This window comes from Streptomyces sp. NPDC016677 (assembly GCF_055562815.1).
In genome coordinates this window covers 1-53,909 of the sequence record NZ_JBVHEO010000017.1, presented here as the reverse complement: position 1 = coordinate 53,909, position 53,909 = coordinate 1, and the positions used below count along the sequence as shown (strand labels likewise).

Annotated in this window: 59 protein-coding genes (1 of these 59 running past the window's edge); 28 read left to right on the top strand and 31 right to left on the bottom strand. The window is 71.9% G+C overall.

What is annotated here, in order from left to right; translation table 11 throughout:
* The 3 genes in view from ACZ3IG_RS30945 to ACZ3IG_RS30935 are tightly spaced (each overlapping or abutting the next) and all read right to left on the bottom strand, a layout consistent with a single transcriptional unit that may run on beyond the window.
* On the bottom strand, positions 1–246 hold the 5' end (the start) of the coding sequence (locus ACZ3IG_RS30945) for a hypothetical protein (RefSeq protein WP_467436191.1). The gene continues 624 nt to the left of window position 1, outside the view; 246 of the gene's 870 nt are visible here — the first part of the coding sequence; the start codon lies at positions 244–246; its stop codon lies beyond the left edge, outside the window.
* Positions 243–1,199, bottom strand: coding sequence for a hypothetical protein (locus ACZ3IG_RS30940; RefSeq protein WP_467436189.1), 957 nt, complete (start codon positions 1,197–1,199; stop codon positions 243–245). The genes ACZ3IG_RS30945 and ACZ3IG_RS30940 overlap by 4 nt, the downstream gene beginning before the upstream one ends.
* Positions 1,196–1,939 carry a hypothetical protein gene (locus tag ACZ3IG_RS30935; RefSeq protein WP_467436188.1) on the bottom strand — a complete coding sequence of 248 codons (744 nt, stop codon included), beginning with the start codon at positions 1,937–1,939 and terminating at the stop codon, positions 1,196–1,198. The genes ACZ3IG_RS30940 and ACZ3IG_RS30935 overlap by 4 nt, the downstream gene beginning before the upstream one ends.
* A gap of 100 nt (positions 1,940–2,039) precedes the next feature.
* Here ACZ3IG_RS30935 and ACZ3IG_RS30930 point away from each other — a divergent pair, with 100 nt between their 5' ends.
* Positions 2,040–2,402 (top strand): DsrE family protein, encoded by a 363-nt coding sequence (locus ACZ3IG_RS30930; protein WP_467436187.1) that lies wholly within the window; start codon positions 2,040–2,042, stop codon positions 2,400–2,402.
* Positions 2,403–2,460: 58 nt separating this feature from the next.
* Here ACZ3IG_RS30930 and ACZ3IG_RS30925 read toward each other — a convergent pair whose 3' ends face one another.
* The 7 genes from ACZ3IG_RS30925 to ACZ3IG_RS30895 all read right to left on the bottom strand — a co-directional run bounded on the left by ACZ3IG_RS30925 (position 2,461) and on the right by ACZ3IG_RS30895 (position 7,720).
* Positions 2,461–2,721 carry a DUF3099 domain-containing protein gene (locus ACZ3IG_RS30925; RefSeq protein WP_467436185.1) on the bottom strand — a complete coding sequence of 87 codons (261 nt, stop codon included), beginning with the start codon at positions 2,719–2,721 and terminating at the stop codon, positions 2,461–2,463.
* Between the two features lie 100 nt (positions 2,722–2,821).
* Positions 2,822–3,109: a DUF1416 domain-containing protein gene (locus tag ACZ3IG_RS30920; RefSeq protein WP_030187974.1), complete on the bottom strand. Its 288-nt coding sequence runs from the start codon at positions 3,107–3,109 to the stop codon at positions 2,822–2,824.
* Positions 3,110–3,159: 50 nt separating this feature from the next.
* Positions 3,160–3,999, bottom strand: coding sequence for a sulfurtransferase (locus ACZ3IG_RS30915; protein ID WP_467436184.1), 840 nt, complete (start codon positions 3,997–3,999; stop codon positions 3,160–3,162).
* A 492-nt stretch (positions 4,000–4,491) separates the two neighbouring features.
* Positions 4,492–5,229 (bottom strand): LmeA family phospholipid-binding protein, encoded by a 738-nt coding sequence (locus ACZ3IG_RS30910; RefSeq protein ID WP_467436182.1) that lies wholly within the window; start codon positions 5,227–5,229, stop codon positions 4,492–4,494.
* Positions 5,230–5,335: 106 nt separating this feature from the next.
* Positions 5,336–6,556, bottom strand: coding sequence for a hypothetical protein (locus tag ACZ3IG_RS30905; protein ID WP_467436181.1), 1,221 nt, complete (start codon positions 6,554–6,556; stop codon positions 5,336–5,338).
* Between the two features lie 10 nt (positions 6,557–6,566).
* Complete coding sequence (locus tag ACZ3IG_RS30900) at positions 6,567–6,836, bottom strand: MoaD/ThiS family protein (RefSeq protein ID WP_467436180.1); 270 nt, start codon at positions 6,834–6,836, stop codon at positions 6,567–6,569.
* Positions 6,837–6,883: 47 nt separating this feature from the next.
* Positions 6,884–7,720 (bottom strand): alpha/beta hydrolase, encoded by an 837-nt coding sequence (locus ACZ3IG_RS30895; RefSeq protein WP_467436179.1) that lies wholly within the window; start codon positions 7,718–7,720, stop codon positions 6,884–6,886.
* Positions 7,721–7,885: 165 nt separating this feature from the next.
* Here ACZ3IG_RS30895 and ACZ3IG_RS30890 point away from each other — a divergent pair, with 165 nt between their 5' ends.
* The 6 genes from ACZ3IG_RS30890 to ACZ3IG_RS30865 all read left to right on the top strand — a co-directional run bounded on the left by ACZ3IG_RS30890 (position 7,886) and on the right by ACZ3IG_RS30865 (position 13,353).
* Positions 7,886–8,671 carry a response regulator transcription factor gene (locus tag ACZ3IG_RS30890; RefSeq protein ID WP_467436178.1) on the top strand — a complete coding sequence of 262 codons (786 nt, stop codon included), beginning with the start codon at positions 7,886–7,888 and terminating at the stop codon, positions 8,669–8,671.
* 43 nt (positions 8,672–8,714) lie between these two features.
* Complete coding sequence (locus ACZ3IG_RS30885) at positions 8,715–9,737, top strand: LacI family DNA-binding transcriptional regulator (RefSeq protein ID WP_467436176.1); 1,023 nt, start codon at positions 8,715–8,717, stop codon at positions 9,735–9,737.
* 101 nt (positions 9,738–9,838) lie between these two features.
* Entirely contained in the window at positions 9,839–10,906 is a 1,068-nt protein-coding gene (locus ACZ3IG_RS30880; protein WP_467436175.1) for a S1C family serine protease, read from the top strand.
* A gap of 11 nt (positions 10,907–10,917) precedes the next feature.
* A complete protein-coding gene (locus tag ACZ3IG_RS30875) occupies positions 10,918–11,091 on the top strand; it encodes a hypothetical protein (protein WP_467436173.1) in 174 nt (57 codons plus the stop codon).
* 61 nt (positions 11,092–11,152) lie between these two features.
* Positions 11,153–11,890, top strand: a complete 738-nt coding sequence (locus ACZ3IG_RS30870; protein WP_467436172.1) for a response regulator transcription factor — start codon at positions 11,153–11,155, stop codon at positions 11,888–11,890.
* Positions 11,887–13,353 carry a sensor histidine kinase gene (locus ACZ3IG_RS30865; RefSeq protein WP_467436171.1) on the top strand — a complete coding sequence of 489 codons (1,467 nt, stop codon included), beginning with the start codon at positions 11,887–11,889 and terminating at the stop codon, positions 13,351–13,353. Before ACZ3IG_RS30870 ends, ACZ3IG_RS30865 begins: the two co-directional genes overlap by 4 nt.
* Here the strand turns inward: ACZ3IG_RS30865 and ACZ3IG_RS30860 are convergent.
* Genes ACZ3IG_RS30860 through ACZ3IG_RS30850 form a run of 3 tightly spaced genes read right to left on the bottom strand, consistent with a single transcriptional unit; the run spans position 13,344 to position 14,389 of the window.
* Entirely contained in the window at positions 13,344–13,652 is a 309-nt protein-coding gene (locus tag ACZ3IG_RS30860) for a hypothetical protein (protein ID WP_467436169.1), read from the bottom strand. The two genes, ACZ3IG_RS30865 and ACZ3IG_RS30860, sit on opposite strands and share 10 nt — an antisense overlap.
* 54 nt (positions 13,653–13,706) lie before the next feature.
* Positions 13,707–14,105, bottom strand: coding sequence for a hypothetical protein (locus ACZ3IG_RS30855; protein ID WP_467436168.1), 399 nt, complete (start codon positions 14,103–14,105; stop codon positions 13,707–13,709).
* On the bottom strand, positions 14,102–14,389 hold the full coding sequence (locus ACZ3IG_RS30850; protein WP_437086763.1) for a hypothetical protein: 288 nt from the start codon (positions 14,387–14,389) through the stop codon (positions 14,102–14,104). Before ACZ3IG_RS30850 ends, ACZ3IG_RS30855 begins: the two co-directional genes overlap by 4 nt.
* A gap of 103 nt (positions 14,390–14,492) precedes the next feature.
* On the opposite strand from ACZ3IG_RS30850, the gene ACZ3IG_RS30845 reads away from it, so the two are divergent.
* Positions 14,493–15,575 carry a pectinesterase family protein gene (locus tag ACZ3IG_RS30845; protein WP_467436166.1) on the top strand — a complete coding sequence of 361 codons (1,083 nt, stop codon included), beginning with the start codon at positions 14,493–14,495 and terminating at the stop codon, positions 15,573–15,575.
* On the opposite strand, the gene ACZ3IG_RS30840 is transcribed toward ACZ3IG_RS30845, so the two are convergent.
* Complete coding sequence (locus ACZ3IG_RS30840; RefSeq protein WP_467436165.1) at positions 15,562–15,762, bottom strand: DUF397 domain-containing protein; 201 nt, start codon at positions 15,760–15,762, stop codon at positions 15,562–15,564. The genes ACZ3IG_RS30845 and ACZ3IG_RS30840 overlap by 14 nt on opposite strands.
* Positions 15,759–16,592, bottom strand: a complete 834-nt coding sequence (locus ACZ3IG_RS30835; protein ID WP_467436164.1) for a helix-turn-helix domain-containing protein — start codon at positions 16,590–16,592, stop codon at positions 15,759–15,761. Before ACZ3IG_RS30835 ends, ACZ3IG_RS30840 begins: the two co-directional genes overlap by 4 nt.
* Positions 16,593–16,707: 115 nt before the next feature.
* Here ACZ3IG_RS30835 and ACZ3IG_RS30830 point away from each other — a divergent pair, with 115 nt between their 5' ends.
* Entirely contained in the window at positions 16,708–16,989 is a 282-nt protein-coding gene (locus tag ACZ3IG_RS30830) for a hypothetical protein (protein WP_467436162.1), read from the top strand.
* Here ACZ3IG_RS30830 and ACZ3IG_RS30825 read toward each other — a convergent pair.
* From ACZ3IG_RS30825 to ACZ3IG_RS30810, 4 genes are all read right to left on the bottom strand, one after another.
* Positions 16,955–18,706 (bottom strand): ABC transporter ATP-binding protein, encoded by a 1,752-nt coding sequence (locus ACZ3IG_RS30825; protein ID WP_467436161.1) that lies wholly within the window; start codon positions 18,704–18,706, stop codon positions 16,955–16,957. The genes ACZ3IG_RS30830 and ACZ3IG_RS30825 overlap by 35 nt on opposite strands.
* 84 nt (positions 18,707–18,790) lie before the next feature.
* A complete protein-coding gene (locus tag ACZ3IG_RS30820; protein WP_467436160.1) occupies positions 18,791–18,931 on the bottom strand; it encodes a hypothetical protein in 141 nt (46 codons plus the stop codon).
* 102 nt (positions 18,932–19,033) lie between these two features.
* Complete coding sequence (locus tag ACZ3IG_RS30815; protein WP_467436159.1) at positions 19,034–19,162, bottom strand: hypothetical protein; 129 nt, start codon at positions 19,160–19,162, stop codon at positions 19,034–19,036.
* A gap of 239 nt (positions 19,163–19,401) precedes the next feature.
* A complete protein-coding gene (locus tag ACZ3IG_RS30810; RefSeq protein WP_467436158.1) occupies positions 19,402–21,228 on the bottom strand; it encodes a bifunctional metallophosphatase/5'-nucleotidase in 1,827 nt (608 codons plus the stop codon).
* Between the two features lie 150 nt (positions 21,229–21,378).
* Between ACZ3IG_RS30810 and mshD the strand changes: the two genes are divergently transcribed.
* The gene (gene mshD / locus ACZ3IG_RS30805) at positions 21,379–22,305 is read left to right on the top strand and encodes a mycothiol synthase (protein WP_467436156.1); all 927 of its coding nucleotides are present in this window, start codon (positions 21,379–21,381) and stop codon (positions 22,303–22,305) included.
* 77 nt (positions 22,306–22,382) lie between these two features.
* Here mshD and ACZ3IG_RS30800 read toward each other — a convergent pair whose 3' ends face one another.
* The 5 genes from ACZ3IG_RS30800 to ACZ3IG_RS30780 form a co-directional block, all read right to left on the bottom strand.
* Positions 22,383–23,039, bottom strand: a complete 657-nt coding sequence (locus ACZ3IG_RS30800) for an ABC transporter (RefSeq protein ID WP_467436155.1) — start codon at positions 23,037–23,039, stop codon at positions 22,383–22,385.
* Positions 23,040–23,068: 29 nt separating this feature from the next.
* Positions 23,069–24,589, bottom strand: coding sequence for an ABC transporter permease (locus ACZ3IG_RS30795; RefSeq protein ID WP_467436154.1), 1,521 nt, complete (start codon positions 24,587–24,589; stop codon positions 23,069–23,071).
* A complete protein-coding gene (locus tag ACZ3IG_RS30790; RefSeq protein WP_467436152.1) occupies positions 24,586–25,458 on the bottom strand; it encodes an ABC transporter ATP-binding protein in 873 nt (290 codons plus the stop codon). Before ACZ3IG_RS30790 ends, ACZ3IG_RS30795 begins: the two co-directional genes overlap by 4 nt.
* Before the next feature lie 107 nt (positions 25,459–25,565).
* A complete protein-coding gene (locus ACZ3IG_RS30785) occupies positions 25,566–26,420 on the bottom strand; it encodes a zf-HC2 domain-containing protein (RefSeq protein ID WP_467436151.1) in 855 nt (284 codons plus the stop codon).
* Positions 26,417–26,959 (bottom strand): RNA polymerase sigma factor, encoded by a 543-nt coding sequence (locus ACZ3IG_RS30780; RefSeq protein ID WP_215166708.1) that lies wholly within the window; start codon positions 26,957–26,959, stop codon positions 26,417–26,419. Before ACZ3IG_RS30780 ends, ACZ3IG_RS30785 begins: the two co-directional genes overlap by 4 nt.
* A gap of 479 nt (positions 26,960–27,438) precedes the next feature.
* Here ACZ3IG_RS30780 and ACZ3IG_RS30775 point away from each other — a divergent pair, with 479 nt between their 5' ends.
* From ACZ3IG_RS30775 to pstB, 7 genes are all read left to right on the top strand, one after another.
* Positions 27,439–29,805 (top strand): RNA degradosome polyphosphate kinase, encoded by a 2,367-nt coding sequence (locus ACZ3IG_RS30775; protein ID WP_467436149.1) that lies wholly within the window; start codon positions 27,439–27,441, stop codon positions 29,803–29,805.
* A 238-nt stretch (positions 29,806–30,043) separates the two neighbouring features.
* Positions 30,044–31,039 carry a CHAD domain-containing protein gene (locus ACZ3IG_RS30770; RefSeq protein ID WP_467436148.1) on the top strand — a complete coding sequence of 332 codons (996 nt, stop codon included), beginning with the start codon at positions 30,044–30,046 and terminating at the stop codon, positions 31,037–31,039.
* 24 nt (positions 31,040–31,063) lie between these two features.
* A complete protein-coding gene (locus ACZ3IG_RS30765) occupies positions 31,064–31,486 on the top strand; it encodes an NUDIX hydrolase (protein ID WP_467436147.1) in 423 nt (140 codons plus the stop codon).
* A 263-nt stretch (positions 31,487–31,749) separates the two neighbouring features.
* Positions 31,750–32,877, top strand: coding sequence for a phosphate ABC transporter substrate-binding protein PstS (pstS, locus tag ACZ3IG_RS30760; RefSeq protein WP_467436145.1), 1,128 nt, complete (start codon positions 31,750–31,752; stop codon positions 32,875–32,877).
* A 138-nt stretch (positions 32,878–33,015) separates the two neighbouring features.
* Positions 33,016–34,020: a phosphate ABC transporter permease subunit PstC gene (pstC, locus tag ACZ3IG_RS30755; RefSeq protein ID WP_467436144.1), complete on the top strand. Its 1,005-nt coding sequence runs from the start codon at positions 33,016–33,018 to the stop codon at positions 34,018–34,020.
* A complete protein-coding gene (gene pstA / locus ACZ3IG_RS30750) occupies positions 34,017–35,087 on the top strand; it encodes a phosphate ABC transporter permease PstA (protein WP_467436143.1) in 1,071 nt (356 codons plus the stop codon). Before pstC ends, pstA begins: the two co-directional genes overlap by 4 nt.
* A 33-nt stretch (positions 35,088–35,120) precedes the next feature.
* Positions 35,121–35,897 (top strand): phosphate ABC transporter ATP-binding protein PstB, encoded by a 777-nt coding sequence (gene pstB / locus ACZ3IG_RS30745; protein WP_403537747.1) that lies wholly within the window; start codon positions 35,121–35,123, stop codon positions 35,895–35,897.
* A 516-nt stretch (positions 35,898–36,413) separates the two neighbouring features.
* Here the strand turns inward: pstB and ACZ3IG_RS30740 are convergent.
* Entirely contained in the window at positions 36,414–37,412 is a 999-nt protein-coding gene (locus ACZ3IG_RS30740) for an inorganic phosphate transporter (RefSeq protein WP_467436141.1), read from the bottom strand.
* Between the two features lie 9 nt (positions 37,413–37,421).
* A complete protein-coding gene (locus ACZ3IG_RS30735; protein ID WP_189421789.1) occupies positions 37,422–38,042 on the bottom strand; it encodes a DUF47 domain-containing protein in 621 nt (206 codons plus the stop codon).
* Between the two features lie 239 nt (positions 38,043–38,281).
* Between ACZ3IG_RS30735 and ACZ3IG_RS30730 the strand changes: the two genes are divergently transcribed.
* A complete protein-coding gene (locus ACZ3IG_RS30730; protein WP_467436139.1) occupies positions 38,282–38,641 on the top strand; it encodes a metal-sensitive transcriptional regulator in 360 nt (119 codons plus the stop codon).
* A gap of 3 nt (positions 38,642–38,644) precedes the next feature.
* On the opposite strand, the gene ACZ3IG_RS30725 is transcribed toward ACZ3IG_RS30730, so the two are convergent.
* Both ACZ3IG_RS30725 and ACZ3IG_RS30720 read right to left on the bottom strand, forming a co-directional pair.
* On the bottom strand, positions 38,645–38,830 hold the full coding sequence (locus tag ACZ3IG_RS30725; protein WP_467436138.1) for a hypothetical protein: 186 nt from the start codon (positions 38,828–38,830) through the stop codon (positions 38,645–38,647).
* A gap of 71 nt (positions 38,831–38,901) precedes the next feature.
* Entirely contained in the window at positions 38,902–39,768 is an 867-nt protein-coding gene (locus ACZ3IG_RS30720) for an SCO4651 family lipoprotein (protein ID WP_467436137.1), read from the bottom strand.
* 76 nt (positions 39,769–39,844) lie between these two features.
* On the opposite strand from ACZ3IG_RS30720, the gene ACZ3IG_RS30715 reads away from it, so the two are divergent.
* Positions 39,845–40,027, top strand: coding sequence for a hypothetical protein (locus ACZ3IG_RS30715; protein ID WP_467436135.1), 183 nt, complete (start codon positions 39,845–39,847; stop codon positions 40,025–40,027).
* 99 nt (positions 40,028–40,126) lie between these two features.
* A complete protein-coding gene (locus ACZ3IG_RS30710; protein ID WP_467436134.1) occupies positions 40,127–41,719 on the top strand; it encodes an FAD-binding oxidoreductase in 1,593 nt (530 codons plus the stop codon).
* Positions 41,720–41,722: 3 nt separating this feature from the next.
* On the opposite strand, the gene ACZ3IG_RS30705 is transcribed toward ACZ3IG_RS30710, so the two are convergent.
* Positions 41,723–42,439 carry a phosphatase PAP2 family protein gene (locus ACZ3IG_RS30705; RefSeq protein WP_403537758.1) on the bottom strand — a complete coding sequence of 239 codons (717 nt, stop codon included), beginning with the start codon at positions 42,437–42,439 and terminating at the stop codon, positions 41,723–41,725.
* A 223-nt stretch (positions 42,440–42,662) separates the two neighbouring features.
* Positions 42,663–43,682, bottom strand: coding sequence for a bifunctional lytic transglycosylase/C40 family peptidase (locus ACZ3IG_RS30700; RefSeq protein ID WP_467436132.1), 1,020 nt, complete (start codon positions 43,680–43,682; stop codon positions 42,663–42,665).
* Between the two features lie 484 nt (positions 43,683–44,166).
* Between ACZ3IG_RS30700 and ACZ3IG_RS30695 the strand changes: the two genes are divergently transcribed.
* The 6 genes from ACZ3IG_RS30695 (at position 44,167) to ACZ3IG_RS30670 (ending at position 51,254) form a co-directional block, all read left to right on the top strand.
* Positions 44,167–44,475: a hypothetical protein gene (locus tag ACZ3IG_RS30695; protein WP_215169250.1), complete on the top strand. Its 309-nt coding sequence runs from the start codon at positions 44,167–44,169 to the stop codon at positions 44,473–44,475.
* Positions 44,476–44,699: 224 nt separating this feature from the next.
* Complete coding sequence (locus tag ACZ3IG_RS30690; protein ID WP_467436131.1) at positions 44,700–45,500, top strand: DUF8175 domain-containg protein; 801 nt, start codon at positions 44,700–44,702, stop codon at positions 45,498–45,500.
* Positions 45,490–46,842, top strand: coding sequence for a hypothetical protein (locus ACZ3IG_RS30685; protein ID WP_467436129.1), 1,353 nt, complete (start codon positions 45,490–45,492; stop codon positions 46,840–46,842). The genes ACZ3IG_RS30690 and ACZ3IG_RS30685 overlap by 11 nt, the downstream gene beginning before the upstream one ends.
* Complete coding sequence (locus ACZ3IG_RS30680) at positions 46,839–48,398, top strand: SCO6880 family protein (protein ID WP_467436128.1); 1,560 nt, start codon at positions 46,839–46,841, stop codon at positions 48,396–48,398. The genes ACZ3IG_RS30685 and ACZ3IG_RS30680 overlap by 4 nt, the downstream gene beginning before the upstream one ends.
* Positions 48,399–48,410: 12 nt before the next feature.
* Positions 48,411–49,823: an ATP-binding protein gene (locus ACZ3IG_RS30675; protein WP_403537765.1), complete on the top strand. Its 1,413-nt coding sequence runs from the start codon at positions 48,411–48,413 to the stop codon at positions 49,821–49,823.
* Positions 49,824–49,835: 12 nt separating this feature from the next.
* Positions 49,836–51,254 carry a type IV secretory system conjugative DNA transfer family protein gene (locus tag ACZ3IG_RS30670; protein WP_467436126.1) on the top strand — a complete coding sequence of 473 codons (1,419 nt, stop codon included), beginning with the start codon at positions 49,836–49,838 and terminating at the stop codon, positions 51,252–51,254.
* Positions 51,255–51,256: 2 nt separating this feature from the next.
* Here ACZ3IG_RS30670 and ACZ3IG_RS30665 read toward each other — a convergent pair whose 3' ends face one another.
* Positions 51,257–51,820, bottom strand: a complete 564-nt coding sequence (locus ACZ3IG_RS30665) for a GNAT family N-acetyltransferase (RefSeq protein WP_467436125.1) — start codon at positions 51,818–51,820, stop codon at positions 51,257–51,259.
* Positions 51,821–51,914: 94 nt separating this feature from the next.
* Here ACZ3IG_RS30665 and ACZ3IG_RS30660 point away from each other — a divergent pair, with 94 nt between their 5' ends.
* The gene (locus ACZ3IG_RS30660; protein WP_467436123.1) at positions 51,915–53,153 is read left to right on the top strand and encodes a sensor histidine kinase; all 1,239 of its coding nucleotides are present in this window, start codon (positions 51,915–51,917) and stop codon (positions 53,151–53,153) included.
* Positions 53,150–53,815, top strand: coding sequence for a response regulator (locus tag ACZ3IG_RS30655; RefSeq protein ID WP_467436122.1), 666 nt, complete (start codon positions 53,150–53,152; stop codon positions 53,813–53,815). Before ACZ3IG_RS30660 ends, ACZ3IG_RS30655 begins: the two co-directional genes overlap by 4 nt.
* Positions 53,816–53,909 lie beyond the last annotated feature (94 nt).

The window sequence follows — 53,909 nt, the reverse complement described above, 5'->3', positions numbered from 1 at the left end:
GTCCGACGCGGTGGCCAGCCCCGGTACGTCGGTCCGCTCCAGGCTGCTGATCCCGTACGCCGTCCCGGCCCCGGCCACCGCGAAGACGGCCACGGCGGCCGTCCAGCGCAGGGCGGCGCGCAGGAAGCGGCGGTCCTTCGGGGGCGGTGGGGTGTCGGGGGTCTGTCCGACGGGGGGCCGCTGCCGCGTCGGTTCCGGCTGCTGCGTCGGTGCCGTCTGTCCGGTCTCTGCCGTTCGCTCGGTCACACCGCCTCCCCGGGCTCGGCTATGCGGTCGAGCTGCTCGGTCAGCAGCGCGGCGACACCGTCGGAGTCGAACGGCTTCACGCCCTCGGCCGTGACGGTGACCAGGACGTCGCCCCGGTACGCGGAACAGAACATCAGGTCGAGATCCTCGTCGGAGTCGGCCGGCGGCAGGAAGCACCGGGCGTCGGTGTGGCCCTTGATCCGCGGGCCCTCGCGGAAGATGTCCAGGGACGCGAAGAAGTCGTTCTGGACCGTCGACATGTCCCGCACCGCCGCCCGGCTCTCCATCTGCGCCAGCACGATGCCGGTCGTGACGGAGCCCTTCCCGCCCTCGTCGAAGGCCGGCGTGCGGACGTAGCTGCGCATCGCCATGCCGGCCACGGGTCGGCGGTCGATCTCCTTCTCCAGCCGGCGGCGCTCCGAGCGGGGCAGTCCGCGCAGCGACTCCTTGCGCAGGGCGGTCGCCTGGGCGCCGCTGAGCACGGTGTCGGAGCCGAACTCCCCGAGGTCGGGGCCGCGCGTCCAGCCGTCGGTCCGGTACGGCACGAGGGTGGCGGCCAGCCCGGTGGCCTCGGCCTCCTCCTCGTCCGCGGCGGCCTGCGCGGACGCCCACACGGGCGCACCGGCGTCCCGGTCGGCCCCGTCGACGACGACACCGGTGTACCCGACGCCCCCGACGACGGCGGCCGCCAGCAGCAGGCACCCGGCCACGGCGGCGATCCGGCGCCGGCGGGCGGGCTCGCGGGGGCCGGCTGCGGCGGGGGCCGGCGCGGGTGCCTCAGCGGTCGCGCCGGGGTCGGCCGGGACGGGAGCCGTCTCGGCCTCGGCGGAGGCCGGGAGGTCCGCTGCGGGTCCTTCCGGGGCGGCGGCGGAGGGCGTGCCGGGCGCCGCGGCGGACCGGTCCTCGCGGTGGTCGTCCTCGCGGTGGTCGTCCTCGCGGTGGTCGTCGGTCACAGCCGCTCCATCTGCCGGTCGGCCAGGTCGGTGATCGTCTTCTTCTCGATCGATTCGGCGCTGTAGATCCAGATCTCCACGGCGATGTCACCCCGCCAGGCGTGCGCCTCCGCGCTGTACAGCGAGACGCCCGCCTCGCTGTCGGGCACGTTGTGGACGTACGCCCGCCCGTCCCCCGTACCGGCGATCGGCCAGCTGTCGGTGTCCCCCTGCTCGGCCCAGTACTGGGCCTCCTCACCGGCCTCGGCGGCGGCGACGTACTCCTCCTGCCGGAACTGGATCAGCCGGACCTCGACCGTGCCGTCGTCCGTCTCCCAGCCGGTGACGGCCGCCCGGCGGAACTCCTGTTCGACCAGGGTCTCGAAGGCGCCGTCCGGCCGATTGAAGCCGGCGGAGTAGGCGGCCAGGTCCAGCCAGCCGTCGTAGCCGGCCAGCCACTCGGCCTCCCGGGTCCCGCCGGGCCTCTTCACCAGCAGCTCACGGAGGTCGCCGTCGGTCCGCACCTGGCGGTCCCGCGCGGCCGGCAGCGGCTCGGGCCCGTCGCCCTCGCCCCGCGCGAGCGCGGCCTGCGACAGCGCGGGCAGCCGCGTCGGTTCCCGGCCGGCCTGGACGAGGTAGCCGCCGCAGGTGCCGGCGATCACGCCGAGCACGGCGGCGGTGCCGATCAGCAGGGCGGTACGCCCCTTCCGCCGGGGCCGTACCGACTCCGCTCTGTCTTCTGGTTCTGCTTGTTCTTCCAAGATGTCCCCCACAGGACGTGAAGCGCGCGTTCCGCGAGCGCGCACAGGAGACTCATGGCTGCCACCAGGGGTTGCGGGGGGCGTTGATTACGATTCGGCCATGGCGAAGAAGCTCGTGATCAAGGTGACCGCGGGGGCCGATGCCCCCGAACGCTGCTCACAGGCGTTCACGGTGGCGGCGGTGGCCGTGGCCAGCGGCGTGGACGTCTCGATGTGGCTGACCGGCGAGTCCTCCTGGTTCGCCCTGCCGGGCCGCGCCGCCGAGTTCGAACTCCCGCACGCGGCCCCGCTGCCCGACCTGATCGACTCCCTGCTGAGCGGCGGCCGGCTCACCCTGTGCACCCAGTGCGCGGCGCGGCGCGGCATCACCGAGGAGGACGTCATCGAGGGCGTCCGCATCGCCGGCGCCCAGGTCTTCGTCCAGGAGGCCCTGGCCGACGGCACCCAGGCGCTCGTCTACTGAGCCGCCCGGGGCGAGTGGGCCGGCCGGTCCCGCTGATCCAGCGTCGTCCCCCGCTGGGTCAGCGCCGTCGCTTCCTGCCGTCCAGTTCGTCCCACCACTCGTCCGACTCCGGGTCGCCGGACGGGTCGTCCCACCAGCGGTCCTCGGGGCCGCGGCGGTTGGCGACGATCGCCGCGAACGGCGGGATGACCATGGCGACCACGCACATGCCGACGGCCGCCGGGACGGACCAGATCCGGACGACGCCCCAGGCCAGCACGAAGAGCGCGACGCAGGTGCCCATCAGGGCGAAGTACACGTGCCGCCGCCGTGCGTACATGTACTCCAGGGTAGGTCCGGACACGCCGGAGGGCCGCGCCCCGGGCGTCCAACCCGTGGGGCGCGGCCCTCGGCCGTCACACATGCCGTCACGCATGCCGTCAGACGGCGATCGCGACCTCCGCCAGACCGCCCTGCTGGGCGACCACCGTGCGGTCGGCCGTGCCGCCCGGGACCAGGGCGCGGACGGTCCAGGTGCCCTCGGCCGCGTAGAAGCGGAACTGGCCCGTCGCGGAGGTCGGCACCTCCGCCGTGAATTCGCCGGTGGCGTCCAGCAGACGGACGTAGCCCGTCACCGGCTCGCCGTCACGGGTCACCTGACCCTGGATGGTGGTCTCACCGGGCTTGATCGTCGAGGCGTCCGGGCCGCCGGCCTTCGCTCCACACATGTCCTAGTCCTTAAGGTCGCGGGTCGTCGCGGGTCGTCGCGTAGCGGCGATTACTTGGCGGCGCCGAGCTCGATCGGCACGCCGACCAGGGAGCCGTACTCGGTCCAGGAGCCGTCGTAGTTCTTGACGTTCTCCACGCCCAGCAGCTCGTGCAGCACGAACCAGGTCAGGGCCGAGCGCTCGCCGATACGGCAGTAGGCGATGGTGTCCTTGGCCAGGTCGACCTGCTCGTCGGTGTAGAGCTGCTTGAGCTCCTCGTCCGACTTGAAGGTGCCGTCGTCGTTGGCGTTCTTCGACCACGGGATGTTGCGCGCGGACGGGACGTGCCCCGGACGCTGCGACTGCTCCTGCGGGAGGTGGGCCGGGGCGAGCAGCTTGCCGGAGAACTCGTCGGGCGAGCGGACGTCGACCAGGTTCTGCGCGCCGATCGCCTTGACGACGTCGTCGCGGAAGGCGCGGATGGAGGTGTCCTGCGGCTTGGCCTTGTAGTTCGTGGCGGCCCGCTCGGGGACCTCCTCGACCAGCTCGCGGGCGTCCAGTTCCCACTTCTTGCGGCCGCCGTCGAGCAGCTTGACGTTCTCGTGGCCGTAGAGCTTGAAGTACCAGTAGGCGTAGGACGCGAACCAGTTGTTGTTGCCGCCGTAGAGGATCACCAGCGTGTCGTTGGCGATGCCCTTCGCCGACAGGAGCTTCTCGAAGCCCTCCTGGTCGATGAAGTCACGGCGGACCGGGTCCTGGAGGTCCTTGGTCCAGTCGATCCGGATCGCGTTCTTGATGTGGTTCTTGTCGTACGCGGACGTGTCCTCGTCCACCTCGACGATCGCGATGTTCTCGTCGTCCAGGTGGTCCTGCAGCCAGTCGGCGTCGACCAGGACGTCACTGCGGCTCATGTTCTCTCCTCCGGGGCAGTTGCGGCGGGGCGTGCGAGTGCGGTGGGTGCGCGCACGGCGCACCGGTGCCCTGGAACAGGGCAGGCGGCAGACGCGGAAGGCAGGCTTCCGCTCAGAACGGGCGACAGAGCATGGCGGCAACGCGGCACAGGTCCACTGCCCGCCGCTTGGTGAGATCCGCCTGTTGCTTCATGGTGTCCGATCGTAAGGACGACCCGGCGGGCGTGTCACCGTCGTGTCGGATGATGAGACAGGATCGTCCGCGATGTGGGACACGAGACGGGGTTCGGGGCCCGGTGCGCTGCCGGGCGGACGCGATCGTCTCACCTGACGGACAGACCACGTCCGTCCTGGGTGGCGGACGGAACGCGGCACCGGCCGCGGACGGGGCGGCGGACCGGGCACGGACGAGGTGGCGGACCGGGCACGGACCGGGCCGGACGGGGGGCCGCCGAGCGGTTCGTCCGTCCGCATCCGCGCCCGGGATCCGTCCTACCCGGCCAGCTTGACGTTCGAACCCGTCACCGAGATCTCGACGCCGTCCTTCGCCGCCTCGACCTTGTCCAGCTTGATGCCGCCGGGCAGTTCGTCGATCACCTGCTGGAAGTCGGTGATCTGCCGGATCTGTGAGTCGGACAGGTCGACCTGCCCGAACGACGGCAGGTCGTCGGCGGTCACGCCGACCTTGTCGCCCTCGACCGTCACGGAGCTGAGCACGTGGATCGGCTCGGGCAGCTTGGTGCCGAGCACCGTCGCCTCCACGGCGACGTCGATCTTGCCGTTGCCGCCGTCCGAGAGGCCGACGATGCCGGCGGTGACGCCGGAGGTGATCTGTACGGGCTCGGACCCCGCGGCCTTCAGCAGCTCGTCGTAGGAGACGGTGGCCGTGCCGGACGCGGTGGCCGCGGTGGCGGAGCTGTAGTCGCCGGAGAACTCGACGCCCTTCATCCGCGCCCTCAGGTCGTCGATCCGGATCTGCTCCGTGCCGCCGCCGGCGGTCGCCGCGTACTCGTCCATGGTGACCTCGACGTCGTCCAGTTCACCGCCCGCGACCTGGGTGAGGAAGGGGAAGCCGTTGATCGACACGTCCGGGGTGGCGGTCAGGTCCTCCTGGGCCTTCAGCCGGTCCGCCACCTCGCCCTCCGCGAAGGTCACCGCGAGCCGGTCCGCGGCCACGAACAGCCCGCCCAGGACCACGACGACGATCAGCAGTATTCGCAGTGCGCGCATTTCTTCCCACCCCAGCGGACTTCACGGTCGAGGGCCACCGTAGCCGTCCCCGGCCGACCCCGGACAATCCGTCGATCATCTGTGACAGTGACGGCCCGTGCCGCGGTCAGCCCAGCACCCGCCCGAGCGCCCACACGGCCGGCGCCGCCGCGCTCAGCGGCAGGGCCACACCCGCGGTGAAGTGCACGAACCGGGACGGATAGTCGTAGCTCGCCACCCGGTGGCCGACCAGCGCGCACACCGCCGCGCCCGCCCCGAGCAGCGCCCCCGACGAGCCGAGGTCCGTGACCCCGCCCGCCGCGAATCCGGCACCGGCCGCGGCGAGCAGCGCCACGGCCACCGACACCGGCGTCGGCAGCGGCAGGGCGCGGACCAGGGCGGCGACCGCCACCGCGAGCGCGCCGGCCGTCACCGCGTCCGCGTCGGCCGCGAGCCAGCCGCCCGCCACGATCGCCAGCGCCGAGGCGACGACGGTGGCCGTCAGGCCGTACATCCGCTCGTCCGGATCGGCGTGCGACCGCAGGTGCAGGACGAGGGAGAGGAGCACCCACACCCCGATCGTGCCGAGCAGGGCCGCCGGGGAGCGGTCGGAGACCAGCAGTGCCGCGTCCGCGACCAGCGCGCCGAGGAAGCCCAGCGCGATGCCCTGCCGGGCCGGCCACATGCCGTTCAGCCGGAACCAGCCCGCCGCGGTGACCGCTTGGAGCACGACCAGCGGCACGAGCACGGCATAGCTGCCGACCGCCGCGGCGCCGGCCAGCAGCAGCCCCAGCAGCGCGGTGAGCGCGGCCGGCTGCCCGCCGGGCTCGATGATCGGCGAACGGCCCTCGGCGCGGGCCCGCTGGGCATCGGTGATCCGGGCGTTCCCGGCGATGGTGGCGGGGCCGTACCCGGTGTCCGGGGCGGCGGACTCCGGGGCGGCGGACACCGGGGCGGGGGGCGGCTCGTACGGCTGGGGCTGCGGCCGGGGTTCCGGCTGCGGCTGCGGCCGCGGCGTGTACGTCTGCGCCGGGTACTGCTGAGGCTGGCCGTACTGCTGCTGTCCGTACTGCTGCTGGTCGTGCTGCTGCCCGTACTGCTGCCCGTACTGCTGCTGGGGCTGCTGATACGGCTGCTGGTACTGCTGCGGAGCCTGCTGGTACTGCTGCTGCGGCAGGTACGCCGTCTCCTCCGCCGGCGCTGCGGGCACCGGCGGCTGCACGGACGTCTCCCAGGTCTGCCCCTGCCACTGCTGCGTGTACTGCTCGGCCTCGCGCGGGTCGTCGTACCCCTGCGCGGGACCCTGCCACGGCCGCGGCTCGTGTCTGTCGTACGGCTGGTTCGTCATCGGTCGGTCGTCACCCTCCTGCGAACGGCGGGAGCACCTCGACCGTGCCGCCGTCGGCCAGCCGTACCGTCTCATGTCCGCGCGTGCCCACGGGATCGCCGTCGACGAGGAAGGAGCAGCGCAGCAGCACGCGCGCCAGTTCGGAGCCGGAACCGGAGCCGGCGTGCCGCGCGCGTACGGCGTCGAGCGCCTCGGCGAGCGTGTCCGCCTCGTACGGCTCCTCGGCCACCCCGGCGGCGGCCTTCGCGGCGGCCCAGTAGCGCACCGTGACCTTTGCCATCTAAATCCTTCTGAATCCTGTGTCTACGGGCTGTGGACACCGCCAGGCTAGCCCGCCCGGTCGAGGGCCCAGTCCCCGATACGGCACAGGAGTTCGGCCGTGGCGGCGTGCTCGGCGTGGCCCATGCCGGGCTCCAGCCACAGTTCGCCGTGGTCACCGGCGGCCTCGGCCAGCATCCGGGGGTGGTCGAGGGGGAAGTAGCCGTCGCTGTCGCCGTGCACGATCAGCAGCGGCGTCGGCGCGATCCCCGGCACCGCGTCGGCCGGGGAGAGCGGCACCGGGTCCCAGTCCCGGTCGTGGATGCGGGTGCGCAGGGCGTAGCGGCCGACGAGCCGGCCCTCGGGGCGCAGCACCAGCCAGTGCAGGCGCCGCATGGGGGCGGTGCCCCGGTAGTACCAGCGGGCCGGAGAGCTGACCGAGACCACCGCGTCGACGCCGCCGTGCAGGGCCGCGTGCCGCAGTACCACCGAGCCGCCCAGGGAGAAGCCGACGGTCACCACGCGCGCGTGCCCGAGGCTCCGGGCCCGGTCGACCGCCGCGGCCAGGTCGAGGACCTCGCGGTCGCCGACCGTGGAGCGCCCGCCGGACGCCCCGTGGCCGCGGAAGGAGAACCTGGCGACAGCCCCGTACCGGGTGAATGCGGCGGCGATCCGGCGCAGGTGCGGACGGTTCGCGTCGCCCGTGAAGCCGTGGGCGACGACGAACACGAGATCACGGGAGGGTGGCCGGGGGCTTTCGTATACAAGTCGCGGCGGGTCGTATACGAAATCGATTCGCACCCCGTCGGACGTGCGCAAATACTCCCGGAGGGGCCGCCGACGAGCCGTCTCGGAATGCGGACGAAAGGTGGAACGTGCCACATGACCTGCCGGACCGTCGCTCATGTCGGCTATTGTGCTGGGCAGAGGACTCGGGCAGTGAAGCCCCCGGGTCCTTTTGTGCTTTCGGAAGCGTTGTATACGAGGCGGGAAACCGCAGGTGTACGGAGCCCCGGGATCGCAGAGCAAAGACGCAAACGTCCTCGCAGGGACCGAGGAGGAACCCGACGTATGAGTTCTCTGCTGCTCCTGACCAACGCCCTCCAGCCGTCGACGGAGGTGCTGCCCGCCCTCGGACTGCTGCTGCACAACGTGCGCGTGGCCCCCGCGGAGGGCCCCGCCCTGGTGGACACCCCCGGGGCCGACGTGATCCTGATCGACGGCCGCCGTGACCTGCCGCAGGTGCGCAGCCTGTGCCAGCTGCTGCGTTCCACCGGCCCCGGCTGTCCGCTGGTCCTGGTCGTCACCGAGGGCGGTCTCGCCGCCGTCACGGCCGACTGGGGCATCGACGACGTACTCCTGGACACCGCCGGACCGGCCGAGGTCGAGGCCCGGCTGCGCCTGGCGATGGGCCGCCAGCAGATCGTCGCCGACGACTCCCCGATGGAGATCCGCAACGGCGACCTGTCGGTCGACGAGGCGACGTACTCCGCCAAGCTCAAGGGCCGGGTGCTGGACCTGACCTTCAAGGAGTTCGAGCTGCTGAAGTACCTCGCGCAGCACCCGGGCCGGGTCTTCACCCGCGCCCAGCTCCTCCAGGAGGTCTGGGGCTACGACTACTTCGGCGGCACCCGCACGGTCGACGTGCACGTACGGCGGCTGCGCGCCAAGCTCGGCCCCGAGCACGAGTCGCTGATCGGCACCGTGCGCAACGTCGGCTACCGCTTCGTGACGCCCGAGAAGCCCGAGAAGCCGGCCCGCGCGGCGGAGGAAGCCGAGTCCGGGCGGGCGGCGGCGGACAGCGCGGCCGGGGCGGAGAGCGCCGCCGAGGTCGGCGAGGGCGCGACCACGGTCTGAAACGCCCTGCCCCTGGACTGGTCCATCCGCGTAGACTCCGCGCGTGGCCAAGGTGACTCGGGACGATGTGGCGCGGCTGGCAGGGACTTCCACTGCCGTGGTCAGCTATGTCATCAACAACGGACCCCGGCCGGTCGCCCCGGCCACGCGCGAGCGTGTCCTCGCCGCGATCAAGGAGCTGGGGTACCGGCCCGACCGGGTCGCCCAGGCGATGGCGTCGCGCCGCACCGACCTCATAGGTCTGATCATCCCCGACGCCCGCCAGCCCTTCTTCGGGGAGATGGCGCACGCGGTCGAGTGGGCCGCCGCCGAGCGCGGCAAGATGGTGCTGGTCGGCAACACCGACTACGTGGCCGAGCGCGAGGTGCACTACCTGCGCGCGTTCCTCGGCATGCGGGTCTCGGGGCTGATCCTGGCCAGCCACGCGCTGAACGACCTGGCCGCCGCCGAGATCGAGGCCTGGGACGCCCGCGTCGTCCTGCTGCACGAACGCCCCGAGGGGATCGACGAGGCGGCCGTCGTCACCGACGACCTCGGCGGCGCCCAGCTCGCCGTACGCCACCTGCTGGAGCACGGCCACGACTACGTCGCCTGCATGGGCGGCACCGCCGAGACCCCGTCCGTCGGCGACCCCGTCTCCGACCACGTCGAGGGCTGGCGGCGCGCGATGCGGGAGGCCGGGCTGTCCACCGAGGGCCGGCTCTTCGAGGCCCCGTACAACCGCTACGACGCCTACCAGGTGGCCCTGGAGATCCTCGCCGGACCGCGCCGCCCGCCCGCGATCTTCTGCTCCACCGACGACCAGGCGATCGGCGTGCTGCGCGCCGCCCGCGAACTGCGCCTGGACGTGCCGGGCGAGCTGGCGGTGGCCGGGTTCGACGACATCAAGGAGGCGGGACTGGCCGACCCGGGCCTGACGACCGTCGCCTCCGACCGCTCCGCGATGGCGAGGGCGGCCGTGGACCTCGTCCTCGACGACGGGCTGCGGATCGCAGGTTCGCGGCGCGAGCGGCTGAAGGTGTTCCCGTCCCGGCTGGTGATCCGCCGGTCCTGCGGCTGCCGGTAATTCCTCTCCGCCGAGGGCTTTATATCGGGCATACGAGCTTCTGCCGGGCTTCTCAGTCAGCACTCAGGCGGCTCTCATCGACGGCGGTGATGCTCGTGGACATGACCGAGAGCATCCGCCGCGACGGCGAGTACGAGACCTCCGAGAACCCGTACGCCAACCCCTACGAGGGCGCCCAGCAGCACGCCTACGCTCAGCAGGCGGGGACCTCGCCCGTGAACCCCGAGTGGCCGCCCCCGCCGGCCCAGCCGCCCGTCGCGCCCGCCGTGGACGAAGCCCCGAAGAAGCGCGCCCGGCGGCCCTTCGCCCTGCTGGCCGCGGTGGCGATCGTCGCGGCGGCGGTCGGCGGCGGCACCGCCTACGGCATCCAGGAGCTGACCGGCAGCGACACCGTCGTCTCCAGCTCCACCAGCGCCAACGTGGTGCCGTCCAGCCAGAAGGGCACGGTCTCCGGGGTCGCCAAGGCGGTCAGCCCGAGCATCGTCGAGATCAGCGCCACCTCGTCCGCCGGTTCCTCCACCGGCTCCGGCGTGATCATCACCAGTGACGGCGAGATCATCACCAACAACCACGTCGTCTCCGGCGCCACCTCCGTCAAGGTCTCCACCAGCGACGGCAAGGAGTACACCGCCGAGGTCGTCGGCACCGACGCCTCCAAGGACCTGGCCCTGATCAAGCTGCGGGACGCCTCCGGCCTGACGGCGGCGACCCTCGGCGACTCGGACGGCGTGCAGGTCGGTGACGAGGTCGTGGCGATCGGCTCCCCCGAGGGCCTGACCGGCACGGTGACCAGCGGCATCGTCTCCGCCCTCGACCGTGACGTGACCGTCTCCACGGACGAGAGCCAGCAGCAGCAACAGCAGCAGGGCGGCGGCAGCGGTCAGTGGCCGTTCGAGTTCGGCGGCCAGGAGTTCAACGGCGACACCGGCTCGTCCACGACGACGTACAAGGCGATCCAGACCGACGCCTCCCTCAACCCGGGCAACTCCGGCGGCGCGCTGATCGACATGAACGGCAACATCATCGGCATCAACTCCGCGATGTACTCGGCCTCCGGCTCCTCCTCGTCCTCGTCCGAGGCGGGCAGCGTCGGCCTCGGCTTCGCGATCCCGATCAACACCGTCAAGGCCGACCTGGACACCCTGCGGGCCGGCGGCGCCGACAACTGAGGAGCATCGCCATGATCGAGCAGGTCTCCCACACGGTGCCCGGCACCGACCCGGCCGGGTTCGCCCTGGCCCTGGAGGTGACGTCGGCACTGCACCCGCCGGCGCCCCGGGCCCCCGAGCTGGCGCCCCGCCGCCCCCGCGCCCACCGGTCCCCGGCCCGCCGCCGCACCTCCGTACGCGGCTGAGTCCCCGCTTAGGCTGAAGGGGTCCAGCCCCGTCCCCACCGCATCCGAGGAACACCGAGCCATGAGCCCCGCAGACGGCGACCGTGACACCCAGCGCATCCTGATCGTCGACGACGAGCCGGCGGTCCGCGAAGCCCTCCAGCGCAGCCTCGCCTTCGAGGGGTACGACACCGAGGTCGCCGTGGACGGCGCCGACGCCCTGCAGAAGGCGGCGGCGTACCGGCCCGACCTGCTGGTCCTCGACATCCAGATGCCGCGGATGGACGGCCTGACCGCCGCCCGCCGCATCCGCGCCACCGGCGACACCACCCCGATCCTGATGCTGACCGCCCGCGACACCGTCGGCGACCGGGTCACCGGCCTGGACGCCGGCGCCGACGACTACCTGGTCAAGCCCTTCGAACTGGACGAGCTGTTCGCCCGCGTCCGGGCCCTGCTGCGCCGCAGCTCCTACGCGGCGGCGCAGGCCGCCACCGCCGACGAGCCCGACGACGTCCTCGCCTTCGCCGACCTCACCATGGACCTGACCACCCGCGAGGTCACCCGCGCCGGCCGTTCCGTCGAGCTGACCCGCACCGAGTTCACCCTCCTTGAGATGTTCATGGCGCACCCGCGCCAGGTCCTCACCCGGGAGCAGATCCTCAAGGCGGTCTGGGGCTTCGACTTCGAGCCGTCGTCCAACTCCCTCGACGTGTACGTGATGTACCTGCGCCGCAAGACCGAGGCGGGCGGCGAGCCGCGCCTGGTCCACACCGTGCGCGGCGTCGGGTACGTGCTGCGCCAGGGCGGCGCGGAGTGATCAGGCGGCTGCGTTCCCTGCCCCTGCGCTCGCGGCTGGCCCTGCTGGTCGCGGCGGCGGTGGCCTTCGCGGTGGCGGCCGTGTCGGTGACGTGCTGGTTCATCGTGCAGGGGAAGCTGTACGACCAGCTGGACCAGGAGCTGAAGAAGGCCACGGTGCTCCGGGACCCCAAGCAGGTCGGCCAGATCCAGGAGGCCCTCGCCACCTGCGCGCAGACCCCCCGTCCGGGCGTCTTCGGCAACACCTACTCCCAGATCGTCACCGCCGACGGCACCACCTGCCTGTTCACCAACTCGGACGGCGAGATCAAGGTGACCGACGCCGACCGGAAGGTGGTGGCGCAGTCCGGAACCGGCGACGGCATCCTGCGCAACGGCACCGACGAGGACGGCAAGGCGCTGCGCGTGCTGACGGTGCCGCTGACGCTGACCGACCGGACCACCCAGGCCCGCGCCGACGCCGCCCTCATCGCCGCCGTGCCGCTCGACAGCACCCAGTCGACCCTGAACGACCTGGCCCTGCTCCTCCTCCTCGTCTCCGGCGTCGGCGTGCTCGGCGCCGGCGCGGCGGGTCTCGCCGTCGCCCGCGCCGGACTGCGCCCCGTCGACAAACTCACCGAGGCCGTCGAGCACGTCGCCCGCACCGAGGACCTGAGCGTCCGCATCCCGGTCGAGGACGACAGCGAGGACGAGATCGCCCGCCTCTCGCACTCCTTCAACTCCATGACCTCGTCCCTGGCCAACTCCCGCGAACTGCAACAGCAGCTGATCGCGGACGCGGGACATGAGCTGCGTACGCCGCTGACGTCACTCCGTACCAACATCGAACTCCTCACCCGCAGCGAGGAGACCGGCCGCCCGCTCCCCGAGGCCGACCGCAAGGCGCTGCTCGCCTCGGTGAAGGCGCAGATGACGGAACTGGCCGCCCTCATCGGCGACCTCCAGGAACTCTCCCGCCCCGACACCGGCCAGCACGCGGGCCGTACCCAGATCGTCGCCTGGCAGGAGACCGTCGAGTCGGCCCTGCGCCGGGCCCGCCTGCGCGGCCCCGAGCTGACCATCACGGCGGACGTCGAGCCCTGGTACGTACGCGCCGAGCCGGCCGCGCTGGAGAGGGCGGTGGTCAACATTCTCGACAACGCGGTGAAGTTCAGCCCCGAGGGCGGCACGATCGACGTCCGCCTGGCCGCCGGCACGCTCACCGTCCGCGACCACGGCCCCGGCATCTCCGCGTCCGAACTCCCCCACGTCTTCGACCGCTTCTGGCGCTCGGAGTCGGCCCGCTCCCTCCCCGGCTCGGGCCTCGGCCTGTCCATCGTGGCCCGCACGGTCCAGCAGGCGGGCGGCGAGGTCACCCTCGCCCCGGCCCCCGGAGGCGACGGCACGGTGGCGACGATCCGGCTGCCGGGGGCACCTGTGCCGCCGCCGGAGTCCACGCCGGACGGGGGCGGGGGTCAGGGGTGAGCGGCGGGTTCCGCTCGCCGCGCCCGGCAGCGGATGCGGGACGCCTCTTCGAGGAGTGCCCAGGCCTCGGAGGCGTTCGCTGACTCCGCCGCACGGTGCTCAAGGTCTTCCAGACGGGCCTCCAGCACGGGATCACGAGCGATCGCGTACGCGCCCCACCAGCGAGCCAACGCGGGCACCGTGCTGATGTCGTAGGCCTCGGAGACGGCCCACGTCCAGTGCTCGTCGAAGTCGGTGAGCAGGTGCGGGGCGTACTGGGCGATGGCCGCACGCAGCGCCTTGGGGCTCCGCTCCGGCATGGGCGGGACGGCCGCTCGGGGGTGATCGATGCCGTTCCTTCCGTCAGCGTCACATCAGGTGTAGCCGAGCATCCCCGGGGAGTTGATGTCGACCGCGAGGAAGCCGGGCGGGAAGGCGTCCTCCTGGGCGGTCAGGATGATCGACATGCCCCCGGACTCCAGGTGCGGGGTGGCCACGTAAAGGGCGTGGCAAAGGTCGGCGCCGCCCCACCCGTCCCGGATCATGCCGCCCACCGTGACGGCCGCCACCTGGCCGAGCGGGTCGACCTGGAGGCCGGGCAGCGCCAGCAGCGCGCTGCCCACTTCCGCGTCGCTCTCCTCGGCCTTCATGAGGCAGAGCGCGGGTACGTGCAGCCAGTCTCCGGGGGTGCGCGCCACGTTGTCCGCGAGGCGGTGCAGGGCCTCGTGCCCGTGGGCCAGCGCGAGAGCCGCGCCGGTGTCGAGAATGATCACGCGGCCCGCTCCGCGCGGGCCCGTGCCTTCTCGGCTGCCATCGCGTACACGTTGGCCAGCACGTCCGGTCCGTTGTCCAGTTCCTCGTCGCTGAGCGTGCAGCCCAGCCGGTCGCGCAGCACCTTACGGGTGGCCGCCACCCGCTCCGCGATCTGCTCGGCCGTCGGCTCCCGCGAAGCGAGCTGCTCGACGAGCTTCCCGAGTGTCACGCCCCGCTCCTTGGCCACCTGCGCGAGGTGATCGCGGGCCTCGCGGGACACCTGGATGGTTGTGGTCTCTGCCATAGGGCCACCATAGCCCGACCATGCCCCGGACGCGGCAACCTCGCGCCGCTCGGCTGCGACCTGCGGGTGTCATGTACGCCCTCGCACTGATCGGAAGCAGCAGATGAGCCACCCCCATGGCCGCACCGCCCTGACCGCTCTCCTCCCGCTGACCCTGACCGCCGCCACCCTGGCCTACGCGACGGAGGCGAACGGGCCCGTCGTCACGGCCGCCGTGAGCGCCGCCGCGACCACCCTCACCGTCGCCAAGGACGGCTCCGCCCAGTACACGACCGTGCAGGCCGCGGTGAACGCCGTCCCCGCCAACAACGCCTTCCGCGTCGTCATCGCCGTCGCTCCGGGCACGTACCGCGAGCTGGTCAAGGTCCCGTCCAACAAGCCGCACGTCACCATCCAGGGCACGGGCGCCTCCCGCAAGGACACGGTGATCGTCTACAACAACGCGGCCGGCACGCAGAAGCCCGACGGCTCCGGCACCTACGGCACCGGCGGCAGCGCCACGGTCGCCGTCGAGGCCGACGACTTCCAGGCCCGCAACCTGTCCATCACCAACGATTTCGACGAGGCCGCCAACCAGTCCCTCTCCGGACTCCAGGCGGTCGCCCTGCGCACGGCGGCGGACAAGGTCTTCCTGGACGGCGTCATCGTCACTGGCGACCAGGACACCCTGCTCCTCGACACCGCCGCCAAGGACAAGTTGGGCCGCGTCTACGTCTCGGACTCCTACGTCCTCGGCAACGTCGACTTCATCTTCGGCCGCGCCACGGCGGTGATCGACCGCTCCGTCATCACCCTGCGCAAGCGCTGGGACGGCTCCTCCGCCGGTTACGTCACCGCCCCCAGCACGGCCGCCGATCGCAAGGGCATCCTCATCGCCAACTCCACGGTCAACGGCGACGTGTCCAGCGCCTCCTTCTATCTCGGCCGCCCCTGGCACGCGGGCGGCGACGCGTCCCTCGACCCCCAGACGACGGTCCGCAACACCAACCTCAGCGCGGCGGTCAAGTCGACGCCGTGGACCGACATGAGCGGCTTCTCCTGGAAGGCCGACCGCTTCGCCGAGTACAAGAACACCGGCGCGGGCGCGGGCTCGACCTCCGCCGACCGCCCCTTCCTGACCGACGCCCAGGCAGCCGACCAGGAGGTCACGGACTGGCTCGGCGACTGGACGCCTACGGCTTCCTGAACCCACCTACGAACGCCGCCCAGGCGTCCCGTCCGACCAGGATGACGCTCCCGTCCGGGACTTTGCTGTCTCGGACGGGGGTGAGGGTGGGGAAGCCTTCGGCTATCTCGACGCAGTTCGACGCGCCGCCATCGCTGTAGGACGACTTGCGCCACACAGCGGAGTTGAGGTCTGGGTTCCGGTTCATGAGGTGCAGTCCTCCAGAAGGCGCTTGATGAACGCCGTCGACTCCACTGGAGTCAGCGCCGCATCCCTGAGGAGATCGTAGGACAAGCGGAAGGACAAGACCTTGTCCGGATCGTCGATGAGTTGGCCGAAGCCGTTGCCCTCCACGTACGCGACGGGATCGCCCACTCTCTGCCATAGCAGGATGAGGTCACTACTCATCAGGTCATGGACACCTGCCGCGTACGGCAACACCTGGAGCGCAACCGTCGGCAGTTCCGCCGCATCCAACAGGCGCGACAGTTGACTTACCCACACCTTTTTCTGGGGGACCTGCCTCCGCAGCGCCCCCTCATCCAGGATCACGCGCACGTTCGGCTCCGGTCTGCGGTACAGCAGCTCTTGACGTCCCATACGAGCGGCCACCTGTTCCTCGACTTCACTACCGTTGCCTACCGTTGTCTGGGCTCTGGACATTCCCGACAACACCGCCCGCGCGTACTCCTCCGTCTGCAACAAGCCCGGCACCCGGAGCTGGAACATCCACATGACCCGAGCCGTGTCCTCCAGCTCCATGAACCCCCTGTACTTGTCCTTGAAGACCTCCTTGCGCGCATCCCGCCACAAGCCGACCAACAGGTCCCCCGACCCGTGATACCGGTCCAGGTCCTCCATGACCGCCCGCTTGGAGAGCCGTTCGCCCGTCTCCAGGCGGTACAGATAGCTCTTGTCGTACGACGTCTCCTCGGCGAGCTGCCCCAGTGACTTGCCCGCCTTCTCACGCAGGAACCGCAGCGTCCGCCCCAAGAGCACGCGCTTCGACACCGCTTCACCGAGCGAGTGTTCGTCCATGCCGCCCCCTCTCCCTTGCCTGGCGCACCGACAACGCCAGCCCTCTTCACGAGGGTACGCACGGACAGTGACAGTAGAGACGCGAACCGTAGTCACTGCCCGCTAGGAGCTTCCCATGACCTACCGTCTCCTGCCCTGGACCACCCCCGAAGGCAACCCCTGTTACCTCAGTACCGACGGCGGCCCGGACTCCCTCATGTCCCGGGTCGCCGACGACATCGAGGAGGCGCAGTTGGCCTCCGGCACGCAGGTGTTGGCCGGGGCCCGAGCCGTGCTGGGCGACAAGAAGGCCGGCGAACGTGCCCTCCGCTTCGCGCTGGTGCGGGCGGCCGAGTCGCTGGAGGAGGTGCTGCGGGTGGCGGTCAGCCGGGGAGGGCGGGCAGCGGGCGGTTCGTGACCGCCAGTCGCGCGTACGTCCCGCCCCGCGCGACCAGTTCGGCGTGGGTCCCCGACTCCACCAGCCGCCCCCCGTCCACCACCAGCACGCGGCCCGCGTCCGGTGCCAATGTCAGGTCGTGGGTGATCATCAGCGTCGTACGGCCCGACACCAGGCGGCGCAGGGGCTGGACCACCTGGCGGGCGGCGATCGCGTCGAGGCCGGCGGTGGGTTCGTCGAGGATCAGGACGGGCGACGCCCGGAGCATCGCGCGGGCGATGGTCAGCCGCTTGAGCTGGCCGCCGGAGAGGGCCGCCGTGCCGGGGGCGATGAGGGTGTCGTAGCCGGCGGGGAGGGCCGCGACGAAGTCGTGGGCCGCCGCCGCGCGCGCCGCCGCCTCGATCTCCTCCCGCGTCGCGCCGGGGCGTCCGCACGCGATGTTCTCGCGGATCGTGCCGTGCAGGATCAGGGTCTCCTGGGGGAGCAGGGTCACCTGTTCCCGCACGTGGTCGAGGCGCAGGTCCCGCAGCGGGACGCCGTCCAGGCAGATCACGCCCGCCGTCGGGTCGTAGAAGCGGGTGAGGAGCTTGGCCAGGGTGGACTTGCCGGCGCCGCTGGGGCCCGTGACGACGACCAGTTCGCCGGGGCGGGCCGTGAAGGCCAGGTCGCTCAGGGAGGGCCGGTCGGCCTCCGGGTAGCGGAAGGTCACGTCGTGGAAGGCGACCCAGCCGCGGACCGGACCGGGGGTGACGGGGACGGCCGGGTCCGTCACGGCGGGCCTGGCGTCCAGGATCTCGCCGAGCCGCCGGGCGCCGGCGGTGGCCGCGGTGAGGGTCAGGCCGAGCTGGCCGAGGCTGCGGACGGGCGGGTAGAGGTAGCCGATGAAGGCCGCGAAGGCCAGGAGTTGGCCGAGGGTCATGCGGTCGGCGGAGATCTCCCAGACCCCCAGGCCGATGACGGCCAGCACGCACAGCGTCTCGACGACCTCGACGAACTGCTCGTACAGCTCGCTGAGCCGGGCGCCCCGCACCGACGCCTTCATCCAGGCGCGGGCCTCGCGGTCCAGGCGGGCCTCCTCCGCTCCGTGCCGGTTGTACGCCTGGGTGAGGACCACGTTGCCGAGGGCCTCCTCGACCACCGACGTGATCGCGCCGTCGGCGACCCGCTCGTCCGTGGACGCCTTCTTGATCCGCCCGGCGAAGCGGCGGGCGGCGAGGAGGAAGAGCGGGGCCAGGACGAAGGTGGCGAGGGCGAGGTCCCAGCGGAGCCAGAGCGCGGCGGCGGCGTAGAAGACCGCCGAGAAGGCGGCGGAGACCGTGCCGACCACCCCGGACACGACCATCTGCTCGATGGCCTCCACGTCCCCCGTCATCCGCTCCACCAGGTCACCGCGCCGGTGCCGCTGGAAGAAGTGCGGGGGCAGGGTCTGGAGGTGGCGGAAGACACCGGCGCGCAGCCGCAGGACGAATCTCTCGGCGGTCCAGGTGGCCAGGGAGTTGCCGAGGTAGCCGACCACCGCGCCGAGCACGGCGACGGCCAGCCAGCCGCCGGCCGGCCTCCAGAAGGCGGCGAGCGAACCGGCCTTCAGGGCGTGGTCCGTCAGCTCCGCGAAGAGCAGGATCGACGCGGTCTCGGCGAGCGCGGCGACCACCACGCAGGCCACGACGACCACCAGCCGGCGGCGGTCGCCGCGGGTCAGCGGCCAGAAACGGCGGAACGCCGCACGGACTTCCCTCATGATCGGCTCCTTCTCTGCTCCGGACATGCCCGAGGCGGGGCCCCGGAGCGCGTACGCTCCGGCGGCCCCGCCTCGTGAGCGGCCTCAGCCCTGGCGGGAGACCGGACGGCGGCGCTTCGCGGCGGCCGGCTGCGGCGCGGCCTTCCTGGCAGCGGCCTTCCTCGCCGGCTGGGCGGCGGCCTTGCGGTTGCTCTTCTTCACCGGCGCGACCTTGTGGAAGCTCATGAGTGTCCCTTTCCTCCGCGATTTCTTATGCGTGTTTCATGTGCATCACCTGGCACCCCATAGGAGCCAAGTATGCGTAAGCCTTTACTGCTGTGAATCAGATCAGCCCTTGTTGCCGACCGGGCGGCGCTTCTGCACGACCTTCTTCGGCGCCGGCTTGGTAGCCTTCTTGGCGGCCTGAGCGGCGGGCTTGCGGGTTTTCTTGACCGGGGCGACCTTGTGGAAGCTCATGATGTTCTCCTTCTTTGTTTGCTTTGGTGTCGTTCGCTGTCGACATGGAAAACACTACGGGACGCCGACACCGAAAAGCGCCGATTCCGCTGAGACCTCGATTAATTGGAGCTGAGATCAGATTTCAGGAGAGAAAGGGAACCGTACGGGAACTGACACAGAATTTAGGCAGCGAAAGGCCCGGCACGGACACCGCGTGTCCGTGCCGGGCCGTGGACCGACGGGCCGGGCGGCGAGCCCTACCGCACGATCGTGATCCGGTCGGCCGCCGGCGGCGCCAGCGGGGCGGACGCCGACGAGGTGGCCGTCAGGTACCGCTCCAGCGCCGTCAGGTCGTCCGCGCCGACGACGTCGTTCGTGCCCTGGCCCAGGGTCGTGAACCCGTCACCGCCGCCCGCGAGGAAGCTGTTGCTCGCGACGCGGTAGGTGGCCGCCGGGTCGATCGCCGCGCCGTTCAGCCGGACCGAGCCGGTCACCACCCGGTCCGCGCCCGTCTTCGTCAGGTCCAGGGTGTACGTCAGCCCGTCCGACACCTGGAGGATCTTCGGCGCCGCCTCGTTCACCCCGCTCACCTGCTCCTTGAGCACCTGGACCAGCTGGGCGCCGGTGAGGTCCTGGAGGTTGACGGTGTTGGCGAACGGCTGCACCGTGAAGCCCTCCGCGTACGTCACCACCCCGTCGCCCTCGGCGCCGCTCGCCGCGTAGGTCAGGGGCGCCCGGATGCCGCCCGGGTTCATCAGCGCGAGGTCGGTCTCCGGGTCCAGTTCCCTGCCGTGGGCGAGCTGCGCGTCGGCGATCAGGTCGCCGAGCGGGGACTCGGTGCCGGTGGTGCCGATGTCGCCGGAGATCCAGCCGACGGCCCGGTTGCCGATGGGCGCGGCCAGCGCGTTCCACTTGCCGATCAGCGCGGTCATGTCGGGCGCCTTGGCGACGTCCCGGGTGACGACGTGGTTGGCCGACTCCACCGCCGTACGGGCGATGTCACCGGTCCGCCGGTCGTAGGTCAGCGTGGTGTCGGTGTAGAGGCGGCCGAAGGAGGACGCCGAGGTGACCGTGCGCGGGTTGCCCGCCGGGTCGTCGACGGTGCAGACGTACGCGTTGTGGGTGTGGCCGGTGACCAGCGCGTCCACCTGGGGCGTGACGTTCTTCGCGATGTCGACGACCGGCCCGGAGATGCCGTCGCCGGCGCCGGGCGAGTCGCAGTCGTAGTTGTAGGAGGACGAGGCCGGGTAGCCGCCCTCGTGGACGAGCGCGACGATCGACTTCACACCCTGGCGCTGGAGCACCTTGGCGTACTTGTTGATCGTCTCGACCTCGTCCTCGAAGGCGAGGCCCTTGACGCCCTCGGCGGAGACGATGCCGGGGGTGCCCTCCAGGGTCACGCCGATGAAGCCGACCTTGACGCCGTTCTTCTTCCACACCCAGTAGGGGGCGAGGACCGGCTTGCCGGTCTTCTCGTCGAGGACGTTGGCGGCGAGGTAGGGGAAGCCGGCCCCCTTGAACTCCTTGTCGGTGTAGCAGCCGTCGGTGGGGTGGCAGCCGCCGTTCTGGAGCCGGGCCAGTTCCGTCGCGCCCTCGTCGAACTCGTGGTTGCCGACGGAGGTGACGTCGAGGTCGAGCTTGTTCAGCGCCTCGATGCTGGGCTCGTCGTGGAACAGGCCCGAGATCAGCGGGGAGGCGCCCACCATGTCGCCGCCGGCCGCGGTGATGGAGTACGCGTTGCCCTTGCGGGCCTGCCGCAGGTGGGTGGCGAGGTACTCGACGCCGCCCGCGTCGATGGTCTCGGTCGTGCCGTCCTCGTGGGTCTCGGTGACCCGGCCGCTGGAGCCGGCCGGCGGCTCCAGGTTGCCGTGCAGGTCGTTGAAGGAGAGGAGCTGGACGTCCTGGTACCTGCCGGGGCCGCTGTGCCCCTTCCCGTGCCCCTTTCCGGCCGCCGCCGCGCCGGCCGGCAGCGCGGCGGCGGCCAGCGAGCCCACGGTGAGGGCCCCGACGGCCACCGCGAGCAGCCGGGTGGCCCGGCGTCTGCGGCGCGGATCGTGCGGCGAGTGTGCGTTGGCTGGTGGCATGACGGCCCCCTGGGGGTGTGCTGGGAACAGGTGGGCGCAGCCTAAAGTCAACGCGCGTAGCGCGACAGGGGGTCGCGGGTTACATCCTGGTTTACGCCCCGTCGCCGTCACGCTGCCCCCGGCCGGTCCGGGCGCTCTACCCTCGTACGCATGACCAGCGACGACACCCTGCGGCCCGGCCGCCCCCGTTCGATCGACACGTACGACGCCCTCCCCGCCGAGCGGACCGAGGCCGTCCTCGCCCTGCTCGCCGAGGCCGCCCGCACCGACGGGCAGCAGGCCGTGTCCGAGCAGGGCCGGCTGCACCTGCGTGGCGAGGCCCGCGAAGGCGTCTCGCACTTCCTGCTGACCGTCGATGGCGAACTCGTCGGCTACGCCCAGCTGGAGGGCACCGACCCGGTGGAACCCCCGGCCGCCGAACTGGTCGTGCACCCCTCCCGGCGCGGGCAGGGACACGGGCGGGCGCTCGGGTCGGCGCTGCTCGCCGCGTCCGGCAAGCGGCTGCGGGCGTGGGCGCACGGCGGGCACTCCGCCGCCCGGCACCTGGCCCAGGTCCTCGGCATGACGCTCTTCCGCGAACTGCGCCAGATGCGGCGCCCGCTGGCCGGCCTCGACCTGCCCGAACCGGTGCTGCCCGAGGGCGTGACCGTCCGTACCTTCGTGCCCGGGCAGGACGACGCGGCCTGGCTCGCCGTGAACGCCGCGGCCTTCGCCCACCATCCCGAACAGGGCTCGCTCACCCAGCGCGACCTGGACGACCGGATGGCCGAGCCGTGGTTCGACCCGGCCGGGTTCTTCCTGGCCGAGCGGAAGGGCGAGCCGGTCGGCTTCCACTGGACGAAGGTGCACGCGGAGGAAGGGCTCGGCGAGGTGTACGTCGTCGGCGTCCGCCCCGACGCGCAGGGCGGCGGCCTCGGCAGGTCCCTCACCACGATCGGCCTGCGGCACCTGGCGGAACGGGGGCTGCCCACGGCGATGCTGTACGTCGACGCCGACAACGGGGCGGCGGTGGCCGTGTACGAACGGCTGGGGTTCGTGACGTACGAGACGGACCTGATGTACCGGACGGAGACGTGACCGGGCCGAGACGTGACCGGGCGGAGACGTGACCTCCGCGCCTCCGCCGACCCGGCCGCACCGGCCCCCGGCCCCGGCTAGACCCGCCGCCTTCCCCGCCCCCGCCGTACCGGCTCCCGCGCGGACACCGCCCACACCGCCGCCGCTGCCGCCAGGGCGACGGCCCAGCGGTCGTGGGAGTCCGCCCAGCGCGGGTCGCCGCTCTGGACGAACACCGCCCAGCTGTCCGGCAGGAACAGGGGGCTGACGACCGCCGCGACGAGCAGGGCCGTCGCCACGGCCCGGCCGGGACGGGTCCGGTCGGTCAGCCGGACCACCGCCGCCGCCGCGGCGAGCGCCAGCAGGGCGACGGCCCCCGCCTCCAGGGTGATGCCGCCGGCCGGCGGACGTACGTCCGCGGGGACCAGGAACAGCACCGCCGTCCACCACAGCGCGACCAGGGGTGCGACCAGGGCGGCCCGCAGTGCCTGCCGGGCCGGGCGCGGGACCGGCACGGCGGCCGTGGTGTGCCGGGCGGGGTCGTCCAGGAGGGACGCCAGGCCCAGCCCGGCGGCCAGCGCGGCACCGCGCAGCGCGAGGAGCGCCGCGCTCGACGTCGGTTCGTCGCCGGTCCACCGTGCCACCACGACGAGCAGCAGCCCCACGGCCCCGGCCGCGCCCAGCGCCACCCACGGCACCGTGCGCCCCACCGGCCGCACCAGCTCGGCCACCGTGCCCTTCGCCGTGCCCTTCACGACCGTCGCTCGCCGCCTCCTGCCCCTCGTCACGCGCCGCACGAGTCGGCCTCGTCCGGTCCGGCGACCCCGAGCAGCTCGGCCGCCCGTGCCGTCGTCAGCTTCGGGGAGGTCAGCTCGCTCCAGTGCTCCCGGACCTTCGCCGCGACGCCGTCCGCCGGCTTCTCCAGCAGGCGGCGTACGACATCCGTCTGACCGGCGGTCATGCTCAGCGGGTCGGTCGGCGACAGGACGATCGCCGCGCCCCGGACGCTGTCGTCGAGGCGGACCCGGCGCAGGGCGTCCATCGGGTCGTCCTGCCAGCTCAGGGCGAGCCACATGACGGTCACCATCCGCCCGTCGCACACCTGGCTGCCCGCCTGCTCGCTGCCCGCGACCAGCACGGCGGCGACGGCGGCGGAGAACTCCGGCACCCGGTTGCCGCCCCACTCGGTGCCCACGGTCACCTGGTCACGCCGGGTCAGCGGGGGGATCGCGGAGTCGCTCTCCAGGCCGTAGCGGGCTTCGATCCGCTGCCGTACCAGCAGGGACCGGTCGCGCGCCTCGTCGCCGGTGAGCGACCGCACCCGGTCCACCACGCCGGCCCAGTCGGCGGTGCGCGGCACCCACTCCTCGAACGCGCAGTACGTCGTCCCGTCCCGCTCGACACACGTCTGCTCCTTCTCCGGGCTGACCGAGGCCCGTTCGCGGGCGGCGACCAGCTCCGCCGACTCGCCGCGGGACTGCGCGACGCCCCCGACCAGCCCCATCACCAGCGCCACCGCGAGCCCCGCCTTGACGGCCGCGCCCCGGCCCCCGCCGGCCAGCACCGCGAGGAAGGCCAGGCACAGCGCCACGCCCGCCAGGTACAGGGCGTGCCAGGCGGCCGGACGGCCGATCAGGTCGGAGGGCAGGGGCTGACCGCCGGACGAGGAGACGACCGGGCTCAGCCAGGCCCCGGCCTCACCGCCGAGCGGAACGCTGCCGAGCATCAGGGTGAACAGGAAGAACACGCCCAGCAGCGGCGCCGCCCACGCCGAGGCCACCAGCCGGGCCAGCAGGATGCCGCCCGCGCCCAGCAGCAGTACGGTCAGCGGCCCCACCAGCAGTTCGGCCGGCGAACCCTGCCCGACCGCCCCCGGCTTGAGCGCCTCCCAGCCGAACTGCCCGCCCACGAACACCGCGGTGAGGAGCACCACCGGGACCAGCGACAGCACATGCGCCGCCGTACGCCGCCCGCGCGGCATCACCAGGGCCGCGAACCACTCCTCGGTGTGGTGCCGACGGGAGCGCAGCGCGGCGAAGTTGGCGCTCAGCAGCACCGCGAAGCCGACGAGCAGCGGCCAGCCCTGCGTCGCCCGGTCGGCGTCCTGGAGGACCGGGAAGCCGTCCCACGACGACCGGGTCCGCCACACGATCAGGACGGCGTACAGCACGAAGGCGATCAGCACCGGCACGCTCAGCACCAGCCGCCGCGCTTCCGACCGGGTCAGTGCCAACACGGCCCGGACCGCACCGCCGTTCCCCCGGCCGTCGAGCGCCACCGGCGTCTTCTCCAGCACCGCGCTCATGCCGCCACCTCCGCGCCCGAGCCCGAGCCCGCGCCGTCGAGGACCAGCAGATAGCCGTCCTCCAGGGTGGGTTCGACCAGGTCAGCCCCGTCCGGCGGATCGCCGACGTGCCGGAACTCCCCCGTCCCCGTACGCCAGACGGCCTTCGCGCCCGCGTCCCGCCGCTCACCGCGCCACACCCGTCCGGCCGCCCGCGCGGTCAGCTCGGCCGGCGTCCCGTCGAACCGGATGGCCCCGTCGGCCATCACCAGCACCCGCCGGCACAGCATGGCGACGTCCTCGGTCTGATGGGTGGACAGCAGGACGGTCCGCCCCTCCCCCGCCTCCGCGATCAGCTCACGGAACCGCATCCGCTGCTCGGGGTCGAGCCCTACCGTCGGCTCGTCCAGCACCAGGAACCCGGGGTCCCCCACCAGTGCGGCGGCCAGCGCGACCCGCTGCCGCATCCCGCCGGACAGCTTCCTGATCCGCCGCCCCCGCACGTCCCCGAGCCCGACCTCCTCCAGTACCCGGCGCACCTCGCGGTGGCGGGCGCCCCGGTCGGTCATCTCCTTCAGGACGGCCACGTAGTCCACGAACTCGAAGGCGGTGAACCCCGGGTGGAAGCCGGGCGTCTGCGGCAGGTACCCCAGCCGCCGCCGCACCTCCTGCCGGCCGCCCGCGGTTCCCGGGTCGTGCCCCAGCACGGTGAACGCGCCCTCGTCCGCGGGCACGGCCGTGGCCAGCACCCGCAACAGCGTGGTCTTGCCGGCCCCGTTGGGCCCGAGCAGCCCGGTGACGCCCGGCGACAGCCGCAGCCCCACGTCGTCGAGGGCGCGGGTCCGCCCGTAATGCAGGCGTAGCCCGGAGGCGGAAACAGTGATGGTCATACGGAACTCCCGTGTCACGAACGACGAAGAAAAGTCAGTGAACGAAGGAAAAGTCAGTGGGCGAAGCAAGGTCAGCGGGCGCAGAACGGTCAGCGGGCGCAGAGAAGTCAGTGCACGAACCGCGACCGGTCGAACCGGTCCCGCACCGCGAACAGCACCCCGGCCGCGACCACGGCCACCACCGCGCACACGCCCTGCCCGACCGCCGTGAACGGCACGAGCGGCCCGTCACCGGACTCCCGGACCGCCTCGGCGACCAGCAGCAGCCCGATCCACGCACCCCCGACCACCGAGGGCGCGACCACCGGCCCCAGCCGCGGCGTCAGCGCCAGCCCGCCCCCCGTCAGGGCCAGCGCGGGCAGCAGCCAGGCCAGCGCCCGCAGCCCGTAGCCGGGCAGCGCCAGCGTGGCCAGACCGTTCAGCCCGATCCCCACGGCCAGCACGGCGACCGTGCGGATCATCAGCAGCCGGAACCCGTGCAGCGGCGCCACCACCGCGATCTCGTACGCCGGGTCCAGCGCGGGCCCGTACGACAGGGCCACCCCGGCCAGCGGCAGCAGCGGGGCGAGGGCGAGGAAGAGCGTCGGCGTCCCGTCCGGCGACCCGGACGCCAGCACCGCCGTCACGGTCATCGCCAGCACCGCCGCGACCGCGCCCAGCCACGACCCGCGCAGCACGGGCGTCGCCGTCAGCAGCCGGGCCACGTGGTCGGGCACGCCCAGCCGCACCAGCAGCCCCTCGCACCACCCGGCCCGCGGCGCGTCCAGCTCGGCGTCGAGCCGCTCCCACCCGGCGTCCAGCGCCACCGGATCGGCGACCTCCGCCAGCACCGCACGGCACCGCGCGCAGGCGGCCAGATGGGTGTCGGCCGACCACAGCGCGGGCGGCGTCAGCCCACCCCCCGCGTAGGCCCGCAACTCCTCCTCCGGCACGTGCCAGCCACCGTCGTTGTACGCCGTCATGCCAGGGCCTCCCGCAGTTGCTTGCGGGCCCGCATCGCCCGCGTCTTGACCGTGCCCGGCGGAATGCCGAGCAGGACGGCGGCCTCGCGGGTGGTCAGCCCGTCGACGACCGTCGCCTGGAGCACCGCGCGCAACTCCGGGGAGAGCCGGACGAGCGCGCCCGCGAGATCCCCGTGCTCGACGCCGGCCAGCACCCGCTCCTCCGCCGACACCTCGTCCCGGTGCCGCAGCCGCGCCAGCGCCTGCCGCAGCCGCCCCCGCGCCCCGTCCCCCCGGAGTACGTCGATCAGCCGCCGCGACCCGATCCGCCACAGCCACCCGGCGACGTCCCCGTCCTCCCGGTACCGCGCGCTGCCGCGCCACACCGCGAGGAAGGTCTCCTGCACCACGTCGTCGACGACGCCCGGATCGGCACAGCGGCCCCGCAGCCGGGCCGTCAGCCACGGCGCGTACCGCCGGTACAGCTCCTCGAAGGCCCGCCGGTCACCGTCGCCCGCGACGGCCCGCAACAGCTCCCCGTCGCTTCTCGTTCCGCTCACATCTCCTCATCGCACGCCACCCCCCGACCGGTTCACCCACCCCACCAGCCCAGCCGCACGACCCCGACAGCGCCCCCGGGCACCGGCCCTGCGCCCCGCACCGCACATGACGACGGAAGCGTCCCTGGGACCCACACCCGCCCCACGCCGGAAGCCCACTCGGGAACCCGGCCCCGCACCCGCCCCACGCCGGAAGCGCCCCCGAAGACCAGACGACCCGCACCCGCACGACGGCGGGAGCGGGTCGTGGGGGTGCGGCGCAGCCCGCCGCTTACCCGGTCGCCACAGAGGTGACGACTCCCCCCACCCGGGCGTCCATCCGGCGGCGGGCTCGCCGCACCCCCACGACCCCGACCCACCCACCACCCCGTGCGCACGCCCACCCCGTGCGCACGCCCACACCCCCAAGCCGCCCCCCGCTATCCCCCACGCCATCTCCCCGTAACCACCGATTCAGACGAGCTTGCGACGCTCACCGAATGAAGCCCGCCGTGCCAGAGCCTTCACCGCCCCCGGAGGGAACCCCGCTCCCGCCCGTTCCTTCCGACGCGCCTGTCCTGCTCGGTGCGCGGAAGAATAGGTCCATGAGTCAGTCGAACCCCCAGGCAGAGGTCCAGCACACGCAGCCCTCCGTGGGCTCCATCGCCGCGCACCGCCCGCACACGATCGCCGCCGCGGTCTCCGACCTGGAGCCCGACCTCGACTCCGACCTCGACGCGTACGAGGACGACCTGGACGAATCCCAGGCCACCGGCGCGGGCGCGGGCGCGCTCACCCCCCTCCCCCGGAGCCGCTTCCTGGACCGCGAGCGCAGCTGGCTGGCGTTCAACGAACGCGTCCTGGAACTCGCCGAGGACCCGAACACCCCGCTGCTGGAACGCGCGAACTTCCTCGCGATCTTCGCCAGCAACCTGGACGAGTTCTTCATGGTCCGCGTCGCGGGCCTCAAGCGTCGCATCACCACCGGCGTCGCCACCCGCTCCGCCTCCGGCCTCCAGCCCCGCGAGATCCTGGAGATGATCTGGGCCCGCTCCCGCGAGCTGATGGCCCGGCACGCCGCCTGCTTCCACGAGGACGTCCTGCCCGCCCTGGCCGAGGAGGGCATCCACCTGGTCCGCTGGAGGGAACTCGCGGAGAAGGAGCAGGCCCGCCTGTTCACCCTCTTCCGCCACCAGATCTTCCCGGTCCTGACCCCCCTCGCGGTCGACCCGGCCCACCCCTTCCCCTACATCTCGGGCCTGAGCCTCAACCTCGCGGTCGTCGTCCGCAACCCGGTCACCGGCCACCGCCACTTCGCCCGCGTCAAGGTCCCCCCGCTGCTCTCCCGCTTCCTCGAAGCCTCCCCGGGCCGCTACGTCCCCATCGAGGACGTCATCGCCGCCCACCTGGAAGAACTCTTCCCCGGCATGGAAGTCCTGGAGAGCCACGCCTTCCGCGTCACCCGCAACGAGGACCTCGAAGTAGAAGAGGACGACGCCGAGAACCTCCTCAAGGCGCTCGAAAAGGAACTCATGCGCCGCCGCTTCGGCCCCCCGGTCCGCCTGGAGGTCGAGGAGAGCATCGACCGCGAGGTACTGGACCTCCTGGTCCGCGAGCTGAAGATCACCGAAGCCGAGGTCTACCCGCTCCCCGGCCCCCTGGACCTCACCGGCCTCTTCCGCATCCACAGCCTGGACCGCCCGGAGCTGAAGTACCCGAAGTTCGTCGCCGGCACCCACCGCGACCTCGCCGAGGTCGAGTCCGCCACCGCCCCCGACATCTTCGCCGCGCTCCGCAGCAGGGACGTCCTCCTGCACCACCCGTACGACTCGTTCTCCACCTCCGTACAGGCGTTCCTGGAGCAGGCCGCCGAGGACCCGGACGTCCTCGCCATCAAACAGACCCTCTACCGCACCTCCGGCGACTCCCCCATAGTCAACGCGCTCATCGACGCCGCCGAGGCCGGCAAGCAGGTCCTCGTCCTGGTGGAGATCAAGGCCCGCTTCGACGAGCACGCCAACATCAAGTGGGCCCGCAAGCTCGAAGAGGCCGGCTGCCACGTCGTCTACGGCCTGGTGGGCCTCAAGACCCACTGCAAGCTCTCCCTCGTCGTACGCCAGGAGGGCGAGACCCTCCGCCGCTACAGCCACGTCGGCACGGGCAACTACCACCCGAAGACGGCCCGCCTCTACGAGGACCTCGGCCTGCTCACCGCGGACCCGCAGGTCGGCGCGGACCTCTCCGACCTCTTCAACCGCCTCTCCGGCTACTCCCGCCGGGAGACGTACCGCCGGCTGCTCGTCGCCCCCAAGTCGCTCCGCGACGGCCTGGTCTCCCGTATCCACAAGGAGATCCAGCACCACCGCGCCGGCCGCCCCGCGTACGTCAAGATCAAGGTCAACTCGATGGTCGACGAGGCGGTGATCGACGCCTGCTACCGCGCGAGCCAGGCGGGCGTCCCGGTCGACGTGTGGGTGCGCGGCATCTGCGCGGTGCGCCCCGGCGTGGAGGGCCTGTCGGAGAACATCCGGGTCCGCTCGGTGCTCGGCCGGTTCCTGGAGCACTCCCGGGTCTTCGCGTTCGGCAACGGCGGCGAGCCGGAGGTGTGGTTCGGCAGCGCCGACATGATGCACCGCAACCTCGACCGCCGGATAGAGGCCCTGGTACGGGTCACCGACCCGGCCCACCGGGCGGCCCTGTGCCGCCTGCTGGAGACCGGCATGTCCGACACCACCGCGTCCTGGCACCTCGGCCCGGACGGCGAGTGGACCCGGCACGCGACCGACGCGGACGGTCACCCCCTGCGCAACGTCCAGGAGATGCTCATAGACGCCCGGAGGCGCCGGCGTGGCACAGCGACACCTTGAACCGACGCACCCCCCGTCCCGGCCGGCCCCGTCCGGCCCACCCCCGCTGCCCGGCCCGACGCCGGCGGACAGCTCTGTGCAGGTGGACAGCCCGATGCAGCCGGACAGCCCCACGCGAACAGCGAGCCCCACGCGAGCAGACAGCCCCACGCGAACAGAGAGCACGACGCGGGCGGACGGCCCCCCACAGGCGGACACCCCGCCCCGGCCGTCCGCCCCGCCCCGGCCGGACGCCCCGGTGGACGCCGACGCCCTCGCCCGCTACCTGCGCGCCCAGGCCACGGAGTTCCTCCGCGCCCTGCGCCTGCACCGGGAGAACGGCGCGGGCGCGCCCGCCGCGGACGGTTCCGTCGACGCGGCCCGCGCCCTGCGCCGCGCGGCCCGCCGGATCAGCGGCAGCCTGCACACCTTCCAGGCGCTGCTCGACGGCGCCTGGGCGGAGGACATCCGCCCCGAGCTGGCCTGGCTGTCGGGCACGCTGGCGATGGAGCACGCGTACGCGTCCCGCCTCGAACGCCTGCTCCAGGCCCTGCACCGGCTGTCCGGCGTCTCGGCCTTCCCGGACCTGCCCCCGGGCGTCCCCGCCCAGCAGACGGCCGGGACCGAGCGCGGCGCCCTCACCGTGGGCGCGGCCAAGGCGGGCGCCCTGCTGGACCGCCAGCTGACCCTGGCCCGCACCCGGGCCCACTCCACGGCGCTCCAGGCCCTGGGCAGCAGCCGCTTCCACGCGGTCGCCGACAAGGTCGCCGTCCTGGCCAGCGACGTCCCGCTGGCCACCGGCGCGGCCGGCGCCGACCTGCGTCCGCTGGCCGCCGCCGCCGAGGAGCGCCTCACCGACGCCGTGGCCGCGCTGCCCCTGGTCACCGCCGGCAGCCCCTACAACGCGGAAGCCCTGGTCCACGGGCTGTCCCCGGACCCGTCCCCGCACCCGCAGGACGCCCCCTGGCACCAGGTACGCCTGCTGCTGCGCCTGCACCGCTACGCCCGTGAGGCCGTCACCGGCGGCGACACCTCCGTCGGCGTACGCCTGCTCGCCGCCGGTGAGGCCCTGGACCGGCACCGGGACGCCGCGGAGGCCGCCGCGGCCGCCGCCCAGGCGGCCCGCACCCCCCGGATCGCCCCGGCGACGGCGTACGCGCTGGGCGTGCTCCACGCCGACCAGCGGCATGAGGTGGAGGCGGCGCGGTACGCGTTCCAGCACTGCTGGCGCAAGGAAGCGGTCGGCACACCGTAGCCCCGGCACCGAGCGGAGGCATCCGTGAGCACCCCCGACGGCACCACGGTCCTGGCGGCCGGCTGCGTCCTGTGGCGCCGCTCGCCGGTCACCGGCGGGACGGAGCTGTGTCTCGTCCACCGGCCGAAGTACGACGACTGGTCCCACCCCAAGGGAAAGCTGAAGCCGGGCGAGGACGCCCTCGCCGGCGCCCTGCGCGAGGTCGCCGAGGAGACCGGGCACACCGCCGCGCCGGGCCCCGAGCTGCCGACCGCGCGCTATCCGGCCGACGGCCGGCCCAAGCAGGTGCGCTACTGGGCCGCCGAGGCCGTTTCCGGGACGTTCGTACCCAATGACGAGGTGGACCGCGTCCTGTGGCTGGCACCCGACGCCGCACGGGCCCGGCTCACTCGACCGAGGGACCGCGCCCTGGTCGACGCCCTGCTGACCACCGCCCGCCTGCCATAGTCGGAGTGACAGCCCACCGGAATCACCCCGTGTCCTCGACGTAAGCGTTCCGTGACCTCACCGCACCGTCCCCAGGGGTTCACCCCGCGTTCATTTACGGCCATCGGCGCCTTCACCTGTTCTGCCTAATTTCGGCCTTACCCGATACGGGGCGCACCTGGAAAACGCGTTCGTATCACCCCGAGTTTGCATATCCAGTCCCCAGCACCAGTCTTCGCACGCCGCCGAATCAGGACGGCGGCTCCAGGAAGGACTTTCCTCAAGTGAAGCTTCAGCGCATGAACCGGCGGGCCCTCGCTCTCGGTGCTCTCGCCGTCTCCGGCGCCCTGGCCCTCACGGCGTGCGGCTCCGACGAAACCGGTGACACCGGCAGCGGCGACACGTCGGCGAGCGCCAAGGCCGGCAACATCGACTGCGGCGACGCCTCGGGCCAGCTGCAGGCGTCCGGCTCCTCCGCCCAGAAGAACGCGATCGACGCCTGGATGAAGCAGTTCGCCGCGGCGTGCAAGAGCGTGCAGATCAACTACAACCCGACGGGTTCGGGCGCCGGCATCACCGCGTTCACCCAGGGTCAGACCGCGTTCGCCGGTTCGGACTCCGCGCTGAAGCCCGAGGAGATCACGGCCTCCAAGAAGGTCTGCTCCAACGGTCAGGCCATCGACCTGCCCATGGTCGGCGGCCCGATCGCCGTGGGCTTCAACGTTCCCGGTGTCGACGCGCTCACCCTGGACGCGGCCACCCTCGCCCAGATCTTCGACAGCAAGATCACCAACTGGAACGACGAGGCGATCGCCAAGCTCAACCCCGACGCCAAGCTTCCCGACCTGAAGATCCAGGCGTTCCACCGCTCGGACGAGTCCGGCACCACGGACAACTTCACCAAGTACCTCAAGGCCGCCGCTCCCGACGACTGGAGCTACGAGCCGGGCAAGTCCTGGGAGGCCAAGGGCGGCCAGTCCGCCTCCGGCTCCTCCGGCCTCGCGCAGCAGGTGACGCAGACCTCCGGTGCCATCTCCTACTTCGAGCTGTCCTACGCCGAGGGCGGCATCAAGACGGTCGACATCAAGACCGAGGCCGCCGAGCCGGTCAAGGCCACCGTCGAGAACGCGACCGCCGCCATCGGCGCCGCCAAGGTCGTCGGCACCGGCAAGGACATGGCGCTGGAGCTGGACTACACGCCGTCCGCCGCGGGCGCCTACCCGCTCACCCTGGTCACGTACGAGATCGTCTGCGACAAGGGCAACAAGGCGGAGACCCTGCCCGCGACCAAGGCGTTCCTCAACTACATCGCCTCCGAGGACGGTCAGGGCCTGCTGGCGGAGGCCGGCTACGCCCCGATGCCCGACGAGATCATCACCAAGGTCCGCGACACCATCTCGGGCCTGAGCTGACCCGAGTGCGGTCAGGTCCCCCGTACCTCGGGGGGACCTGACCGCACCGTCCGGTGCACCGCCGCCAGGAGCCCCCCGAGACGCGGGCGGCTCCGTCCGGGCCGTCCCCCACGACGGCTCCGCAGACCGGAGAACCCGATGGACATATCGACACAGAATCCCGCAGCCCCACCGAGCCCCCAGCCGACCGAAGCCGACCAGAAGCGGGCCGCCCGTGGCGCCACCCGCCCCGGAGACCGGATCTTCCTCGGCCTCTCCCGTGGCTCCGGCATCTTCGTCCTGGTCCTGATGGCCGCCATCGCGGCGTTCCTGACCTACCGCGCCGCGAACGCGATCGGCAACGACGAAGCCAACTTCTTCACCACCTTCGAGTGGAACCCCACCGGCGTGCCGCCGAAGTTCGGCATCGCGGTCCTGGCCTTCGGCACCATCGTGTCGTCGGTCATCGCCATGGCCATCGCGGTCCCGGTCGCGGTGGGCATCGCGCTGTTCATCACCCATTACGCGCCGCGCAAGCTCGGCGGCACGATCGCCTACGTGATCGACCTGCTCGCCGCCGTGCCGTCCATCGTCTACGGCCTGTGGGGCGCCCTCGTCCTCGTACCGCACCTGGTCGGGCTCTACGGCTGGCTGGACGAGTACCTCGGCTGGACCGGCGTCCTCGAATGGAACGACGGCGCGCCGCGCTCGCTGCTGACCGTGGGCATCCTGCTCGCGATCATGATCCTGCCGATCGTCACCAACGTGAGCCGTGAGGTCTTCCGGCAGGTCCCGCGCATGCACGAGGAGGCCGCGCTGGCCCTCGGCGCCACGCGCTGGGAGGTCATCCGCATGTCGGTGCTGCCCTTCGCGCGCTCCGGCGTCATCTCCGCCTCGATGCTCGGCCTCGGCCGCGCGCTCGGCGAGACGATGGCCGTGGCCATGGTCCTCTCCCCGACCTTCGACATCACCGCCAGCCTGCTCGACCCGGGCGGCGGCACGTTCGCGCAGAACATCGCCAGCAAGTTCAACGAGGCCACCCCGATGGGCCGCGACGCGCTGATCGCCTCCGGTCTCGTCCTCTTCGTCATCACCTTGCTGGTCAACGGCGCGGCCCGCATGATCATCGCCCGCCGCAAGGAGTACTCGGGGGCCAACGCATGAGCAACGCCACTCTCACCGAAAAGCCCGGCCAGCGTCCGCCGAGTTCGCTGCGCGGCGCGACCCTGCCCAAGTGGTTCGCGTGGGCGGTCGCCGCGGTCGCGGTCGTGCTGGGCCTCGGCATCAGCTTCGCGGCCGGCCTGGACAGCTCCATCCAGTGGGCGCTGATCGCCGCGGTCCTCTTCGTCCTCGGCACCTACGGCGTCTCCGCCAAGGTCGAGGGCGGGCGCCAGGCCAAGGACCGGGTGGCGACCAGTCTCGTCTGGGTCGCCTTCCTCCTGGCGGTCATCCCGCTGGCCTCCCTGGTCTGGACGACCGTCAAGCGCGGCGTCAAGGTCCTCGACGGGTACTTCCTCAGCCACTCGATGGGCGTCATCGGCGACTTCGAGCCCGGCGGCGGCATCTACCACGCCATCCTCGGCACCGCGGAGCAGGTCGGCCTGGCCGCCGTGATCTCCGTGCCGGTCGGCGTGCTGACCGCGATCTACCTGGTCGAGTACGGCCGCGGCCGGCTCGCGCAGGCCGTCACCTTCTTCGTCGACGTCATGACGGGCATCCCGTCGATCGTCGCGGGTCTGTTCATCCTCAGCCTGTGGGTCCTGATCCTGGACATGGGTCCGTCCGGCTTCGCCGGTTCGATGGCGCTGACCATCCTGATGATCCCGGTCGTCGTCCGCTCCACCGAGGAGATGCTGAAGCTCGTCCCGAACGAGCTGCGCGAGGCGTCCCTGGCCCTGGGTGTCCCGAAGTGGCGCACGATCCTCAAGGTGGTCCTGCCGACCTCCATCGGCGGCATCACCACCGGCATCATGCTGGCCATCGCCCGCATCACCGGTGAGACCGCCCCCGTGCTGCTGCTGGTCTGGGGCTCGGACTTCATCAACACGAACCCGTTCAAGGACGCGCAGGAATCGCTGCCGATGTACATCTATCTGCAGTACAGCGCCGGTTCCGAGCACTCGGTCAACCGTGCCTGGGCGGCGGCCCTGACGCTCATCGCGTTCATCATGATCCTCAACCTGGTGGCCCGCGGCATCGCCCGCTGGAAGGCCCCCAAGACCGGTCGCTAAGGCCCTCCCGACCCGAAAGAAGCAGTGATTCACATGGCCAAGCGCATCGATGTCAGCGGCCTCAACGCCTACTACGGCTCCTTCCTGGCCATCGAGGACATCTCGATGACCGTCGAACCCCGCTCGGTGACGGCCTTCATCGGCCCCTCCGGCTGCGGCAAGTCCACGTTCCTGCGCACGCTCAACCGCATGCACGAGGTGACGCCGGGCGGCCGGGTCGACGGCAAGGTCATGCTCGACGACGAGAACCTGTACGGCGCCGGGATCGACCCGGTGGCGGTGCGGCGTGAGGTCGGCATGGTCTTCCAGCGCCCGAACCCGTTCCCGACCATGTCCGTCTACGACAACGTGGCGGCCGGCCTGCGGCTCAACGGCCGGTACAAGAAGTCCGAGATGGACGACATCGTCGAGAAGTCCCTCAAGGGCGCGAACCTCTGGAACGAGGTCAAGGACCGCCTGAACAAGCCGGGCTCCGGTCTGTCGGGCGGCCAGCAGCAGCGGCTGTGCATCGCGCGGGCGATCGCGGTCGAGCCGAACGTGCTGCTGATGGACGAGCCCTGCTCGGCCCTCGACCCGATCTCCACCCTCGCCATCGAGGACCTGATCGGTGAGCTGAAGGAGCGCTTCACGATCGTCATCGTGACGCACAACATGCAGCAGGCGGCGCGCGTCTCGGACCGTACGGCGTTCTTCAACCTGGCGGCCGTCGGCCAGCCCGGCAAGCTCATCGAGATCGACGAGACGGAGCGGATCTTCTCCAACCCGTCGGTGCAGGCCACGGAGGACTACATCTCCGGCCGCTTCGGCTGAGCCTGCCCCTCTGATCCCTCGCGGTGCTGCATGGCGGTGCCACCGCGAGGAACGGGCCCGCCCCTGGCTCCCGGGGGCGGGCCCATTGCCGTATGCCCGCGAGTGCCTGCGGGTGCCTGCGAGTGCCTGCGGCGCCTGTGCGGGTTCGGTGGGGGTGCGCGTAGCGCCCACTCCGGTGCGGGTGGGCCGGGGCCGGGGTGGGGGGTGTCCGTCCTCGGAACGGCGCGGAATCGGTCACTTACGGGGGTGCGGCGGGTTGACGCGCCAACCGCTGCGGGCGGACACCCCCCACCCCGGCCCCTGCGCACCGTACGCGCGTGCGAGTACGTCCCCATGCCGCCGGCGCGGCATCGGGGACCCGCTCACTCGCGCGGGACGCGGGGCCGCTCACTCGCGCGGGCTGCGCAGGCCGCGTAACCGCGGGCATTCGTGCCGCCTGGGGCGGCACGGGTGGGCGCGGCGGCGCCCCGTCAGCGCCGGGTTGCGCCACCCACCCCCGCGTCGCGCCGCGTCACGTCAGAGAAACGCCAGCTGAACGACCCAGAACGACAACGCGGCCACCACCGCCGCAGCCGGCATCGTGATGAACCACCCCAGCACGATGTTCTTCGCCACGCCCCACCGCACCGCGTTCACCCGCTTCGTCGCCCCCACCCCCATGATCGACGAGGTGATGACATGCGTCGTGGAGATCGGCGCGTGAAAGAGGAACGACGTGGCGAACATGATCGACGCCCCGGTCGTCTCCGCCGCGAACCCCTGCGGCGGGTCGAGTTCGATGATCTTCCGGCCCAGCGTCCGCATGATCCGCCAGCCACCGGCGTACGTCCCCAGCGACAGCATCAGCGCGCAGACGATCTTCACCCAGATCGGGATCGGGTCGCCGTAGTCCTCGACGTCGGCGATGACCAGCGCCATCACCACGATGCCCATCGTCTTCTGCGCGTCCTGGAGGCCGTGGCCGAGGGCCATGCCCGCCGCCGACACCGTCTGCGCGATACGGAACCCGCGCTTCGCCTTGTGCGGGTTGGACCGCCGGAACAGCCACATGATCGCGGTCATGACCAGATAGCCGATGACCAGGCCGACCACCGGCGAGATGAACATGGGCAGGATGATCTTGTCGACGACCCCGCCCCAGTACACCTTGGTGCCGCCGGCCAGCGCCGCGCCCACCATCCCGCCGAACAGCGCGTGCGAGGAGGAGGAGGGCAGGCCGAAGTACCAGGTGACGAGGTTCCAGACGATCGCGCCGATCAGCGCGGCGAAGAGGATGCCCATCCCCGTCGAGCCCTCGGGCGTCTCGATCAGGCCCTCGCTGACGGTCTTGGCGACCCCGGAACCGAGGAACGCGCCGGCGAGGTTCATCACGGCCGCCATCGCGAGCGCGGCGCGGGGCGTCAGCGCCCGCGTCGACACCGATGTGGCGATCGCGTTGGCCGAGTCGTGGAAGCCGTTGGTGTAGGTGAAGAAAAGCGCGACCGCGACGGTCACGATCAGAGCGAAGGTGTCCATGGCGTGCGCTCAGGACTCCTTGACCGCGATGGTCTCCACCGTGTTCGCCACGTGCTCGAATGCGTCGGCCGCCTCTTCCAGGACGTCCACGATCTGCTTCAGCTTCAGCACCTCGATCGCGTCGTACTTGCCGTTGAAGAGGTGGGCCAGCAGCTTGCGGTGGATCTGGTCGGCCTGGTTCTCCAGCCGGTTGACCTCGATCCAGTACTCGGTGAGGTTGTCCATCGTGCGCAGGTTCGGCATGGCCTCGGCGGTCAGCTCGGCGGCCCGGGCCAGCACCTCGATCTGCTGCTCGACGCCCTTGGGCAGTTCCTCCACGTTGTAGAGGACGACGAGGTCGACGGCCTCCTCCATGAAGTCCATGATGTCGTCGAGGGACGACGCGAGGGTGTAGATGTCCTCACGGTCGAACGGCGTGATGAACGAGGAGTTCAGCTGGTGGAAGATCGCGTGCGTCGCATCGTCACCGGCGTGTTCCGCGGCCCGCATACGCTCTGCGATCTCGGCCCGGGCGGATGCGTCCGCCCCGAGCAGTTCCATCAGGAGTTTCGAGCCCGTGACGATGTTGTCCGCGGACGCGGCAAACATGTCATAGAAGCTCGTCTCCCTGGGGGTCAGACGAAAGCGCACGTGGGGTCCTCGGTATGCATCGGTTTCGGTCAGGCTGATGCTAGGCGCATCATCCGGCCACGGCTAACGGGCCGTCCCCCAGTGTCGCCCATCAGGCACAGTGATGAGCAGGGGGGCGACCCGGGGCCTGTTTCCGGACGTCGCGCACCGCATGGGCCAAGGGCCCCATACCCAGGGAAATTCGTTACCATATACCCACCAGGGGTATATGTAGGCGATCTGTCTCACAGGAGGACGCGATGACGACCACACAGGCCGGTGCCGGAGCGCCCTCGACCGAGGCGGAAACGGACATCGTGACCGACCACGACCGCGGGGTGCACGGCTACCACCACCAGAAGGACGAGCACCTCAAGCGGCTGCGCCGGATCGAGGGGCAGATCCGCGGCCTGCAGCGGATGGTCGACGAGGACGTCTACTGCATCGACATACTCACCCAGGTCTCCGCCTCCACCAAGGCCCTCCAGTCCTTCGCCCTCCAGCTCCTGGAGGAGCACCTGCGCCACTGCGTCGCGGACGCGGCCCTCAAGGGCGGCGCCGAGATCGACGCCAAGGTGGAGGAGGCCACGAAGGCGATCGGGCGGCTGCTGCGGACCTGAGGGTCAGCGCTCGGCGGCCCGCCTGGCGCGTTCTCGCTCCTCGGCCACCCGCAGCACCTCGTCGATGCTCTCCAGGCTGAGCCGTTCCCCGGCCGCGGACGCCGCGATGATCAGGTCTCCGCACAGTTCGATCTCGGCGAGGGCCACGTGGTCCTGAACCGCCGTACCGCCGACCGGAGCCACGCGCATCACCTCGTCCCTGCCAGTACCGGATTCCTAGAGTAGGGAGCGCTCCACACACCGCGCATGGCACGGACGGGCTAGTCCTGCTTGACAGCGGGCTCCTCGGCGATCTTGCCGGCGTAGATGTCGTCCTCGTCCGGCAGCCGTACGGTGACGGGGGCGCCGAAGTCGTACAGCAGCGTCGTCGAGGCCACCGCGACGGTGCCGTCCCGCTGCCCGTTGACGAAACCGAACCGGTGCCGGACCTTGCGGACCCGGCCCCGGTCGTCGAGGTAGGCGTCGAAGGGCACCCGGACGGTGGCGAACCCTTTCGCCGCCGCGCGCAGCGAGGTGCGCGCGCTGCCCTCGGCGCGCTCGGCGGCCCGCGCCAGGTCGGCGGTCCCCCGGTAGTGGTGCACCGGGGTTCCCGCGACCGCCGTCCGCCCGAGGTACACCGCCTCGTGGGTACCGCGCAGCACCTCCGTGGCGGTGAGCGGATCGGTGGCGCCGCCGGTCACCAGATTGCCGTCGGACAGGCTCGCGGTCTCCACCCGGACCCATTTGCCGGCGGGGACGCCGGCGCCCCGGTTCTTCATGAAGAGCGCGCCGGGAACCAGCAGTTCGGTGATGGGCCGGCGGTCGCTGGTGCCGGCCGCGTCCTGCGGCAGCCGTACCTTCAGCCGCCCGCGCCGCCCGGCGAAGTCGTAGACGCCCTCGCCCCGGACGGTGACCCGGGTGCCGCCGCTGGCCATCTGCATCGACGTGCGCGCCTTGGCGCTGCCGGACTCCGTCAGCCGGTCGGCCGCGCCGCGCAGGGTCCGGACCGGGTCGCCGAAGCGGGCCTCGGGCGCGACGGCGGCGGTGTCGGAACAGCCGCCGGCGCCCAGCCCGACGCAGGCCACGACGCCCGCCACGGCTCCGGCCGCGCCCAGTCGCCGCTGCTGCCGTCCCTGCCTCCTGGCCATCGCCTGCCTACCCCCGTCCCGGGCCGCCCGTCATGCCGGTTAACGACGTGCGGGTGACCCCGGTAACGTGGTCGCCGTGGCACAGCAGGACGGCCTTGACGCCCCCCGGGACCTCCCCGATTCCGCTGCGGAACACCGGACGACCACGGTCGAACAGGGACCCTTCTGTTCGGCCCGCTGCTCCTGCGGCTGGCGCGGACCGGCCCGCCGGGCGAGAAGCCTGGCGCGGACGGACGCGAGCAAGCACGTCGGTTCCTGAACGGCCGGATCACGTCGCCGGGGGAACCTCCGTCTCCTCCTCCCCGTCTCGCTCCACGAGCCCCCAGGGGATCGAGGAGACCGAGGAGACCGAGGACCCATGGACCGGCGTACCTTCCTCGGCGGCGCCGCCGCCGGCCTCACGGTGACGGCCACGTCCGCGTGCGACACCGACGGCAACGGCAGTGGCAGTGGCAGTGGCAGTGGCAGTGGATCGGGCGGCGGGTCGGGCGGCGGCAAGAACAGCGGCCCGTCGGGCACGGCCTCCCCGGGGCACAGTCCCGCCCCCGCCGACTGGAACGCCCTCGCCCGCTCCCTCGACGGCACCCTGGTCCGGCCCGGTGACGCCGACTGGGAACCCGCGCGGCAGCTCTACAACACCCGCTTCGACAGCCTGCGGCCCGCCGCCGTCGCCTACGTCGCCCACGCCTACGACATCCGCACCGCCCTGGCGTACGCCCGCGCCCACGGGGTCCGCCCGGCGATCCGGGGCGGCGGCCACTCCTACGCGGGCTGGTCCTCCGGCGACGACCGCCTGGTCATCGACGTCGCGGAGCTGAACGGCGTCCGCGCCTCGGGCGGCGAGGCCGTCGCCGGCGCCGGCGCCCGGCTGATCGACGTGTACCGTGCGCTGGCCGCCAAGGGCGTCACCGTCCCCGCCGGCTCCTGTCCCACCGTCGGCATCGGCGGCCTCACCCTCGGCGGCGGCCACGGCGTCGTCTCCCGCGCCTACGGCCTGACCTGCGACAGCCTGACCGGCGCCACCCTGATCACGGCCGCCGGCGAGCAGCTCACCGCCGACGCCGACGAGCACCCCGACCTGTTCTGGGCGCTGCGCGGCGCGGGCAACGGCAACTTCGGCGTCGTGACGGAACTGCGCTTCCGTACGCACGCCGCGCCCCAGGGCGTCACCGCGTACCTGACCTGGCCCTGGGCGAGGGCCGCGGAGGTGGTCGGCGCCTGGCAGGAGTGGGGGCCGGACCAGCCCGACGAGATCTGGTCGTCCCTGCACCTCGAAAGCGTGGACGGCGCCACCCCCACCGTCGCCGTCTCCGCCTTCTCGCTGGGCACCTACGGCGAACTCCAGAACGCCGTCGACCGCCTCGCCGACCGGATCGGCGCCCCGGCGAGCGGTGTCTCCCTGAACCGGCACACGTACGAGGAGACGATGGAGGCGTACGCCGGCTGCGCGTCCTTCGCCTCCGACGCCCGGTGCCACCTGCCCGGCACGGTCCCGGGCCGCTCCCCGGAGGGGGCCCTGGGGCGGGAGACGTACGCGGCCCGCTCGGACTTCTTCGACCGCTCGCTGCCGGCGGCCGGGATCAGCACCCTGCTCTCCCAGGTGCGCTCGGTGCGCGGCGGCACCGGCACCGTCGCGTTCACGGCGCTCGGCGGGGCGGTCAACCGGGTCTCCCCGACGGCCACCGCCTTCGTGCACCGCCGTTCCCGGACGCTCGCCCAGTACCTGGTCTCCTGGCCGGCCGGCGAGAGCGGCGCCGTCGGCCGGTCCTGGCTGGCCGCCTCCCACGCCGCCCTGCGGCCGTACGCCTCGGGAGCCGCCTACCAGAACTACCCCGACCCGGACCTGACGGACTGGCGGACGGCGTACTACGGGGACGCCGCGCCCCGGCTGGCGAAGGTGAAGCGGCGGTACGACCCGGACCGCCTGTTCACCTGGCCGCAGGCCCTGTGACCGTCAGGCCGCGAGGTCCCGCTCGCCCGCCTCCGCGGACTCCCGCTCCGTGCGCGCGCCGGGGATCACGGCGTCCCGTGTCCCGGACGCGGATCGCCCCCGCGCGCTGATCAGCCACCCCACGCGCGGGGAGCGCTCGATCGCCCGGGCCAGCGGGGTCAGCAGGGCCATGGCCACCGGCGAGAGCAGCAGGGCCACCGCGGTGCCGAGCGCGAAGCCGCCGACGACGTCGGTCGGGTAGTGCACGCCCATGTAGACCCGGCAGAACCCGCCGAGCAGCGCCAGCACGATCGCCACGACGCCGAACTTGCGGCGGGCGACGAACAGGGCGACGGCCATCGCCATGACGAGGGTGGCGTGGTCGCTGACGAAGGAGAAGTCGTTCTTGCCGTCGACGAGGACTTCCAGGCCCTGGTGGTCCTTGAACGGCCGGGGCCGCTCCACGAAGCCCCGGATCGGCACGTTGACCAGCACGGCTATGCCGGCCGCGAGCGGCGCCCAGACCAGCGCGGCCACCGCGGGGGCCGCGTCCTCGCCGCCCCGGCGCCGTACGCCCCACCAGCACCACAGCACGAGCGCGAGGATGGCGAAGAGCAGCCCGTACTCACCGGTGAACTCCATGACCCGGTCGAACCAGTGCGGCGCGTCCTTGGCCAGGCCGTTGATGTCGTAGAGCAGGTCGACGTCGGGGTTCGACCCGGAATCGGCGAGTCCAGCCATAATGCTGCGGCCCCTTCGTCATGTTCTCCGGCACGTCTTTTGCGCGCGCCTCTCCTGCCACCCCCGTGGTGGTAGATCCGCTGGGCGTCCGCCGGCTCGCACATCTACGCCAACAGGAACGCACGGCCCTCGGCGTTCCGTTCCACAATCCACGAAATGATCACGGAGACGTTATCGAAGAGAGATGCATCGTCGCAGCTCAGGGGAAGGGTTCACGGTCCGTTCAGGCGTTTCCGGGGAGCGCTTTCGCGCCATCCTCGGTCACCCGGGTGGCCCCGAAGTAGTCCGGGGTGTCGATCGGGTCGAACCGGATCACGGCACCCGTATAAGGCGCGTTGATCATCTGTCCGCCGCCGACATAGATCCCGACATGCCGGATGGCTCGCGAATTGGTCAGATCGTCCGAGAAGAACACCAGATCGCCGGGGAGCAGCTCGTCCCGGGAGGGGTGCGGTCCGGCGTTGTACTGGTCGTTGGCGACGCGTGGCAGCGTGATCCCCACCGACGCGTACGCGGCCTTGGTCAGACCCGAGCAGTCGAAGCGTCCGCCCTGGTCAGCGGTGCCGTTGCCGCCCCAGAGGTAGGGCGTGCCGAGCTTGTCCTGGGCGTAGGTGATGGCTCCGGCGGCCTGCTCGGTGGGGTCGACCCGGGTCTCGGGCGCGGCGAAGCTCTCCGCGAGCGTCGTGATCCGCTTGACGTAGTTCTGCGTCTCCGCGTACGGGGGCACACCCTGGTACCGGATCACCGCGTCAGGGCCGGCGTTGTAGGCGGCCAGCATGTTTTCGGTCAAATTTCCGGGAACGCTCTTCACGTACGACGCGAGGGAGCAGTCGTAGGCGGCGGCCGACGGGATCGCGTCGGCCGGGTCCCACACGTCCCGGTCCCCGTCGCCGTCCCCGTCGACGCCGTGCGTCGCCCAGGTGCCGGGGATGAACTGCGCTATCCCCTGCGCCGCCGCCGCGCTCCGCGCCTTGGGGTTGAAGCCGCTCTCCTGGTAGAGCTGCGCGGCCAGCAGGGCCGGGTTGATCGCCTCGCAGGACCGGCCCGCCTTGGCCACCAACGCCTCGTACGCGGCGGGCACCGCCCCCTTGGCCAGATTCTTCGCCCCGCCGCTCACGCCGCCCGCCAGGCTCCCGGCGGCCATGTACACGCCGACGACGAGCAGCATGACGAAGCCCATACCGAGCCCGACCGCCGCGCCACCGATCACCCACACTTTTCGCACGGCCCAACCTTGCCCCATACAGGCGCTGTTCAGCACTCTTTCCGGCAAGAGTGGCGTTATTCGGCCGCGAACCGGCCGACCTGACGTCTTGACAGTCCCGCGCCGGCCCCCTCCTCCGCGCCGAAGCCGCTCACACAACAGAGGTAGCCTTCGCCCACGGAACGAGTGGATCCGCTCACCCGCTCGCCCGACGGCCCGGCCACCCCTCGGACCTGACGAACCGTAGAAGTGCCCAACGACGAAACCACACGACAGGTTCCGCTTCAGCCTGATTGCCCGGCGTGACCTGCCGTGATACACAGAGTGACCATGTGACTGCTCGCCCCCGGACTCCACGCCTCCCTGAGCGCCCGGCGTGAACCGGTGGCAAGCTGTTCGTACAAAACCCGCCAATCAATGACGCCAAGTCGACATACGACGGCGGCATTGTCGGCGACAATGAGGCGTGACCTCTGCACGACCGCAGAGGATGCGGAACTACCCACCAGGGGCGGTGACTTACATGTTCTTTGCGGCCGACAAGGGAGACATCAACACCATCATCGGCGGGATCGCTCCCGACTGGGGCCCCTTCGGGGCGCTGGGGACCGAGGCGAAGACGATGGTCCAGGTCGTCATGGCGGTCGCCATCCTGCTCTGTCTCGGCATCGCCATCTGGGGCGCCGCCAAGCAGCGCATCGGCGCCACCGCGCTGCGTGACACCTTCAGCGCGGAGCAGGGCAAGGGCCTCATCATCGCCGGCCTGACGGGCGTCTTCATCATCGGATCGCTCGGCACGCTCTTCACCATCGTCTACGGCATGGCCGTGTAGCCGGCCACCGTCCGACAGCCCGCCGGTCCGCGGGCACGCCGGCCTCCCGTTCCCTTCCTCCCCAACCACCACCCGCCCGTCGTGCCCCCCGGCTGAGGTTGCGTCACCCTGATGTCGAGTCACCACACCGCGCCCGCGCGGGAACCAGTGCGGCTACCGTCGTACTACTACGGCACGGGTTACGGGCACCCGGTTCCGCACGACGTCGAGGGGGCGTACGCGGCATGAGTCTCGGAGACGAGCACCAGTCCTCCGGCGGTTACGGCGGCACCCGCACCCGCCTGCCCGAAGGCGACGGCGACCCCTACGGCTCCCCGCGCAGGGGCGGCCGGTCCTCCTCGCGGAGCCTGGTCACGGTGGTCGGCGTGGTGGTCGTCCTGATCGCCGCGATCGCCTTCGCGAACCGTGGAGGAGACGATTCCGCGACCTCTGCGGAATCCGCCGACAAGCCCGCCGCCGCGGCGACCGCCCCCACCGGGAAGCAGCCGGTCCGGTCGGGCTTCGCCCACGACGAACAGGGCGCGCAGAGCGCCGCCGCCAACTACGCGGTCACCCTCGGCTCGACCGGCATGTTCACCAAGGACACCCGGCACGAGATCGTCGACGCCCTGTACACCCCGGACGCGGCGGCCGCGCTGAAGGGGCCGATGGACGCCGCGTACTCGGCCGGCTTCCTCGCCAGGCTGGGGCTGAACGCCGACGGCGAGGCACCGAAGGGAAGCACCTTCGTCTCCCGCGTCACACCACTGGGCACCTCCGTCGAGACGTACGGCGACGGCGACGCCCGGGTCGCCGTCTGGTACATGGGGCTGCTCGGAACCTCGGCGGAGAAGACCACCAACCCCATCACCTCGTCGTGGAAGACCTGGACCTTCGACCTGCGCTGGACGGACGGCGACTGGAAGATCGTCAAGGACACGCAGAAGGACGGCCCCGCCCCGGTCCCCGGCGACGACAGGGCCGCCACGTCCGAAGAGATCAGCAAGGCCATCGAGGAGTACGGAGGGTTCACGTATGCCCGGTAACCCGCGTCGTGCGCTCACGCTGGCCGGAGCGCTGACGGCCGTACAGACCGCGGTCGTCCTGCTGGCGACCCGCACCGCCGCCGCGCCCACGCCCGATCCGTCCGGCAGTCCCTCGGCATCCCCGTCGCCGTCGTCGTCGTTCGACTGCAGCAAAGTCTCCGGCCAGGCCAAGGATCTGTGCGAGGAGGGCAACGGGACCAGCGACGGCTCCGCCCCCTCCCTCGACGTCAGCACCACCGCCGACCCCCTCTCCTCCCTCGCCAAGGGCTGCGCCGAAGCAGCCGCCTGGACCGTCGACAAACTCAGCGAGGCGGTGAAGGACACCGCCGACGTCGACTTCACCAACCCCAAGTTCCTCCAGCAGTACGCCGTGGTCTTCGCCGCCTCGACCATCCTCACCCTGGTCCTGTGGCTGCTGGCGGTCGCCAAGCGCGCCGTGCGCGGCGTCCCGCTGACCACCGCCCTGTCCGAGGCCGTCGGCTTCCTGTGGCTGACCGTCCTCGCCTCGGCCTTCACGCCGCTGATCCTCTACACGGTCGTCTCGGCCACCGACGGCGTCACGGAGGTGCTCGCCCAGGCCACCGGCGACCAGACGGACACGTTCTTCGGCACCTTCTCCGGCGCCCTGGAGAAGGGCGAGGACATCGGCGGCGGCCCGATCATGCTGATCGTGGTCTCCCTGGTGTCGATCCTCGCCGCCGGCGTCCTCTGGCTGGAACTGGTCATCCGCGCCGCCCTGCTCTACGTCGGCGCCCTGCTCGGCACCGTCGTCTACGCCGGCCTCGTCGACAAGAACCTGTGGGGCCACGTCCGCCGCTGGGCCGGAATCATGATCGCCGTGATCCTGGTCAAGCCGGTCATCGTCATCGTCCTCGGCCTGGCCGGCGCGCTCTCCGCCGACGACGGACCGGACGCCTTCTCCGCCGTCGTCTCCGGCCTCGCCATCATCCTGCTGGCCATCTTCGCCTCCGCGATGATCTACCGCTTCGTCCCCGGCTTCGGCGACGAGATCGCCGGCTCCCGCAACAACCGCCTGATGCGAGGCGCCGAGAACAAGGCCGCCGCCGTCATCAGCTCCCCGGCCAACCTCGTCGCCCAGGGCATCAGAACCCACAGCACCCGCAACAACGGCGACGGCGGAGGCGGCGGCCAGTCCGCGTCCGGCCCCCGCCCCGCCAACCCCGCCTCCGGCGGCGTCGCCGCGCACAGCACCCGCGCCTCGAACGGCGGCGGCGGAACCGTCCCCTCCGCCGCGCCCGCGCCGCGCTCCGGCAGCCCGATGAACAGCCCCCACTCCAGCAACACCCGCAACAGCAAGAGCACAGGAGGTGACGGGCGTTGACGACCGAGTCCCACGTGTCCCATCCGGTCACGCCCCGCCGTACGTATCTCATCGGCCGCGCCCGGCCGAACGCGATCGTCGGCCGCAACCGCGAGACCGGCGAGATCGCGCTGATCGTCGTCGGCGCCTTCCTCGGCATGATGTGCGGGCTGCTCGTCCCCGTCCTCTCCCTGCGCATCGTGCTGCTGGCCGGCTTCCCGATGCTCGCGCTGGCCGCGGTCTACGTGCCGTACAAGCACCGCACGTTCTACAAGTGGTTCGAGATCAACCGCAGCTACAAGCGGACGCTGCGCAAGGGCACGACGTACCGTTCCGGCGCCGTCGAGGCCGGCACCCGCCTCGACGGCCGCGAGGTCGAGATCGGCCCGCCCCCCGGCATCGGCCGCATCACCTGGCTCGCCGCCCCCTTCGGCCCCGACGAGATCGCCGTACTGCTGCACGCCGACCGCAAGACGGTCACCGCGGCGATCGAGATCGAGGGCCCCGGCGTCGGCCTGCGCGACTCCGAGGACCAGGAGGCCCTGGTCGACCGCTTCGGCACGCTGCTCAAGCACGTGGCCAACGGCGACGGCTTCGTCACCCGCCTCCAGATGCTGGCCCGCACCCTGCCCGCCGACCCCGACGCGCACGCCAAGGACGTCGCCCAGCGCGGCGACGAAAAGGCCCTGCCCTGGCTCCAGCAGTCCTACGACCAGCTGCAGTCGATGGTGTCCACCAGCAGCGAGCAGCACCGCGCCTACCTCGTCGCCTGCATGCACTACACCCGCGAGCTGGCCGCCGAGGCCCACGCCATGGCCCGCGCCACCCGCCCCCAGGGCGGCCGCAGGCTGGACCGCGACGCCGGTCTCGCCGTCGTCATGGCCCGCGAGCTGACCGACATCTGCTCGCGCCTCCAGGAGGCCGACATCCGCGTCCGCCAGCCCCTCGGGCAGGGCCGGCTCGCCTCCCTCATCCACTCCATGTACGACCCGGACCACCCCATCGACCACATCCAGGCGATGACCCAGCGCAACGCCTGGCCGGCCGAGCTGGACGCCATGGAGCCCACGTACCTCCAGGCCAAGACCCGCGAGTCGGCCACCCGCGCCCCCTGGTGCCACGCCACCGCCTGGGTGAAGGAGTGGCCGATGACCCCCGTCGGCGTCAACTTCCTCGCGCCCCTCCTGGTCCACACCCCGGACGTCATCCGCACGGTCGCCGTCACCATGGACCTCGAACCCACCGAGGTCGCCATCGAACGCATGCTGACCGAGAAGACCAACGACGTGGCCGAGCAGTCCCGCGCCGCCAAGATGAACCGCACGGTCGACCCGCGCGACATGGCCGCCCACGACCGCCTCGACCAGCGCGGCGAGGACCTCGCCAGCGGCGCCGCCGGCGTCAACCTGGTCGGCTACATCACCGTCTCCTCACGCAACCCCGAGGCCCTCGCCCGCGACAAGCGGACGATCAGGGCGTCGGCCGGCAAGTCGTACCTGAAACTGGAATGGTGCGACCGAGAGCACCACCGCGCCTTCGTGAACACGCTTCCGTTCGCCACCGGCATCCGAAGGTAGGGGCTGAGCCTGATGCGGGATCCGCTGACCGTCCTCACCGAAGCCTTCACGTCCTTCCTCTTCGGGAAGGTCGAGACGACCCGCCTCCCCGTCCGCACCTCCACGGGCCAGGCCCAGGCCGTCTACCTCCCCACCGCGGCCCCCGGCCTCGGCGACTCAGGCGTGATCATCGGCCGCGAGGTCTACTCCGGCAAGGGCTACATCTACGACCCCTTCCAGCTCTACGGCCAGCAGCTCCCGGCCCCGCACTGGCTGGTCCTCGGCGAGTCCGGCAACGGCAAGTCGGCCCTGGAGAAGACGTACGTCCTGCGCCAGCTCCGCTTCAAGGACCGCCAGGTCGTCGTCCTGGACGCACAGGGCGAGGACGGCGCCGGCGAATGGAACCTCATCGCCCAGGAGCTGGGCATAACTCCCATCCGCCTGGACCCGATGGCCGCGCTCGACCAGGGCATCCGGCTCAACCCCCTCGACCCCGCGATCACCACCACGGGCCAGCTGGCGCTGCTCCGCACGATCATCGAGGTCGCGATGGGCCACGGCCTCGACGAGCGCTCCGGCTTCGCCCTGAAGGTCGCCCACGCCTACGTCAACGAGACGATCGTCGAACGCCAGCCGGTCCTCTCCGACATCGTCGAGCAGCTGCGCCACCCCGAGCCCGAATCCGCCGAGGCGATGAACGTCGCCATAGACGACGTACGCGCCTGGGGCCTGGACGTCGCCCTGGTCCTGGACCGCCTGGTCGACGGCGACCTGCGCGGCATGTTCGACGGCCCGACGACCGTCGGCATCGACCTGGACGCGCCCCTGATCGTCTTCGACCTCTCCCACATCGACCGCAACTCCATCGCCATGCCGATCCTGATGGCGATCGTCGGCGTGTGGCTGGAACACACCTGGATCCGACCCGACCGCAAGAAGCGCATCTTCCTGGTCGAAGAGGCCTGGCACATCATCAACAGCCCGTTCGTCGCCCAGCTCTTCCAGCGCCTGCTGAAGTTCGGCCGCCGGCTCGGCCTGTCCTTCGTGGCGGTCGTCCACCACCTCTCCGACGTGGTCGACGGCGCGGCGGCGAAGGAGGCGGCGGCGATCCTGAAGATGGCGTCGACCAGGACGATCTACGCCCAGAAAGCCGACGAGGCCCGCGCCACCGGCCGCGTCCTGGGCCTCCCCCGCTGGGCCGTGGAAATCATCCCGACGCTCACCCCCGGCATCGCCGTCTGGGACGTCAACGGCAACGTCCAGGTCGTCAAACACCTGGTCACCGAGACCGAACGCCCCCTGGTCTTCACGGACCGCGCGATGACCGAGTCCTCCGCCGACTTCGCCGACGACGCCCTGCACGCCGCCGAACTGGAGGCCGAGGAGCGGGCGGCGGCCTTCGTGGAACAGCACCTCGGCGACTCGTCCGAATCGACGGTCGCCTAACGGGAGGGACCGATGAGACCCGACGACCGACGGCCCGGCGGCCACAGCGGCGGCATCCCCGACGGCCTGCTGCTCGGCATCCTCGGCTTCCTCCTCGGCATGACCGTCCTGGTGTGGACGGCGACGGGCCTGTCCGCCCTGTTCGCCCACGGCGCCTGGCCGCAGGGCCTCTCCTTCACCCGCACCCCCCTGGCCATGCGCCACCTGATCACCCACCCCGACGACCTCCCCGGCGCCTGGTCCGGCGTCCCCGCCGCCGGCCTCTCCGGCCCCGGCCTCTTCTGGGGCCTGTTCATCGGCCAGCTGATGATCCTGGTGGTGCTGACGGTCTTCGTCCTGGGCACGCTGGCCCGGTGGAAGGCCGTACGGCGGCGGCGCCGCGAGACACCGCCCCCGCCCCCGCCCCACGAGGTCCCGGCACCGCGACAGGAGACGCCCGCACCGGAAGAGCCCTCACCCTCTGCCGCCGACGGCAAACGGGTGGGCGAGTGGGAAACCTCCCGCACCGAAGGCGCGGTCCACTACGGCCAGAGGCAAGCCCACCACACCACCGCGACCCGGGCCCTCGCGGACGCGGAGGGCCCCGCCCTCGTCCTCACCTCGTCCCCCGCCCTCTGGCAGGAAACAAAGGACGCCCGAGCCAAACTCGGCCCCGTCCACCTCTACGACCCCACCCACCGCTGCGACACCCCGTCCCGCCTCCACTGGTCCCCCACCACCGGCTGCGAGGACAAGCAGACAGCCACCGCCCGCGCCACCGCCCTCCTCGCCCCCGTACGCCCCACCGCCCGCCTGGACCAGGCGATCACCGACACCGCGGAAACCCTCCTGCGCAGCTACCTGCACGCCGCGGCCGTGGACGCCCGCACCGTCCGCCACGTCCACCGCTGGTCCCAGGGCACCCAGGTCCAGGACGCCGTCCGCGTCCTCCGTACGAACCCGAAGGCCGCCCCCGGCACCGCCGGCGAGCTGGAAGCCGCGCTCACCGCGCACCCCGACCGCCGCGACATGGCCCACCAGTTGACCAACCGTGCCCTGGCCGCCCTCTCCACGCTCAACATCCGCGAGAGCTGCACTCCCCACCGAACCGACACGCTCGCCCTGGATTCCTTCATCCACGAAGGGGGAACCCTTTACGTGGTAGGTGAACCCATCGAGGACCCCAGGACGGCCCCCGGGGCCATGCCCCTCCTGACGGCCCTCGTCTCCAGCGTGGTCGAGCACGGCCGGCGCATGGCCGAACGGTCATCCTCCGGTCGGCTCGACCCACCACTGACGCTCGTCCTCGACGACGTCGCCGCGGTGGCTCCGCTTCCCCGACTACCGGAGCTGCTCGCCACCGGGGCGGACCGGGGCCTGCCGACCCTGGCCCTGCTCCGGTCCCCCGAACAGGCCCGCGCCCGCTGGCCCCACGACAACCTGCCGGTCTGACCTCAGCGCCCGTCGAGCACGTACTCCAGTTCGTTCTGCCCGGGAGCGCCGGCCAGCGGAATCACCCGCCCGCTCTCCTCGAACCCCAGCTTCCGGTACAGCCCCCGCGCCCGCCCGTTGTCCTCGTTCACGATGAGCCGCATCCGCTCCACCCCGCGCCCCCACGCCCAGTCCAGCGCGGCGGCGAACAGCGCCTTGGTCAGCCCGCTCCCCCGCCACTCGGGCCGCACGTACACCCCGACGAGATGCCCCTGCCGCCGCTCGACGGGAAACCCTGCCCAGTCCGTGGTCCCGGCCTCCTCGATCAGCGCGGTCACCGTCCCGAGCCAGGCCCCGCCCGGCCCCTCGGCGATGACCTGCCGCACCCGCTCCGAGCCCTCCGCGCCCCCGGCCGCCCGCTCCTGCCAGAAGGAGTCCGGCCGCTTCACGGCCTCCTCGTACGTGTCCAGGAACGCCAGGTGCGCCACCGGATCCCGCAGCATCCGCAGCGCCAGCTCCCGCACGGCCGTCCATTCGTCGGCACGGACCGGACGGATCACGTAGTCCCCAGGGGGCGAGGCAGTCATGCGGGTCACGGTAATACCCCGGTACTACGTTCCTCATCCCATATACGTCCCCCAGCCGGACGCCCCGGCCGACCGGACCCGCCACCATGGTGCCGTGACGGAAGAACGCCCGGCCGAGCCCCTCACCGAGTACGTCCAGCGGATCAACGGCCGCGTCCGTGCCTTCGACCGGCGCCACCCCCTGGTGTGGGACCTGCTCCTGACGGGCTTCTGGGTGATGGCCGCTCTGATCGACTTCATGAGCGAGGGCTGGCGCAACATCGCCCTGAATCCCGACGCTCCCGCCTCGCTCGTCCTCACCCTGAGCCTGGGCCTCTCCGTCCCCCTGCTCCGCCGCCGCACCCACCCCCGGGCCGCCCTGCTCGTCATCGCTCCCTTCGCCGTCGTCAACGCCTGGGCGGGCACGTCCCTCCAGGCCACCCAGATGCAACTGCTCCTCGTCTACCACCTCGCCCTGCGCCGGCCCCTGCGCAACCTGTGGTGGGCGACGGCGCTGGTCACCGCCCCGGTCTGCCTCTCCGTCCTCCGCCATGGCGAGGGCACCTGGAGCCAGCAGGTCGGCTCCCAGGTGACGGCGATCGCCGCGGCCGCCCTGATCGGCGTCACGATCCGCACCCGCCGCGACTACACCGAGGCCCTGGAGGACCGCGCCCGCCGCCTGGAGACCGAACGCGACCAGCAGGCCCGGCTCGCCGCCGCCGCCGAACGCGCCCGGATCGCCCGCGAGATGCACGACATCATCGGCCACCACCTCTCCGTCATCACCGGCCTCGCCGACGGCGGCCGCTACGCCGCCGCCAAGTCCCCCGACCGGGCCGCCCAGGCCCTGGACGCCATCGGCACCACGAGCCGCGAGGCCCTCGGCGAACTCCGCCACCTCCTGGACGTCCTCCGCGAGGACGACACGGCCGCCCGGACCGCCGAACTGACCCCCCAGCCCAGCCTCACCGACCTCGACCGCCTGATCACCGGCGTCCGCAAGGCCGGCCTCCCGGTCCGCACGACCGTCCGCGGCCGCCCCGCCCTCGCCCCCGGCCGCCAACTGGCCCTCTACCGCGTGATCCAGGAATCCCTCACCAACACCCTCAAACACGCCGGCCCCGACGCCACCTCCCACATAGACCTCTCCTACGAGGAAGGCGGCGCCGTCACCCTCACCGTCACCGACACCGGCCGCGGCGCCCCTCCCGACGCCCCCGCCGACGGCCGCGGCCTGCCCGGCATGCGCGAGCGAACGGCCCTGTACGGCGGCACACTTGAGGCCGGCCCCCGCCCCGCCCCCGACCACGGGTGGCGCGTCCGTCTGTACCTCCCGGAGGAGAACCCGCAGTGACCACCGTCCTCATCGCCGACGACCAGCCCCTCCAGCGCTTCGGCTTCCGGATGCTGCTGGAGAGCCAGGACGACATGGCAGTCCTCGGCGAGGCGGCCGACGGCACCGAGGCCGTCCGCATGACCACGGAACTCCACCCCGACGTGGTCCTCATGGACGTCCGCATGCCCGGCCTGGACGGCATCGAGGCGACCCGCCGCATCACCACCGCCGGCGACCGCACCCGGGTGCTCATCCTCACCACGTTCGACCTGGACGAGTACGCCTACTCCGGCCTCCGCGCCGGCGCCTCCGGCTTCCTGGTCAAGGACGCCCAGCCGGAGGAACTCCTCTCCGGCATACGGGCGGTGGCCTCCGGCGACGCCGTGGTGGCCCCCAGCCTGACCCGCCGCCTCCTCGACACCTACGTCCACCACCTGCCGGCACCCACAGCGGCACCCACCACCCCCGACCCCCGCCTGGCCCCCCTCACGGACCGCGAACGGGAAATCCTCACCGTCATCGGCCAGGGCTGGACCAACACGGAAATAGCGGCCCGGCTCCACCTGGCGGAATCCACGGTGAAAACCCACGTCGGCCGCGTCCTCGCCAAGACCGGCTCAAGAGACCGCGTCCAGGCGGTGATCCTGGCCTACGACACGGGCCTGGTGAACCCGTCCTGAACGCAGAAAACCCCCGCACCGAAAGGTGCGGGGGTTCCCCTCTATTCCAAAAATTGTTCGGCGGCGTCCTACTCTCCCACAGGGTCCCCCCTGC

What these genes read in the sequence shown, in the direction of transcription:
- ACZ3IG_RS30730 (WP_467436139.1), top strand. Translation starts at nt 38,282, where the DNA reads ATGACGACCACACAGGCCGGTGCCGGAGCGCCCTCGACCGAGGCGGAA.
- ACZ3IG_RS30850 (WP_437086763.1), bottom strand. Translation starts at nt 14,389, where the DNA reads ATGGCAGAGACCACAACCATCCAGGTGTCCCGCGAGGCCCGCGATCAC.
- ACZ3IG_RS30890 (WP_467436178.1), top strand. Translation starts at nt 7,886, where the DNA reads ATGAGTTCTCTGCTGCTCCTGACCAACGCCCTCCAGCCGTCGACGGAG.
- ACZ3IG_RS30880 (WP_467436175.1), top strand. Translation starts at nt 9,839, where the DNA reads ATGACCGAGAGCATCCGCCGCGACGGCGAGTACGAGACCTCCGAGAAC.
- ACZ3IG_RS30825 (WP_467436161.1), bottom strand. Translation starts at nt 18,706, where the DNA reads ATGAGGGAAGTCCGTGCGGCGTTCCGCCGTTTCTGGCCGCTGACCCGC.
- ACZ3IG_RS30900 (WP_467436180.1), bottom strand. Translation starts at nt 6,836, where the DNA reads ATGGCAAAGGTCACGGTGCGCTACTGGGCCGCCGCGAAGGCCGCCGCC.
- ACZ3IG_RS30835 (WP_467436164.1), bottom strand. Translation starts at nt 16,592, where the DNA reads ATGGACGAACACTCGCTCGGTGAAGCGGTGTCGAAGCGCGTGCTCTTG.
- ACZ3IG_RS30700 (WP_467436132.1), bottom strand. Translation starts at nt 43,682, where the DNA reads ATGGGGCAAGGTTGGGCCGTGCGAAAAGTGTGGGTGATCGGTGGCGCG.
- ACZ3IG_RS30820 (WP_467436160.1), bottom strand. Translation starts at nt 18,931, where the DNA reads ATGAGCTTCCACAAGGTCGCGCCGGTGAAGAAGAGCAACCGCAAGGCC.
- ACZ3IG_RS30830 (WP_467436162.1), top strand. Translation starts at nt 16,708, where the DNA reads ATGACCTACCGTCTCCTGCCCTGGACCACCCCCGAAGGCAACCCCTGT.
- ACZ3IG_RS30870 (WP_467436172.1), top strand. Translation starts at nt 11,153, where the DNA reads ATGAGCCCCGCAGACGGCGACCGTGACACCCAGCGCATCCTGATCGTC.
- pstB (WP_403537747.1), top strand. Translation starts at nt 35,121, where the DNA reads ATGGCCAAGCGCATCGATGTCAGCGGCCTCAACGCCTACTACGGCTCC.
- ACZ3IG_RS30920 (WP_030187974.1), bottom strand. Translation starts at nt 3,109, where the DNA reads ATGTGTGGAGCGAAGGCCGGCGGCCCGGACGCCTCGACGATCAAGCCC.
- ACZ3IG_RS30675 (WP_403537765.1), top strand. Translation starts at nt 48,411, where the DNA reads ATGCGGGATCCGCTGACCGTCCTCACCGAAGCCTTCACGTCCTTCCTC.
- ACZ3IG_RS30925 (WP_467436185.1), bottom strand. Translation starts at nt 2,721, where the DNA reads ATGTACGCACGGCGGCGGCACGTGTACTTCGCCCTGATGGGCACCTGC.
- ACZ3IG_RS30670 (WP_467436126.1), top strand. Translation starts at nt 49,836, where the DNA reads ATGAGACCCGACGACCGACGGCCCGGCGGCCACAGCGGCGGCATCCCC.
- ACZ3IG_RS30860 (WP_467436169.1), bottom strand. Translation starts at nt 13,652, where the DNA reads ATGCCGGAGCGGAGCCCCAAGGCGCTGCGTGCGGCCATCGCCCAGTAC.
- ACZ3IG_RS30875 (WP_467436173.1), top strand. Translation starts at nt 10,918, where the DNA reads ATGATCGAGCAGGTCTCCCACACGGTGCCCGGCACCGACCCGGCCGGG.
- ACZ3IG_RS30775 (WP_467436149.1), top strand. Translation starts at nt 27,439, where the DNA reads ATGAAGCCCGCCGTGCCAGAGCCTTCACCGCCCCCGGAGGGAACCCCG.
- ACZ3IG_RS30665 (WP_467436125.1), bottom strand. Translation starts at nt 51,820, where the DNA reads ATGACTGCCTCGCCCCCTGGGGACTACGTGATCCGTCCGGTCCGTGCC.
- ACZ3IG_RS30795 (WP_467436154.1), bottom strand. Translation starts at nt 24,589, where the DNA reads ATGAGCGCGGTGCTGGAGAAGACGCCGGTGGCGCTCGACGGCCGGGGG.
- ACZ3IG_RS30815 (WP_467436159.1), bottom strand. Translation starts at nt 19,162, where the DNA reads ATGAGCTTCCACAAGGTCGCCCCGGTCAAGAAAACCCGCAAGCCCGCC.
- ACZ3IG_RS30895 (WP_467436179.1), bottom strand. Translation starts at nt 7,720, where the DNA reads ATGAGCGACGGTCCGGCAGGTCATGTGGCACGTTCCACCTTTCGTCCG.
- ACZ3IG_RS30785 (WP_467436151.1), bottom strand. Translation starts at nt 26,420, where the DNA reads ATGACGGCGTACAACGACGGTGGCTGGCACGTGCCGGAGGAGGAGTTG.
- ACZ3IG_RS30905 (WP_467436181.1), bottom strand. Translation starts at nt 6,556, where the DNA reads ATGACGAACCAGCCGTACGACAGACACGAGCCGCGGCCGTGGCAGGGT.
- ACZ3IG_RS30705 (WP_403537758.1), bottom strand. Translation starts at nt 42,439, where the DNA reads ATGGCTGGACTCGCCGATTCCGGGTCGAACCCCGACGTCGACCTGCTC.
- ACZ3IG_RS30725 (WP_467436138.1), bottom strand. Translation starts at nt 38,830, where the DNA reads ATGCGCGTGGCTCCGGTCGGCGGTACGGCGGTTCAGGACCACGTGGCC.
- ACZ3IG_RS30810 (WP_467436158.1), bottom strand. Translation starts at nt 21,228, where the DNA reads ATGCCACCAGCCAACGCACACTCGCCGCACGATCCGCGCCGCAGACGC.
- ACZ3IG_RS30690 (WP_467436131.1), top strand. Translation starts at nt 44,700, where the DNA reads ATGAGTCTCGGAGACGAGCACCAGTCCTCCGGCGGTTACGGCGGCACC.
- mshD (WP_467436156.1), top strand. Translation starts at nt 21,379, where the DNA reads ATGACCAGCGACGACACCCTGCGGCCCGGCCGCCCCCGTTCGATCGAC.
- ACZ3IG_RS30915 (WP_467436184.1), bottom strand. Translation starts at nt 3,999, where the DNA reads ATGAGCCGCAGTGACGTCCTGGTCGACGCCGACTGGCTGCAGGACCAC.
- ACZ3IG_RS30710 (WP_467436134.1), top strand. Translation starts at nt 40,127, where the DNA reads ATGGACCGGCGTACCTTCCTCGGCGGCGCCGCCGCCGGCCTCACGGTG.
- ACZ3IG_RS30720 (WP_467436137.1), bottom strand. Translation starts at nt 39,768, where the DNA reads ATGGCCAGGAGGCAGGGACGGCAGCAGCGGCGACTGGGCGCGGCCGGA.
- ACZ3IG_RS30790 (WP_467436152.1), bottom strand. Translation starts at nt 25,458, where the DNA reads ATGACCATCACTGTTTCCGCCTCCGGGCTACGCCTGCATTACGGGCGG.
- pstA (WP_467436143.1), top strand. Translation starts at nt 34,017, where the DNA reads ATGAGCAACGCCACTCTCACCGAAAAGCCCGGCCAGCGTCCGCCGAGT.
- ACZ3IG_RS30845 (WP_467436166.1), top strand. Translation starts at nt 14,493, where the DNA reads ATGAGCCACCCCCATGGCCGCACCGCCCTGACCGCTCTCCTCCCGCTG.
- ACZ3IG_RS30685 (WP_467436129.1), top strand. Translation starts at nt 45,490, where the DNA reads ATGCCCGGTAACCCGCGTCGTGCGCTCACGCTGGCCGGAGCGCTGACG.
- ACZ3IG_RS30695 (WP_215169250.1), top strand. Translation starts at nt 44,167, where the DNA reads ATGTTCTTTGCGGCCGACAAGGGAGACATCAACACCATCATCGGCGGG.
- ACZ3IG_RS30910 (WP_467436182.1), bottom strand. Translation starts at nt 5,229, where the DNA reads ATGCGCGCACTGCGAATACTGCTGATCGTCGTCGTGGTCCTGGGCGGG.
- pstC (WP_467436144.1), top strand. Translation starts at nt 33,016, where the DNA reads ATGGACATATCGACACAGAATCCCGCAGCCCCACCGAGCCCCCAGCCG.
- ACZ3IG_RS30930 (WP_467436187.1), top strand. Translation starts at nt 2,040, where the DNA reads ATGGCGAAGAAGCTCGTGATCAAGGTGACCGCGGGGGCCGATGCCCCC.
- ACZ3IG_RS30740 (WP_467436141.1), bottom strand. Translation starts at nt 37,412, where the DNA reads ATGGACACCTTCGCTCTGATCGTGACCGTCGCGGTCGCGCTTTTCTTC.
- ACZ3IG_RS30840 (WP_467436165.1), bottom strand. Translation starts at nt 15,762, where the DNA reads ATGAACCGGAACCCAGACCTCAACTCCGCTGTGTGGCGCAAGTCGTCC.